We start from the raw sequence: 55,631 nt of genomic DNA, 5'->3' as shown, positions 1-55,631 counted from the left end.
CGGTGCTGGTCCGCCAGCATGTCGAAACCTTCCGCCGCCGATTCGAGGGCACGGGGATCGAGGTTGCCGGCCTGTCGCGTCTGTCCGATGCGGCGGAAAAGAAACGGGTGAAGGCCGGCCTGGCCGACGGATCGATCGGTGTGGTCGTCGGTACGCAGGCGGTGGCCGGCAAGGGTGTCACCTATCACGACCTCGCCCTCACCGTCATCGACGAGGAACAGCGATTCGGTGCGAAGGACAAGGCGCGCCTACGCGAGATGGCCGACCATGTGATGACATTGTCGGCGACGCCGATCCCCCGCACGCTGCAAAGCGCGTTGATCGGCCTGCAGCAATTGTCGGTCCTCGCGACCCCGCCGGCCCGCCGCCAGCCGATTCGTACCGCCGTCGCCGCGTTCGACGAGGTGACGGTGCGCACCGCGCTGCTGCGCGAACGCTCGCGTGGCGGGCAGAGCTTCGTCGTGGTGCCCCGGATCGAGGATATTGCCCCGCTGGAGGAACGGCTGCGCAAGCTGGTCCCCGACCTCGACCTGATCGTCGCCCATGGCAAGATGCCGGCGGCGGAGATCGACGCGGCGATGGTCGGCTTTGCCGAGGGCGAGGGCGACGTGCTGCTGGCGACCAACATTATCGAGGCGGGGCTGGACGTGCCGCGCGCCAACACGATGATCGTCCACCATGCCGACCGCTTCGGCCTGTCGCAGCTCCACCAGCTGCGCGGGCGGGTCGGGCGCGGCGGGCGGCGCGGGCAGATATTGCTGCTGACCGATCCGGACCAGTCGATCGCGGACGCCACCCTGAAACGACTCCGCACCTTGCAGGCGTTCGACCGGCTGGGCGCGGGCTTTGCCATCAGCGCGCGCGACCTCGACCTGCGCGGCGCGGGCGACCTGGTGGGTGAGGCGCAGGCCGGGCACATGAAGCTGATCGGCATCGACCTGTACCAATATCTGCTCGGCCGCGCGCTCCGGGCCGAACGCGGCGAGAATGTCGACCGGGTCGTGCCTGAACTCCATGTCGGGATCGCCGGTCGCCTGCCGGAGCATTGGATACCCGAGGCCGAAGTGCGGCTGATGCTCTATGGCCGGCTGGCGCGGATCGAGGAGGAAGGTGCGCTCGATGCGTTCGAAGAAGAGTTGGAGGACCGGTTCGGTGCGCTGCCCGACGAGGCGCGGCTGCTGATCGAACTGGCCCGCGTCCGCCTGCTGGCGCGAGGGGCGGGCGTGGCGAAGGTCGATGCCGGCCCCGCGGCGATCGCACTGACCCCGCAGCATCGCGGGGACGCGCCCGAGGGGCTGACCGAGAAGAACGGTCGCTGGATCATGGCCGCGCGGATCGACGATGCGGAGGAACGGCTGACCAAGGTCGGTGAGGTATTGGAGGCGGTGGCGGCATAACTTCGCTGGCGTTGGCGGCGATCCTGTCCGATGCTGTCCGCATGACGAAAGCGATCTTCATCACCGGCGGCGGATCGGGCATCGGGCGGGCCGTCGCGCAGTTGTTTGCCAGCAGGGGCTGGCGCATCGGCCTTGCGGATGTGAACGCCGCCGGCCTGGCGGAAACGGCGGCGCTGTTGCCGAACGGTGCCGCGACGTTCGTGTTCGACGTGACCGATCGCGCGGCATGGGACGCGCCGCTCGCGGCATTTGCCGATGGCGGCGGGATCGACGTGCTCTTCAACAACGCCGGCATCGCCTCGGGCGGTGTCTTTGCCGAGATGACGCCGGACGCGGTCGAGCGGACCATCGCCGTCAACCTGACCGGTGTGGTGCACGGCGCCCATGCAGCCCATCGCTACCTGAAAGCCAGTGGCGGGTGCCTGCTCAACACCGCGTCGGCCGCCGGCATCTATGGCACCGCCGGTGCGGCCGTCTATTCGGCAACCAAGTTTGGGGTGCGGGGGTTGAGCGAGGCGCTGGATGGCGAATGGTCGGCGGATGGTATCCGCGTGCGGTCGCTGATGCCGGGGTTCATCGACACGCCGCTGCTCGACGCGTCGCTGGCCGGGACCAATTACAATGTCCGGCAGCAGGTCCGCGCCGCCGGACTGGAGTTCACGCCCGTCGAAATCGTCGCGCAGGCGGCATGGGACGCGGTGCACGGCGACGCCGTCCACACGCCCGTCGGGCCGACCGCGAAGCGGATGCGCTTCGCCGCGCGGTGGCTGCCGGGAAAATTGCGGCAGCAGATGCGGCGGCGATAGGCTCCGCACAATCGTCATCCCTGCGAAGGCGGGGATCCATAGCCGCTGACCTTTGCGCCTTTATCGCGACGCTGGCGTGTATGGATTCCCGCCTGCGCGGGAATGACGAATTTTGGCTATTCCACCAGCGCGTCGATCGCCTGCGCCATGTCGATGTCGCGGTCCGACAGCCCGCCCGCGTCGTGCGTCGTGAGCAAAATGTCGACGCGGTTGTAGACGTTCGACCATTCGGGATGATGGTCCGCCTTTTCGGCGAGCAACGCGACCTGCGTCATGAATGCGAACGCCTGGCTGAAATTGTCGAAGGTGAAGCTGCGGACGATCGCGTCGCGCCCGGCGTCATGGTCCCAGTCGGGCAGGCCGTCCAGCGCATCGGCGCGCTCTGCCTGGCTCAGCGGTTCCATCGTCCCTCCCTTGTATCTGCCTCGGCGCAATGCCTATGGTTTGCGCCATGTCCGATCAAGCGCGAACCGCCCCGAGTGCCGAAGCAATGGAAGCGCTCGCCCGTGCCGCGCTGGCGCGCATTCCCGAACCCTTTGCCGGCCACCTGTCCGACATCGTGCTGCTGGTCGAGGAATTCGCCGACGACGATACGCTGGCGGCGATGGAAATGGAGCCGTACGAGCTGACCGGCCTGTACCATGGCAGCCCGGTCGGCGAGAAGTCGGCGTTCGACGGCATGCGCCTGCCCGACCGCATCCATTTGTATCGCCAGCCGCTGCTGGCCGAATGGTGCGAGACCGGGGTCGATCTGGGCGATCTGATCCGGCATGTCGTGGTGCACGAGGTCGGCCATCATTTCGGCCTGTCCGACGACGACATGCACGCGCTGGAAGACTCTGTTTGATCCTGTCCCTTGCGCACGTGACGGGCCGGCGCGGCGGGCGGGCGCTGTTCCGCGACCTGTCGTTCGACCTTTGCGCGGGCGAGGCGGTATTGGTGCAGGGGCCGAACGGCGTCGGCAAATCGACGCTCGTACGGATCGCCGCCGGACTGTTGCCGCCGGCGGAGGGCAGGGTTGCGCGCGACGGTGCGGTCGCGTTGCTGGCCGAGGCCGCGGCGCTGGACGCTTCGGTGTCGCTGGGGACGGCACTGGACTTCTGGGCGGGACTGGACGGCGCGCGGGACCGGCTGCCCGCCGCGCTGTCGGCGATGGACATCGCTTCGCTGGCGGACGTGCCGGTGCGGATGCTGTCGACCGGGCAGAAGCGCCGCGCCGCCATCGCCCGCGTCATCGCCAGCGGCGCGCCGCTGTGGCTGCTCGACGAACCGGCCAACGGGCTGGACGCGGCGTCGCTCGACCGGCTGGAGACGGCGATCGCGCGCCATCGCGACGGCGGCGGGGCGGTGCTGGTCGCCAGCCATGTCGCCGTGGCGCTCCCGCACGCGAAGGTCGTGACGCTGTGATCGCGCTGATCCTGCGCGAACTGCGTATCGCGTGGAGCGGCGGCGGGCTGTTGCTGCCGGTCGCCTTCTTCCTGCTGGTCGCGACGCTGTTCCCCTTCGCGATCGGTCCCGATGCGGCATTGCTGGCACGGATCGGCGGCGGGGTGGCGTGGGCGGCAGCGCTGCTGGCCGCGTTGCTGCCGCTCGACCGGCTGGTCGCGCCCGATATGGAAGCCGGGGTGGTCGATCAGCTGGTCTTACGCGGATGGAGCGAAACGAGCGTCGCCGCCGCCAAGACGATCGGTCACTGGCTGGGCTTTGCGCCGGCGGTGATGCTGGCGGCGGCGCTGTCGGCGGCATTGCTGGGGATGGACGGGCCGACCTTGGTCGCGCTGGAGATCGGGTTGCTGCTCGGCACGCCGGGGCTGGCGGCGCTGGGCGTGGCGACGGCGGCACTGACCGCCGGCCTGCGTGGCGGGGGCGCGGTGGCGGGCCTCGTGATGCTGCCGCTGGCGCTGCCGCTGGTGATCTTCGGGGCGGGCGGGCTGGAGGGTGGTGCCGGCGCGATCAAGCTGCTGGCGGCGACCAGCCTGTTGCTGTGCGTCGGCGCCCCGGTGGTGGCGGGCGCGGCGATGCGGATCGGGCGGACCTGAGGTCCTCCCCGCTATGCGGGGAGGGGGACCAGCCGCAGGCTGGTGGAGGGGCATTGCCCCCTGCGCTGCGTTCGCGGTGACGCCCCTCCACCCCTCGCTACGCGAGCGGTCCCCCTCCCCATCGAAGATGGGGAGGATCTTAGCGGGACCACCGCGCGAAAATCGCTGTCGGCAGGACCAGCCCGCGCGTCTCCTCGCGCACGCCCAGTTCGCCGCATTCGACCGTGCCGCCCAGATCGCCGAGCGACTGGCGCAGCAATTCGCCGATCGCCAGCGCCGACATCCGCACCGCGTACACCGTCAGGAACAGGAACCGCGACTTGCCATCGAGCAACTGGCGGCAATCGGCGATCAGGCCAGGGAGGTGCTCCTCCAGCTTCCACACTTCGCCATTCGGCCCACGGCCCCATTTGGGCGGGTCGAGAATGATGCCGTCATAACGCCGTCCCCGCCGCACCTCGCGGCCCACGAACTTGGCGGCGTCCTCGACCAGCCAGCGGACCGGCTTGTCGGTCATCTCCGACAGCGCCGCATTCGCGCGCGCCTGCTCGACCGACTTCTTCGACGCATCGACATGGACGACGCGCGCGCCCGCGTTGGCAAGCGCGAGGCTGCCGACCCCGGTATAGCCAAACAGGTTCAGGCATTCCGGATCACTCGCCCCGTCCAGCCGCCCGCGCATCCAGTCCCACACCGGCGCCATGTCGGGAAAGAAGCCGAGATGGCGGAACGGCGTGTTGCTGGCCGAAAAGCGCACCTCGCGCCACGTCAGCGGCCAGTCGCGCGGAGGCTGCTTGAAGAATTGCCAGCGCCCGCCGCCATCCTCGTCCGATCCGGGCACGAACTCGCCATGCGCGTCCCACCGGTCGAGTGCCGGCGCCCACATCGCCTGCGGCTCCGGCCGGATGAAGCGGAACGGGCCATAGCGTTCCAGCTTGCGACCATGGCCGCAATCGATCAGCCCGTAATCGCCCCATGGCTCGCCGATAAGTGCGATCGGGTCCATTACGCGCGGGGCGTCGCCCGTTCGGCGATCCAGGCAGTTACCGCTTCGAAGGTAGCGGGCAGGGTGACATAGCGTTCCTCGCGCTCGAACAGGTCGCCGACGCGCGGGGGCAGCGGGGCGCGGGTGCCGATGGCACGTTCGACCGCGTCGGGGAACTTGGCCGGGTGCGCGGTCGCCAGCGTGACCATCGGCGCGTCGATGCCGCTGTCGAGCGCGGCGGCAAGCGCGATGGCGGTGTGCGGGTCGATCGTCTGCGCGGCGTTGTCGCATGCCCAGCGCATCGCCTGCGCCATGCGGTCGGCATCGACGCGCGCGCTCTGGAACAGCGAGGCCGCGCCCTGTTGCTGCGCATTGGTCAGCCGCATCGCCCGGCTCGATTCGAACCCGCGCATCTGGTCGCCCAGCGCCAGCCCGTCGCGCCCGCCCAGATCGTGCAGCAGTCGTTCGAAGTTCGAGCTGACCTGGATATCCATCGACGGGGTGGCGGTCGGCGTTACCGTCGCGCTCGAATAATCGCCGGTCGACAGCGCGCGGTGCAGGATGTCGTTGACGTTGGTCGCGACGATCAGCCTGGCGATCGGCAGCCCCATCTGCGCCGCGACATAGCCTGCGAACACGTCGCCGAAATTGCCGGTCGGGACCGAGAAGGCGATCGCCTTGTCCGGTCCGCCCAGCCGTACGGCGGCGTAGAAATAATAGACCACCTGCGCCATCAACCGCGCCCAGTTGATCGAATTGACGGCGGACAGGCGGAAGCGCCCCGAGAAGCCGGGATCGTTGAACATCGCCTTGACCAGCGCCTGCGCCGTGTCGAAGTCGCCTTCGATCGCGATATTGTGGACGTTGGGCGACAGCACGGTCGTCATCTGCCGCCGCTGCACGTCGGACACGCGGCCCGCCGGGTGCAGCATGAAGATGTCGATATTCTCGCGACCCGCCACCGCGTCGATCGCGGCCGATCCGGTGTCCCCGCTGGTCGCGCCGACGATCGTCAGGCGTTCGCTGGTGCCGGTGAGGAAACGTTCGAACAACAGCCCCAGAAGCTGCAATGCAACGTCCTTGAACGCCAGCGTCGGGCCGTGGAACAGCTCCAGCAGCCACTGGTCATGGTCGAGCTGTACCAGCGGGGTGACGCCCTTGTGGCTGAAGCGGCCATAGGCGGTTTCGCATAGCGCGCGCAGTTCGTCTTCCGACAGCGAGTCGCCGACGAACGGCAGCATCACCCGCACCGCCGTTTCGGCATAGCTGAGGCCCGCCAGCGCCGCGATATCGTCACGGGTCAGCGTCGGCCACTCGGTCGGGACATACAGCCCGCCATCGCGTGCCAATCCGGCCAGCGTCGCGCCGGCGAAGTCGAGTTCGGGCGCATCGCCCCTGGTGCTGACATACCGCATGGGGGTGCGGTTAGCGGCTACGACGACGAAGTGCCAGCAAGTATATGATGACCGCGGCCAAGGCGAAGCCGAACCATTGCAGCGCATAGCCCAGATGATTGTCGGGCAGGCTGGCCGGATCGGGGCGCTGGCTGGGCGACAGGCCCGGTGCGGCGACGTCCGACACGATCATCGGCGCGGGTGGCGCGGCATGGCCGGTCATCCGGTCGAGCAGGGTCGGCCCGCCCGGCGCGTGGCTCAAGGTGCCGGCGACCGCGCCGCCGGCCCAGACCGGGCGCAGCTTCGGGTCGGTCGCGACACCCATGTCGACGCGGAAGCGCTGGCCGGTCGGTGACTGGCAGGCGGCGATATGGCGATAGCCCGAGGTGCCGTTTGCCGTGCGGCCGGCGCCCATCGTCCACCCCTCGACCCGGGCACAAGTGGCGGTAACGCGCGCGAACAGCAGCTCGTCGGCGATCCGCGGCGGCAAGGGCTGGGCCGGGCGGTCGAGATTGGCGGTGGCGCGCGCGATCAGCGCGGCCTTTTCGGTACGGCGCTGCAACTGCCAGACGCCGAGCGCGATCATGGCGGCGACCGCGAGCAGGACGATAAGGGTCGGCAGGACGGGCAGGCGCTTCATGGGCGGGGGGCGATTTTGCCTTCGCGCGCGGCGTTGCGATATTCGAGCGCCAGCAGCATGCCCTTGGCGATCCGGAGCGACCCGACCACGCCGCCGATGGTCAGCGGTATCCACAGCAGGGCATGGACCCACCACGGTGGCCCCACCTTCAGGTCGAGCCAGATGGCGAGGATGGTGACGATGCCGCCCAGGATCAGCGTCAGGAACGCCGCCGGTCCGTCGCCGACATTGAACGCCGAGAAATCAAGGGCACAGGCGCCGCACCGGTCGGCAAAGGCGACGGGGCCACGGAACAAGGTCGTGGCCCCGCAGCGCGGACACAGGCCGCGCATGCCGCAATCGAAGGGCGCGGGACCGCCCGCGCCCACCGGATCAGGCATCAGCCACCATGGATCGGCGCGCCCCAGCCGCCCCAGACATAGATGACGACGAACAGGAACAGCCACACCACGTCGACGAAATGCCAGTACCAGGCGGCCGCTTCGAAGCCGAAATGCTGCTTGGGCGTAAAGTCGCCCTTGTAGGCGCGGATCAGGTTGACGGCGAGGAAGATGGTGCCGACGAGCACGTGGAAGCCGTGGAACCCGGTCGCCATGTAGAAGGCGGCGCCATAGTTCAGCCCCGCGAACGGCATCGGCGCATGGATATACTCATAGGCCTGGATGCACGAGAACAGCGCGCCCAGAAGGACGGTCAGCCACAGCCCCTTCTTGACGCCGTCATTCTCGCCCACGCCGATCGCGCCCCACAGCCCCTTGAGCTTGCCGCCGCGCTGGTTGTGGATCAGCGCATGGTGTGCCCAGGTGACGGTCGTGCCCGACAGCAGCAGGATGAAGGTGTTGAGCAGCGGCAGCTCGAACGCGTTAAGCACTTCGAGGCCCGCCGGCGGCCATTGCGCGGTGACCGCGGTGTTGCCTGCCTCGATCAGCGAGACGCCGTCCTCATGGCTGTACTGGATCGCGGCGGGGAACAGCGAAAAGTCGAACCACGACCAGAACCAGCCGACGAAGAACATCACTTCGGACGCGATGAACAGGATCATGCCGTAGCGCAGGTGCAGCTGCACGACCGGGGTATGGTCGCCGGCCTTCGCCTCGCGGATGACGTCCGCCCACCAGAAGCCCATGCACGACAGCGTGGCGATCAGCCCCGCGCCGAACACCAGCCCGCCCAGCGCCGCCTCGTTCATCCACATGACCCCACCCGCTGCCAGCGCGAACGCGGCCAGCGAACTCGCCAGCGGCCAGATGCTGGGGGGAAGGATGTGAAAATCGTGGTTCTTCGCGCCTGCCATCATCCATCCCTATATGCGTCGCGCCTGTGCCGGTGCGTAATTCTGCGCGATCCTAGCTGGTCGTCGCGGCCGAATCCACCGGGTAAAATGTGTAGGACAGCGTGATCGCGCGAATGTCCTTCGCATCCGGGTCGTCATGGATCTTCGGATCGACGAAGAAGATGACCGGCATCCGCACCTTCTCACCCGGCTGCAGCGTCTGTTCGGTGAAGCAGAAGCACTGGATCTTCGTGAAATATTTTCCCGCCTGACTGGGCGTCACGTTGAAGGTCGCGGTGCCGGTGACCGGGCGGCCCGACACGTTCTTGGCGGTGAAGAACGCCATGTCGCGCGCGCCGATATCGACGGTTTCCGATGCGCGTTCGGGCTTGAACTCCCAGCCAAGTGCGGGGTTCGAGTTGGCGTCGAAGCGCACCACGACCTTGTCGCCGATGCCGCCGGGCGCTGCCTGCCCGCGCTGCGTCGTGCCGTTGAACCCGGTCACCTGACAGAACATGCGGTAGAGCGGCACGCTGGCGAAGCCGACCCCGGTCATGCCGACCACGGCCGCGGCGGCGAACAGGGCGGTGCGCAGGTTGCGGGTCACGCGCCCATCCCGGCGCGAATCTTGACGATGGTGATCGCGAACATCAGCAGCACGAACGCGCCGAGCAGCCACGCCATCACCTTCGCCCGTTCGCGCTGGCGCGCGCGGATGCGGTCGTCGTGCTCGCTCATGCCGCCACCCACCGGTCGGCGACCAGCGCGCCGAACATCGCAAAGAGATACAGGATCGAGAAAGCGAACAGCCGCTTTTCGGGCTTCATCTTGTCTTCGGGGCCGGTCCTGCGCGTCGCGACCTGCACCGCCAGCACGCCGAAGGTCGCGGTCAGCAGGCACGCGGCGATGCCGTAGATCGGACCGGTGAGGCCCAGCGGCCATGGCGCCACCGCGACGGCGGCCATCGGGATGGTGTACAGCCCGATCTGCGTCCGCGTCACCCGCTCGCCCGCCACCACCGGCAGCATCGGCACACCGGCATTGGCGTAATCGGTCTTCACGAACAGCGCCAAGGCCCAGAAATGCGGCGGCGTCCACAGGAAGACGAGGCTGAACAGCAGGAACGGCAGCAGCGCGACATCGCCGGTCGCCGCCGCCCAGCCGATCAGCGGCGGAAACGCCCCCGCCGCGCCGCCGATGACGATGTTCTGCGGCGTGCGGCGCTTGAGCCACACGGTATAGACCAGCACGTAGAACAGGATCGAGACGGTCAGGATGATCGCGGCGGGGACATTCACGGCCAGCCCCATCAGCACGACCGAGAAGATCGCGAGGCCGACACCGAAATGCAGCGCCGATTCGCGCTCCATCCGCCCGGCGGGCAGCGGGCGGCCCTGCGTCCGCTTCATCTTCGCGTCGAGATCGGCCTCATACCATTGGTTCAGCGCACCGGCGGCACCTGCACCGAGCGCGATGCACAGCACGGCGGTGAAGCCCAGCACCGGATGGATCGGCACGGGGGCTGCCAGCATCCCGCACAGGCCGGTGAAGACGACCAGCGTCATCACGCGGGGCTTGGTCAGGGCCAGGAAGTCGCGCCAGTCGGCGGGCAGGGTGATCGTCTGCGCGGTCATCGCCGCTGTATAGAGAGTTGTGCGGGCGGGGGAAAGCGGGTGTGAGGTTCGCGGTGCCCACCCCCGTCGTCATTCCCGCGAAGGCGGGAATCCATAGACGCAACGTCCATGATTCCCAACCAGCGCCAGCGGTTATGGACCCCCGCCTGCGCGGGGGTGACGATGGGGGTAGGGCGAGACCTTACCATCCCACCCCGTCATCCCGGCGAAGGCCGGGATCCATTGTGTCGGAAGCTGTCGAAAGAACCGCGACCGTCCCCCCATCCATGGATTCCGGCCTCCGCCGGAATGACGAACGGGGGGAAGCGCTCAGCCCCTTACCGGAACCTGCCCGACAGCGAGACACCGATGATCCGCGGATCGTTGAACACCGCGGCCATGTAATTCTCGATCACGCCCTTCAGGTTCTTTTCGTTGGTGATGTTGCGCGTGAACACCGACAGTTCCCACGCGTCGGACGGCGGAGCGTAACCGATCTTCAGCCCGCCTTCGAAATTGCCGTTCGCGGTGAATTCGGGCGCCCGGTACAGGGTGAACTGGGTATAGCCCTGCAGATTCCAGTCGGTGGCGATGAACACCCGCGACCCGTCGTTGAGCGGCTGATCCCAGCGCGCGGTCAGGTCGAGCGTATATTCGGGCGCATTGGGCAGCGGTTCGCCGTCGATCTGGGCAAAGGTGTTGGCGCCGACGCGGATCGTCGGGTTGTATACGGTGCAGACCACCTGTCCGTTCAGCGCACAGACCTGCGCGAACACGCGCTTGTCGCGGATCGCCGAATGCAGCCAGCTGCCGCCCAGGCCCAGCGTCAGCTGCGGCACCGGCTTCCAGTCCAGCTCGGCTTCGACGCCGTATGCCTGCGCCTTGTCGGCGTTGAACAGCACGCCGTTGCCGTTCGAATCATTGCCGTTCAGCTGGATGTCCTTGACCCGATAGCCGAAGACGGTGGCGTTCAGTCGCAGCGTGTTGTCGAGCAGGTTGCTCTTGAACCCGGTTTCAAACGACAGGATCGTTTCGGAATCCGCCGTGGTGAAATCGGCGTTGAACACCGCCGAGCGCCCCTGGATCGTCGGCCCGCGGAAGCCGCGCGCGACGCGCGAATACAGGCTCAATTCGTCGCTCGCCTTGTACAGCAGGCTGACGTCCCAGCTGGGTTCGGTCGACGACAGCTTGACGTCGGTGCGACCGCGATAGGTGACGACGTTCGCCGCGGTGTTGGCCGTCTTCACCAGCCGGGTGCGCTTCGTATCTTCGGTGATGCGCGCACCGGCGGTCAGCGTCAGCCGGTCGGTGAAGTCGTAATGCGCCTGTCCGAACGCCGCCCACGACGTGTTGGTATCCCGCAGCCGGACCCAGTTGTTGGGATTGCGCGCTGCCGTCGTCAGGAAGAATCCGCGCTGGTAGAATTCGGTGACGTCGCGATTGTCGAAATAGAAACCGCCGAGCTGGAAGCCGAACGGGCCGCTGCCGGTCGAGGCAAGGCGCAGTTCCTGCGACCATTGGTCGAGGTCGCGGATGTTGCCGCGGCTCTGACCGAAGCCGTTGGGCACGCCGTTCACCGGGAACAGCGCCGCCGCGCCGCCATCGGTATCGCCCCGGCTATAGCCGCTGGTCGTTTCGTACGCGGTGATCGAGGTCAGCTCGACCGGACCGAAATCGAACGCGGCGCGAGCCGATGCGCCATAGGTGTTGTACGCCTGCGGATTGTTGCCGCCTTCGTCCAGCGCCACGCGGTCGCGGGGTTCCGCCGACACGTCGTTCGACCCGCGCTTCAATGCCGCGCGGTGGAAGATGGTCGAGGTGCCCTCATACCAGCGGGCATGGCCCGACAGGTCGAGGGTGATCGCATCTGTCGGCTGCGCGCGCAGCTGCAGGCGCAGGTTGCGGTCGTCGAAGCCGCCCATCGCGTTCTTCTTGGGCGTCTGCGTATTGTCGGCGCTGAAGCCGGTATAGCTGTTGTCGACCCAGTCGTCGCGGTGCTGGACCAGCGCCGACACGCGCACCATCAGCCCGTCGGCGATCGGCCCGCCGACCCCGGCGTCGAAGCTGGCGCTGTTATAGGTGCCGTACGACGCCTGTGCGCGGCTCTGGAAGGTGGCCGTCGGGCGGATCGTATCGAACTTGATGATGCCGGCGGTGGTGTTGCGGCCGAACAGCGACCCCTGCGGCCCGCGCAACACTTCGACCTGCGCCACATCATAGACCGGGTTCGACTTCAGCACGACATGTTCGAGGATCACGTCGTCCTGGATGACGGTGACCGGCTGCGACGCGCCGAGATAGAAGTCGATATTGCCCAGACCCCGGATGTAGAAGCGCGGGAAGATGCGGCCGGTGGTCGTCTCCGCATAGAGGCCGGGGATGCGACCCGACAGCGACAGCAGCGTGTCTTCGCCGCCCGACTGGAACTGGCGCAGGTCGTCGCCGCTCGCGACACCGACCGACAGCGGCGTGTTCTGCAACCGCTCTTCGCGGCGTTCGGCGGTGACGACGATGTCGCCGAGACCGGCATCCTCGCCCGGCGTGGCGGAGGTCGCGTCGGTCGGCGCATCGGCGGTCTGGGCGAATGCCGGCGTCGCGAGCGCGACGAACGCGGCGCTGACGAGCAGCGGCAGGCGGGTCTTCATTGGGTTTTCCTTCCCTGTGGTCGACCGCCCGAACGCCAACGCAAAGCCGCCCGGCGGTTCCCCCGAACCACCGGGCGGTAATCTGCTCGCATCGCGCCGCGGGCCGTCCCTGCCGCGCGCGCTAGGCGTATTTTATTTCGTTTCGATGACAGCCATCGGTCCGCTGCGCTCAGACGAAACCCTGCGACCAGCTCGACCGGTCGTAATTGCCGATATTGGGCAGTACGGTCGACAGGTCGCCGTCCGACACGCCGAACCACCGCGCCAGCGTCGAGGCATATTGATCGACCGCCATCGTCGGGATCAGCCGCCCCTGGCCGACATCGTCGCTGGTATTGTGGCCGATCGCCGGCGGCGCGCCATAGAGCCGCTTGCCCTTCACCGCGCCGCCCATGACGAAGTGCATCGACCCCCAGCCATGGTCGACGCCATTGCCGTTCGACGTCAGCGTCCGGCCGAAATCGGACCCGGTGAAGGTCGTCACCTTGTCCGCGACGCCCAGCGCGGCGGTGGTGTCGTGGAACGCGCGCATCGCATCGGCCAGCCGCCCGAGCAGCACCGGCTGCGACGTCGCCAGATTGTCGTGCAGGTCGAACCCGCCCATCGCGACGAAGAAGATCTGCCGCTTCGCACCGATCTGGCCCGAAATGGCGATCATCCGCGCGACCATCCGCAGCTGGTCGGCCAGCGAATTGCCGGTCGGGAACAGGTTGAGTGTCGATTCGGGCACGCCGGCCAGCGCATTGGCCAGTTGCGCCTGGGTATCCATCGCCCGCTTGTTCACCCGCGCATATTCGCTAGCGAACATGTGCGGATTAGTTTCGGACATCAGCCGCGCCAGCGTCTGCGCCGCGGTCGCCGATCCGTAGAGCGACGTCGCCCCGCGCAGCAGCGATACCGGGCCGCCGGTGCCGACATTATACTGGATCGCCTGCCGCCCGGTCAGGAAGACCGCATTGCCCGACGCGTTGATGCAGGTCAGCGTCGCCGACCCGTTGCCCGACTGGTACAGGTCGCCGATCCGCCCGCCCCAGCCCGATGCCGCGCCTTCCGGGCTGGAGGCCTGGAAAAAGCTCTGCTGGTCGTTGTGCGAAAACAGCTTGGGCGGCACGCGCACCGACTTGTTCAGATATTGCGCGCGCGTCGTCGGCTGGATCAGCGTCCCGACGTTCAGCGCGACCGCCAGCCGCCCCGCATCGAACAGCGGGTTGAGCTTCGCCATGGTCGGCGCCAGCGCATAGGCCCGCCCGCCCAGGTCGTTGTCGGGCAGCAGCGCCGTCGCCTGCAACGCATCGCGCGCCAGCGCGACGGTGCTGCGCGCGGTGCGATATTGCCCGTGCGACGTCGGGTCATAGGGGACCAGCGTGTTGTAATGGTCGTTGCCGCCCTGCAGGAAGATGCAGACCAGCGCCTTGTAATCGGTGGCGGTCGCCGCCGCCGCCTCGCCGATCGCGCCCAGGCTGGTGACGAACGGTGCGGCGACCCCCGCCATGCCGAGCGCGGCGGTGCGTTGCAGAAAGGCGCGGCGCGAGACGTCGTGCAGCATCGTCGGAGCGTTCATTTCAGCACCAGATAATCGGGCGAGGCGAGGGTCAGCAGGATCGCGGCCCCCGTGCGGTTGAGCGTCGCGTTGTTTGCGGTCAGCGGGATACTGTCGACCGCGGTGCGGATCGCGGTGACGGTCGCGCCGCGCAGCTGTCCGGCGGCAAGGATCAGGTTGACCTCGTCGACCAGCTTCTGGCTGTCCGACGCCAGCGCCATCATCGGCGCATAATCGGCCTTCACATCGCCGGTGCCGCCGCCGACCAGCGACTGCATATAGTTGATATAGGCGATGTTGGTCTGTTCGGTCGCGATCTGGAACTCGGGCGCGGTCATCCCGGCCTGCGCCATCGCGGTGCCGGGCGGGGAATAGCCCGGCCGCATGAAGCCGAATACGCTGGACGCGCGGCCGATCGACTGGCCCAGCCGCAGCGTCGTGTTGCTGGTATCGCCGATCGCCCAGGCGTCGCTCGGCGACGTGACGCCGAACGCGCGCGCCCAGTTGGTCAGGCGCTGGACGGGATCGCGCAGCCGCCCGGCGGTCGTGCTGGCCAAGGCTGCGGCATCGTCGCGGGCTTCGGGGTCGAGCAGGATCGCGCGGATCACCGCCTTCATGTCGCCGCGCACGCCGCTGCCGTTATTGGCGAAGGCGGCGGCGACCCGTCCGACATAGCCGCGGCTGGGGTTCGACGTCACCAGCCGCTGGATCAGCTGCTTCGATACGAACGGCGCGATGTTGGGATGGCGGAACAGGATGTCGAGCGCGGCATTGACCGCCGCCATCCCGCCGCCCGACACCGTCGCGCCCAGAAAGGTCGCCGATCCGGTTTCGTTGGCGGTGACCCAGATCCGCATCGGCGTGCGCATCCGTGCCGGGGTGCTGTTGTCGAAATCGACCGTGTTCAGCCCGGTGAACACCCGCGCGAGCTGCGACACATCGTCCAGCGTATAGGTTTCGAGCGGCACGCCGTTCGAGGTGCGGACGCTGCCATCCTGTTCGAGCTGATAGACGCCGAGCGTGAAGAGCTGCATCAGCTCGCGCGCGAAATTCTCGTCGGGCATCGACCCGTTCGACGCATCGGCCTTGCGGCTGCCCGCCGAACTCAGGAACGATCCCATCGCCGGGCTGAGCGCGACCGCACCCAGCAGGTCGCGATAATTGCCGAACGCATGCTCCAGCAGCACGTCATGATACGCCCCCATCGAAAAGGCGCGCCACGGCATGTTCAGCCCGCCGATCCCGACGACGAGGAAATCGAGCAGCGCCAGCGACACACGCTGCCGCAACGGATCGTTGCCGGCGATCGCCTGGCGCCAGACGCTGGCGTCATAGCCGTTCTGGCCGTTGAGGTTGGCGTTGACCGCGGCGTCGTTGAACCCCTTGGCCATCAGCCAGTCCCAATGGCTGGTATCGCGCGGCAGGGCGAACTGCGCGTCGATCCAGCCGGCGATGCCGCTGTTCAGCACCGCATCGATCGAGGCGCGGGTCGCACCCATCGTCGCCTGCGCCAGAAAGCGGCTGGCGCCCTGTGCGGTCAGCGCAGCGACGGTCGGGGTGGGGCTGGGCGTGGGGGTTGGGGCAGGCGTCGGGTTCGTTACCGTCACCAGTCCGCTGCCGCTGCCGCTCGACCCGTCGGACCCGCATGCCGCCAGCAGGGCCGACGCACTTACTATTCCGTGGGTTTCGAGCCGCGTTCGGGGCTTTGGCGCGGGATGGCCCTCGCCGTCCGACCCTGAAAGCGTCTCTCCTTCCAAATCGTCAAAACTCGACGGATCGCCCAACATCGGCATTCCCCTACGCACCCTGCCCGCGGTGGTAGCGCCGTTATGGTTGGGAAATGCTTAATGGAATGATTCGTCTGAAAAAAATGCGCAACAACGCGCGTCAGGTGCGAATTGTTCCAAGGCCTGGCAAATAATCATTACGATATCGTACTGAGCTTGCAGCGGCAGAAAGGCGCTGAACACCATTACCGTCTTTGCCGTTACCAAAAGAAAAACGCCCCGGATTGCTCCGGGGCGTCCTTTCGTTTCGATGCTGCAATGAAGATCAGTCGATCTTGGGCAGGGTTTCGAACTGGTGGAAGGGCGGGGGCGAGCTGAGCGTCCATTCCAGCGTCGTGGCACCTTCGCCCCACGGATTGTCCGCCGCCTTGCGTCCGGCCATCAGCGAGATGACGATGTTGACGAAGAAGAACACCATCCCCAGCGCCATGATGCCGTATCCGGCCGAGGCGATATGGTTGAAGAAGGCATAGGCGTCCGGATAGTCCGGGTAACGCCGCGGCATACCCTGCGTGCCGAGGAAGTGCATCGGGAAGAACATGACGTTCACGCCGATGAAGAACACCCAGAAGTGCAGCTTGCCGAGCAGTTCGTTGTACATCCGGCCCGACATCTTCGGGAACCAGTAGTAGAAGCCGGCGAATAGCGCGAACACCGCACCCAGCGACAGCACGTAGTGGAAGTGCGCGACGACATAATAGGTGTCGTGCAGCACGTCGTCGACGCCGCCATTGGCCAGCACCACGCCGGTCACGCCGCCGACGGTGAACATGAAGATGAACCCGATCGCCCACAGCATCGGCGTGGGGAAACGGAGCGACCCGCCCCACATCGTCGCGATCCACGAGAAGATCTTGATGCCGGTCGGCACCGCGATCAGCATCGTGGCGGCGGTGAAGTACATCTTGGTATTCACGCTGAGGCCGGTGGTGAACATGTGGTGCGCCCACACGACGAAGCCGACCGCGCCGATTGCGACCATGGCATAGGCCATGCCGAGATAGCCGAACACCGGCTTCTTGCTGAACGTCGCGACGATGTGGCTGATGATGCCGAAGCCCGGCAGGATCATGATGTAGACTTCGGGGTGACCGAAGAACCAGAAGAGGTGCTGGTACAGGATCGGGTCGCCACCGCCGGCGGGATCGAAGAAGGTCGTGCCGAACTTGCGATCGGTCAGCAGCATCGTGATCGCGGCGGCCAGCACGGGGAGCGCCAGCAGCAGCAGGAAGGCGGTGACCAGCACCGACCATACGAACAGCGGCATCTTGTGCAGGGTCATGCCCGGCGCGCGCATGTTGAAGATGGTAGTGATGAAGTTGATCGCGCCCAGGATCGACGACGCACCGGCCAGGTGCAGCGACAGGATCGCCATGTCGACGCTCGGCCCCGGTTCGCCATAGGTCGACAGCGGGGCATAGACCGTCCAGCCGGTGCCGGCGCCGCCGCCGAACATCGTGCTGCCCAGCAGCAGGAGGAAGGCGGGAATCAGCAGCCAGAACGAGATGTTGTTCATGCGCGGGAACGCCATGTCCGGCGCACCGATCATGATCGGCACGAACCAGTTGCCGAACCCGCCGATCATCGCCGGCATCACCATGAAGAACACCATGATGAGGCCGTGGGCGGTGATGAGCACGTTCCAGAAATGGAGCGCCTGATCGCCTTCATGGCCCGACAGCCAGGGCAGCCACTGAATGCCCGGTTCGGCCAGCTCGAGGCGCATGATGCCCGAAATCGCACCGCCGATGATCCCCGCGACGATCGCGAAGATCAGGTACAGCGTGCCGATGTCCTTGTGGTTGGTCGACATGAACCAGCGGGCGAAGAAGCCCGGCTTGTGGTCCGCGTCATGATGATGCGCATGATCGTCGTGCGCGAACGCGTTATGGCCGGGAAGGGCGGTATCGGTCATCTTACTGGTCCACATTGCCGACGCCGCCGCCGTTGCCGGTGGCGCGCTGGGTGGAGGGAGAGGCGGCTTCGGTCGCGTTGACCACCGGGGTGCCCGCGTCGCTGGCGGTGTTGCCCGCCGCCGACGTGGCGTCGGCGGTATCGGCGCCCGGCTGCGGGATCACGGCGTTGCTGGGCGCGGCGGCTTCGGCGGCGCCGGGCAGCGTGCCGCCCTTGGCCTGGATCCACTGGTTGAACTGCGCCACCGGCACGGCTTCGACCGCGATCGGCATGTACGCATGGCGCGCGCCGCACAGTTCGCTGCATTGGCCAAAATACAGGCCGGGCTTGTCGATGGTGAAGCTGGTCTCGTTCAGCCGTCCCGGCACTGCGTCGAGCTTTACCCAGAAAGCGGGGATCGCCCAGCTGTGGATCACGTCGGTCGCGGTGGTGATCAGGCGGATCGGCACGCCGACCGGCAGCACGATCCGGTTGTCGACCGCCAGCAGGCGGGGGCCATCGGCATCGGTGCGATACCGCTGTCCGGCGGCGACCTCGTTGCGTTCCTTCAGCATGTTGGCGGTCACCGACACGCCGCCATAATCGGGATATTCGTACGACCAGAACCACTGGTTGCCGATCGCCTTGATCGTCACCGCATTGTCGGGCGCCGGCTTGAACTGGCGCGCGAGCAGACCGATCGACGGCACCGCGATCGCGGCGAGGATCAGCACCGGCGCGGCGGTCCAGATGATTTCGATGGCGGTGTTGTGCGACGTCTTGGACGGAACCGGGTTCGCCTTTTCACGGAACCGGATCACGACATAGGCGAGCAGGAACAGCACCAGCAGCGAGATGGCGACGATCACCGGCATCAGGATGTGGTTGTGAAAGGCTTTCGCCTCCTGCCCGTTCGGCGTGAACTGCGCCTGCAGGTCGACGGCGCGGTCGGACGGCTGACCGACATGCGGCACGGCGATCATGCGTGGCGAACCATCGCTGTTGAGCGTCGGGTCCTGCACCGCGGCCGGCGCGGGCGCATCGGCGGTCGCGGCGGGCGCCGCCTGTCCGGTCGGGTTGGCGGCGGCCGATCCGGGGGGCGGTGCGCCCGCCTGCGGCGCGGTCGCGACCTCGCCGGACCCCGGCGTCACCGCTTTCGGCGCGGCGGCGTGGGCGCCCCCGGCCAGCGCGGCGGCGGCCGCAAGTACCAACATCCTCATCCCAATGCTTCGCATCGTGTCGTGTCACCCCGTTAGTGGGCACGCGGCACGCTTCTTGTTCGGCGTGGTCGCGTGCGGCGGGCGTTTGGAAACCCTAACCCACCGGGCTATACGCGGCATGTCGCCTGGCCTCAAGCGATGGTTGCGAACGGGCGCTACGCGGGTTTAGAGCGGCGCGCGCAATCAACCGGTGGACGACAGCCCATGAACGACGACGCGATCCTCGACGAATTCCGTGCTGCGGAGGCGCTGCTGGAGGGGCATTTCATCCTGTCGTCGGGCCTCAGGTCGTCACGCTACCTGCAATGCGCCCGTGTGCTGATGGACCCGCGCCGCGCCGCGCGGCTGTGCGACGAACTCGCCAGCCGCTTTCCCGCCGGGTTGCGCGAACGAATCGACGTGGTGATCTCGCCGGCGATGGGCGGGGTGATCGTCGGCCATGAAATGGGTCGGTCGCTGGGCGTGCCCGCGATGTTCCTCGAACGGCCGACCGGCACCTTCGAATTGCGTCGTGGCTTCCGCATCGATCCGGGCACTCGCGTGCTGATGATGGAGGATGTGGTAACCACCGGCCTGTCCTCGCGCGAAGCCATCGCCGCGATCCGGGCGGCGGGCGGCGACGTGGTCGCTGCCGCGTCGCTGGTCGACCGGTCGAACGGCACCGCCGATCTGGGCGTGCCGTTCCACCCGCTGATCCGGCTCGACGTGCCGAGCTATCACCCCGACGCACTGCCCGCCGACCTCGCCGCGATCCCGGCGATCAAGCCGGGGAGCCGGGCGGCATGACCGCGCCCCTGCGGCTGGGCGTCAACATCGATCACGTCGCGACGGTGCGCAATGCGCGTGGGTCGGGCTATCCCGATCCGGTGCGCGCGGCGCTGCTGGCGGCGGAATTTGGCGCGGACGGGATCACCGCCCATCTGCGCGAGGATCGCCGCCACATCACCGATGGCGACATCGCCCGGCTGTCGAGCGAACTGACGCTTCCGCTGAACCTCGAAATGGCGGCGACCGAGGAGATGCTGGGCATCGCGCTCAAGCACCGCCCGCACGCCGCCTGCATCGTCCCTGAGAAGCGCGAGGAGCGCACGACCGAAGGCGGGCTGGACGTCGCCGGGCAGCAGGACAAGCTCGCGCCGATGGTCCGCGCGCTGGCCGATGCCGGGGTGCGGGTGTCGCTGTTCATCGAACCCGACGCCGCGCAGATTTCCGCAGCCGTGGCGCTCCGCGTGCCGGTGGTCGAACTGCACACCGGGCGGTACGCGGAACTGTCGGGCGAGGAACAGGTCGTCGAACTGCGTCGCATCGCCGATGCCGCCGCGCTCGCCGCCAAGAACGGGATCGAGGTCCATGCCGGCCATGGCCTGACCTTCGACAATGTAATGCCGGTCGCCGCGATCCCGCAGGTGCGCGAGCTGAACATCGGTCATTTCCTGATCGGCGAGGCGATCTTCGGCGGGCTTGGCCCGGTCGTGCGGCGGATGAAGGAATTGATGGAGACCGCGCGGTGACGCTCGCATGATCCTCGGCCTCGGCTCCGACCTCTGCAACATCGAGCGGATCCAGAATTCGCTCGACCGGTTCGGCGACCGCTTCGTCCAGCGGGTGTTCACAGCCGTGGAACAGGCCAAGGCCGACAAACGCCCCTTCACCCGCGCCGGTACGCTGGCCAAGCGCTTCGCCGCCAAGGAAGCCTTTTCCAAGGCGGTCGGCACCGGATTTTCGCGCGGCGTGTTCATGCGCGACATCGGCGTGGTCAACGCCCCCTCCGGCGCACCGACGCTGCACCTGACCGGGGGTGCGAAAGCACGGCTTGACGCGATGACGCCCGAGGGCCACGTCGCGACAGTGCATCTGACGATGACCGACGACCATCCCTGGGCCCAGGCGTTCGTCATCATCGAGGCGCTGCCCGAGACAGAGTAGGACGTTTGATGGCCGATCATCTGGCGCTGGAGGACAACATACCCGCGCCGTCGCAGCCGACCCCCGCCGCCAACACGTCCGCGCCTGCCCGCAGGCGGCTCGACTGGAAGGGTGAATTGCGCGGGCTGTTCTGGCTGTTGCTGGTGGTGCTGGGCTTCCACAGCTTTATCGCCAAGCCATTCTACATCCCGTCCGAATCGATGCTGCCGGGCCTGCGCGTCGGCGACCGGCTGGTGGTCAGCAAATATGCCTATGGCTGGTCGTTCGTGTCGCCGACCATTCCCAATCCGGTCGCGATGTTCCGCGACATCGTGCTGCGCCAGCCGCAGGAGACGTGGAGCGTCCAGCTGCCGGCATGGCATGGCCGCATCTGGGGTTCGATGCCCGAGCGCGGCGACGTGGTGATCGTGAAGCCGCCGGGCAGCAATACGGACCTGATCAAGCGCGTCATCGGCCTGCCGGGCGACCGGTTGGAGGTGGCGGGCGGTGTCGTCTACATCAACGACGTCGCCATCCCGCGCAAGGCGATGGGCGACGCGATGATCCCGGTCGACGCCAACACCAAATGCGATCCCGACCAATATCCGGGTGCGCTCGTCCGCACCGACAAGGGCGCCTTCTGCCGCCTGCCGGTCTATCGCGAGACGCTGCCGAGCGGCCGGCAATATGACACGATCGATTTCCGCTATTCTCAGGGCGACAATTTCCCGGCGATCGTGATCCCGGCCAACCACCTGTTCCTGATGGGCGACAATCGCGACAACAGCGCCGACAGCCGTTTTTCGGAGGCCGAGCGTGGGCTGGGTGGCCCGGTGCCGTGGGAGAATATCGGCGGCCGGGCGGAGTTCATCACCTTCTCGCTCGACGGCACGACCAGCCTGAACCCGGCGACGTGGTTCAGCTCGTTCCGCAGCGGCCGGGCCGGCACCTCGCTGGTCCCGGCCCGGGGCGACGGGCAGTGAGCGGCTACACGCTCTACGACTATCACCGATCCTCGGCGGCGTACCGCGTCCGCATCGCGCTGAACCTGAAAGCGGTCGAGTGGCAGGGGGTGCCGGTGTCGCTGCTCAAGGGTGAGCAGCGCTCGCCCGAGCATCTGGCGCGCAGCCGCCAAGGACTGATCCCCGCGCTCGACATCGGCGGCGGCACGATGCTGACCCAGTCGCTGGCGATTCTCGACTGGCTGGACGCGACGCATCCGGAGCCGCGGCTATTCCCCGCCGACCCGCTGGAGCGCGCCCGCGCGATGGCGCTGGCGCTGGTGATCGTCGCCGACATTCATCCGATCGACAATCTGCGCGTGTTGCAGCGGCTGGAGGCACAGTTCGGCGCCGATGTTGCCGCCAAAGCCGACTGGTATCGCCACTGGATTGCAGAAGGGCTGGGGGCGCTGGAGGTGGCGGCGCCCGAGCGCGGCTTTTTCGGTGGTGAGACGCCGGGCGTCGTCGACTGCTGCCTCGTGCCGCAACTCTACAATGCGCGGCGGTTCGAGCTCGACCTGTCGCCCTGGCCGAAGCTGGTCGCGATCGATGCGCGGGCGGCTGGGCTGCCCGCGGTGGCGGCGGCGCGCCCCGATGCGGTGGCGCCGGTCGCATGACGCTGGCGACTACGGGCGCGAACGGGTAGGACGTCGCGCGACATGGTAAGTGATGCCGAAGCTGCGGACGCGCGTCCCGACCTTGCCGGGCTGGAGCCGCTCGACCGGTCGCGCCCGCGCTGGCCGCGCATTCTCGGGGCGATCCTTTCCGGATTGATGATCCTCGGGCTGTCATGGGAGCTGTTCGACCATGGCTGGGCCGGGGTCGAACTGGCCGCGCCGGATTCGCCGTGGTTCTATCTGTTCTTCGCGCTCGCCTATTTTGCGCCGCCGCTGTTCGACTTCATCATCTTCCGGCGCCTGTGGCGGCTGCCGTTCGACGGGTTCGGGGCACTGGTGCGCAAGCGGATCGCGAACGACGTGGTCATCGGCTATTCGGGCGACGTGTTCTTCTATGCCTGGGCCCGCGCCCGGTTGAAGATGGTGACGGCGCCGTTCGGCGCGGTGAAGGACGTGACGATCCTGTCGGGTATTGCCGGCAATATCGTGACGGTCGGCATGCTGGGCGTAGCGCTGCCCTTCGCGTTCGAACTGTTTCCGCCGGCGCAACTCCGGATGCTGGCATGGTCGTCGGCGGTGGCGGTCGGGATTTCGGGCGTGCTGCTGCTGTTCTCGCGCCGGGTCTTTTCGCTGCCGGGCGCCATGCTGCGCTGGATCTTCGGCGTGCATTGCGCGCGGCTGGTGCTCGGATCGCTGGCGTTCGGCATTGCCAGCTATTTCGCGATGCCCAATGTCTCGATCACCTGGTGGCTGTTCCTTGCTGCGGGTCGACTGGTCGTGGCGCGCCTGCCGCTGTTGCCGAACAAAGACCTTCTTTTCGCCAACTTCGCGATTATGTTTATCGGGCATGGCGAAGCCCTGTCCGACCTGGTCGCATTCATCGCGACCCTCACCCTGTTCACGCACGTGGTGCTGATGGCGGCATTCGGGCTTCCTGCGCTCGCAAGGAAAGAATGATGAAATTGCCCCTGACGCTGCTCGGTGCGGCGTTGCTCGCGGCCAGTCCCGCCGCCGCCCAGTCGATCGGCAGCGATGCCGCCGCATGCAATGCGAACCAGGGGCCGGCGATCCGCGTCAACGTGGTAGGGCTGAAGGACCGCACCGGCCGGCTGAAGCTGGAACTCTATCCGGCGAACGACGACGATTTCCTGAAGGACGACCGCGACCTGCGCAAGGAGGGCAAGTTCTTTCGCCGGGTCTGGGCCACCATGCCCCAATCCGGCGCGGTGCAGTTGTGCATCCGCGCGCCGTCGCCCGGCCGCTATGCGCTGTTGTTCACCCATGACCGCGACGGGCGCAACAAGTTCAATTTCATGCGCGACGGGGCGGGCTTTCCGGGGCCGGCAAAGCTCGGCCGTGCCCGCCCGAAGCTGGCGCAGGCGATCGTCACCGTGCCCGCCGGCGTCACGACCACGACGGTGCGCGCCCAGTATCTGCGCGGGCTGGGCGGTTTCGCCCCGCTCGACTGAGCCGAACCCCCGATGCGCGTCGTCGACGTCAACGAATTCTACTCGCCGACCGGCGGGGGGGTCCGCACCTATATCGACCACAAGATGACGATCATGGCCGAGCTGGGCCATGAACTGATCGTCATCGCCCCGGCCAAGGAGAATGCGGTCGAGGAGCGGCCCGGCGGCGGGCGCATCCATTGGGTCAAGGCGCCGACGCTGATCCTCGACCCCAATTACGGCATCTTCGTGCGCGGCGGGGCGATCCATGCCCTGCTCGACGAACTGCATCCCGATGTGGTCGAGGCGTCGAGTCCGTGGCGCCCCGCGACCATCGTCGCCGACTGGCCCGGCCATGCGGTGAAGGTGTACTTCGCGCATAACGACAATGTCGGCGCCTATCCGCTGCGCTGGTTCGAACGGATGGCGAGCCGCGAACGGATCGAGGAGGCGTTCATGTGGTGGACGCGCTACATGGCGCGCTACCTCGACAAGATGGACGCGTTCGTCACCAACGGCCCGGCGCTGGAAAAGCGCCACGCCGCGCGTGGGCTGACCGTCCATGCGTCGATGCCGCTCGGCATCCAGCGCGGGTTCTTTTCACCCGAGCATCGCGACGAGCAGTTGCGGGCATCGCTGCTCGACCAGCTCGGCCTGCCGCCCGAAGGGCATCTGCTGCTGGGGCTGGGGCGACACCATGCCGAGAAACGCTGGCCGATGATCTTCGACGCGGTCGAGATGGCGGGCGAGCATCTGCCCGTCGGGATGATCCAGATCGGCAGCGGGGTGCATACCCGGCGCCTGGAACACCGGTTGAAGAACAGCCCGCATATCAAGCTGTTCCGCCCGGTCTATGACCGCGTCCGCCTCGCGCGGATCATGGCCAGCTGCGACGCGCTGATCCACGGATCGGATGCCGAGCCGTTCGGGCTGGTCGGGCTGGAGGGGCTGGCATCGGGCCTGCCGTTGATCGTGCCGGACGAGGGTGGCTGTGCCGAGATCGCCGAGCCGGCATTCGCCGAAACCTATGCCGCGCGCGATCCGCGCTCGGCGGCGGATGCGATCGAGCGGATGTTCGCGCGGGACTATGACGTGGTCAAGGCGGCGGCGAATGAAGCGGCGGCGCGGGTCCGGACCGACCGCGACCATGCGGTCGACCTGATGCGCTATTATGAGGGGTTGGTGGCGGAGAAGGCGCAGCGGTTCCCGGAGTGGTTCGCGAAGTAATCGATACTCGGTTCTGGACGTCACCCCAGCGAAGGCTGGGGTCTTTTGCGGCTCCTGCTGCGCGCCGTCACCAAGAGATCCCAGCCTTCGCTGGGATGACGCCCGTTGCTCGGAATCAGCTGAGCGACTTCCCCACCTGTTCCAGCATATCCTTCGACAGCCCCGGCACCGACAGGATCCGGTCGAGCTGCGCCCGCATCAATTCCCCGCGCGTGCGGTCGAACCGGCGCCAGCGGCCGAGCGGTGGCAGCATCTTGGCGGCGGTCTGCGGATTGATCCGGTCGAGTGCGATCAGCTGGTCGGCGAGGAACCGGTATCCGGCACCGTCGGCGCGGTGGAACGCCTTCTGGTTCATGCTGAACGCGCCGATCAGCGCGCGGGCACGGTTGGGGTTGGTGAGCGTAAAGTCGCGATGCCCGGCCAGCTCCTCGACCTGCTCGAACGTATCGGCACGGGTCGACAGCGCCTGGGTGGTGAACCATTTGTCCAGCACCAGCGGATTGTCGCGGTAGCGGTTGTAGAAGATGTCGAGCGCGGCGATCCGGTCGTCGGAGTCCGAATTGACCAGCGTCATCAACGCGCCCTGACGGTCGGTCATGTTGTCAGCCTGCTCGAACTGGGCAAAGGCGATCGCGTCGGCGTCGCTCGCCCCCGATGCGGCGATATAGCCGAGCGCCACGGTGCGCAGCCGCCGCTTGCCCTTGGCATCGGGAGTATATTCGAACGCATCCGCCTCCGTCGCGGCATAGGCGGCGCGCCATTCGGGCAGCAGCGCCCGGCCGATATCGCTGCGCAGCGCCTCACGCGCGGCAAAGATCGCGTCGGGATCGACCACGCCCATCTGGTCGCCGATGAAGCTGTCCGAGGGTAGCAGGACCGCTTCCGCGACGAACGCCCGGTCGAGGCGGTCGTCGGCCAAGGTGTTGGCGATGGCGTCGATCACCGCCGCGTGATCGCCATGGCCGCTGGCGACCGAGGCGACCAGCGTGTCGAGCATCAGCTGCTGCATCGCTTCGTAGCGGGCGAAGGGATCGTCGTCGTGCGCGCTGAGGAACGCAAGGTCGGCCGACGTCCGATCGGTCTCCACGATCACCGGCGCCGAGAAACCGCGATTGATCGACAGCACCGGGCGTTCGGTGACCGTTTCGAAAGTGATCGTCGCCGCGTCCTGATCGAACAGGAACAGCCGTTCGTCGCTCAAGGGACGGCCGGTTTCCGCACCGAACAGGCGGAGTTTGAGCGGCAGCACCATCGGTTGCTTGGTCTGCTGGCCCGGCGTCGGCGGCACCGCCTGGCGTAGCGACAGCGTGGCGCGACCGCCGCCGGGGAAATGTTCGAGCGTCGCGGACACGCGCGGCGTACCCGCCTGTTCGTACCAGCGGCGGAAGGCGGACAGGTCGACGCCCGAAGCATCCTCCATCGCCACCACGAAATCCTCGCAGGTCGCCGCCGTCCCGTCATGGCGGCTGAAATACAGGTCGGTGCCGGCACGGAATGCCGTCGGCCCCAGGATCGTGGCGATCATCCGCACGACTTCCGCGCCCTTGTTATAGATGGTCGCGGTGTAGAAGTTGCTGATCTCCTGATAGGCGTCGGGCCGGATCGGATGGGCGAGCGGCCCGGCATCTTCGGGGAACTGCGAGGCGCGCAACGACCGCACATCCTCGATCCGCTTGACCGCGGCCGACCCCTGATCGCCTGAGAATTGCTGGTCGCGCAGGACGGTGAAGCCTTCCTTCAACGACAGCTGGAACCAGTCCCGGCAGGTGACGCGGTTGCCCGACCAGTTGTGGAAATATTCGTGGGCGACGACGGCGGCGATCCCATCATAGTCGTAATCGGTCGCTGTATCGGGGTCGGCGAGGATGTAGCGGCTGTTGAAGATGTTCAGCCCCTTATTTTCCATCGCCCCGAAATTGAAATCGTCGACCGCGACGATGTTGAACACGTCGAGGTCATATTCGCGACCATAGACCCGCTCGTCCCACGCCATCGAGGTCTTGAGCGCGCGCATCGCATGGTCGGTCTTCGCCAGATCGGGCGCGCGGACCCAGATGCCGAGCTGCACCTCGCGGCCCGAAGCGGTGACGAACTGCGCGCGATTGGCGACGAGGTCGCCGGCGACCAGCGCGAAGAGATAGCAGGGCTTGGGGAAGGGGTCCGACCATTCCGCCCAGTGGCGGCCGTCGCCCAGATCGCCGGACGCGACCGGATCGCCATTGGCGAGCAGTACCGGGAAGCGCGCCTTGTCCGCGACCATCCGTACCCGGTAGCGGCTGAGGATATCGGGGCGGTCGGGGAAGAAGGTGATGCGGCGGAAGCCCTCCGCCTCGCACTGGGTGCACAGGTTTCCGCCCGAGGCGTAGAGGCCCATCAGCTGGGTATTCGCCTGCGGTTCGATGACGACTTCGGTGGTGATTTCATGGGCGTCGCCGGGCAGGTCGAGCACCAGCGCGCCATCCTCCAGCCGCCAATCATTGTGCGGCGTGCCGTCGACCAACACCGATCGCGGCGTCAATCCGTCGCCGTCGAGTCGCAACGGACCTTCGCCGTTCCGGGTCACCGACAGCGTGGCGGTCACGCGGGTCGCCTGCGGATCGAGATCGAAATCCAGCGCGATTTCCGGCACATGCCATGCCGGCGGGCGATAATCGCTGCGGCGGATGACGGGCGGGGTCATCGGGGTACGCGTCGCATCGACCATCATTATCCTCGACTCTCAATCCATGTCGGCGCCCGCGTTGCGCGGGGCCACGGCACAAGCTACGCCTGTATCTATGGTCGCTTGTCGAAGGATTCCAATGTTCCGTCCAGCCTTGTTGCTCGGTCTTCTCATCAGCACCGCCGCTATCGCGCAGGATGCGCCGCCGGCTCCCGCTCCCGCCGCCCCCACCGCCGCGGAAAGCCAAGCGCGCAATGCCGAGCTGAACGCCGTCCTGCCGCCCGCGCAGGCGGCGATGAAGGCGCATGTCATGTTCCTGGCGAGTGATGCGATGCGCGGTCGCGACGCCGGCTCGCCCGAATATGATATCGCCGCCAATTACGTCGCGTCGCAATTCTATGCGGCGGGGCTGCGCCCGGCGGGCGACGATGGCAGCTATCTGCAGAAGGTGCCGCTGATCAAGGTCGGCCCGGCGGACATGGGCAAGCTGAGCCTGAACGGGCAGGCGCTGACCTTCGGCCAGGATTATCTGCCGGGGGTCAATCCGGCGTCGGCGGAGACGACGCTGGCGGCGCCGGTGGTCTATGTCGGTTACGGCGTGTCGTCGCCGACCCGCGACGACTATGCGGGCCTCGACGTGCGCGGCAAGATCGTGGCGGTGGTGCGCGGTGCGCCCAGCGGCCTCGACAGCGAGGAAGCGGCGCATTTCGGCGGCCTGCCGACCAAGGCGGGGATCGCCAGGGCAAAGGGCGCGGTCGGCATCATCGCGCTCCAGACCCCGGAGGTTTCCGCGCGGATGCCGATGGCCAAGACCGTCGCCACCGCCCAGCCGACCAGCGTCACCTGGGCCGAGGCCGACGGCAAGGGGCACATCATCGGCGGCGGCGTGCCGACTCTGGCGACGCTGAGCGCGGCCGGTGCCGAAAAGCTGTTCGCCGGTTCGGGCACCAGCTGGGCCAAGGCGGCGAGCGCGCTGTCGGGCAAGGGCAAGTTCCGCGGGCTGACGCTGAAGCCGCGTCTCGACGTGGCGATCAAGACGGTCACCACCCCGCTGCCGAGCTACAACGTCGCCGGCATCCTGCCGGGCAGCGATCCGGCCGTCGCGCCGGAAACGGTCATCCTGTCGGCCCATCTCGACCATGTCGGGGTCGGCACGCCGAACAAGAAGGGCGACACGATCTATAACGGGGCGATGGACAATGCGGTCGGCATCGCCTCGCTGATCGAGGAGGCCAAGCGGTTCAAGGCGGCGGGCAAGGCGCCGCGCCGCTCGATCCTGTTCCTGGCGGTCACGGCGGAGGAGAAGGGGCTGGTCGGTTCCGATTACTTCGCCAACAATCCGACGATCGGAAAGGCGCGGATGGTCGCCAACGTCAATCTGGACATGCCGATCATCACCTACAAGTTCAGCGACGTCATCGCGTTCGGCGCGGTGCGATCGAGCCTGGGCGACATCGTGAAGCGTGCGGCGACGACGGCGGGCGCGGCCTTCTCCCCCGATCCGATGCCCGACATGGCGCTGTTCGTGCGGTCGGACCATTATCGGTTCGTGCAGCAGGGCGTGCCGTCGGTGTTCCTGTGGCCGGGCACGTCGGGGCCGGGCAAGGCGGCGGTCGATGCGTTCTTCGCCAATAATTACCACCAGCCATCGGACGAGGTGGTGCAGAGCCCGCCGATCGATTGGGAATCGGGCGAACGCTTCATCAACGTCAATTACCAGATCGCCCGCGACATCGCCGACGCAGCCCAGCGGCCGGCGTGGAACAAGGGCGATTTCTTCGGCACGCTGTATAACGGGTACGGCGCGAAGTAACCCCGGCTAGCCACGTCATCCCGGCGAAGGCCGGGATCCAAGGTTCCGCAAGCGCCGAAGCGTTCGGTTATGCGGCACGGTGGATCCCGGCCTTCGCCGGGATGACGAATTTGGATGACGTGATTGAGGATTTTCATGCGCCTTCTTCCGCTTGCACTGTTGCTGGCATCTACGGGCGCCCTTGCCCAGACCGCGCCCCTGACCCCGGAAGAGGCGGCGATGCGGGCGCATGTCGCGTTCCTCGCGTCGGACGACATGAAGGGCCGCGCGCCCGGTACGCCCGAATATGATCGTGCCGCCGCCTATGTCGCCGAGCAGATGCGCGCCGCCGGCCTGCAACCGGCGGGCGACAACGGCACCTATCTGCAGAGCGTGCCGCTCGCCTCGGCCGTGCCGGCGGGGAAGGGGAGCCTGACCGCCGCCGGGCGGCCGGCACTGACCTTCGGCAGCGATTATCTGACCTCGACCAGCTTCCTCGAACCCGATTTCCGCCGGTCGGGCGAGGTGGTGTTCGTCGGGCGCGGCGTGGTCGATGCGGCGAACGGCATCGACGATTATGCCGGGCTGGACGTGCGCGGCAAGATCGTCGCCTATCTCTATGGCGCGCCGGCCAGCCTGCCGAGCGAGATCCGCGCGCATCTGGCGAGCGGCGATACCAAACGGGCGACGGCGGCGGCCAAGGGCGCGATCGGCGTGATCCAGATCGAGAATACCGAACAGACGCATCGCTATCCCTTCAGCTATCTGATGTCGGTCTATCGCAGCCCACGCATGACGTGGGTCGGCAAGGACGGGCGTCCGCATGTCGCGGGCAGCGGCGCGCCGTCGATCGCGTCGCTCAGCGCGACAGGGGCCGCCAAGCTGTTCACCGGATCGGCGCTCGACTGGGCCGCGGTGGTGAAGGCGGATGCCGCCGGACAGGCGATGCCGCGCGGCGCCACCGGCGTGCGGGTGTCGACGAAGCAGCGCTCCAGGGTGACGCGCTTCACCAGCAGCAACGTCGTCGGCGTGTTGCCGGGCAGCGATCCGGCGCTGAAGGGCGAATATGTCGCGCTGTCGGCGCATCTCGACCATATCGGCATCTCGACCGATCCGACGCTGCCCAAGGGCGCGGACCGGATCAACAACGGGGCGATGGACAATGGCGTCGGCACGGCGGCGATGATCGAAGTGGCGAAGCAATTCGCCGCCGATCCGCGCAAGCCCCGCCGCAGCCTGATCTTCGTCAGCGTGACGGCCGAGGAGAAGGGGCTGATCGGCAGCGAATATTTCGCGCTGCACCCGACCGTGCCCCAGGGGTCGATCGTCGCCGACGTCAATCTCGACATGCCGATCCTGTCCTATCGCTTCGAAGACATGGTCGCGATCGGTGCCGACCATTCGACCGTGGCGCAGGCGGTGGCGCGGGCGGCGGGCAAGCGCGGGATTGCGCTCAGCCCCGATCCCGAGCCGGAAGAGGCGATCTTCGTGCGGTCCGACCATTACAGCTTCGTCAAGGCGGGGATTCCGGCGGTGTCGCTCGACACCGGATGGAAGGGGCCGGGCAAGGCGGCGGTCGCCGATTTTCTGGAGCATCGCTATCACCAGCCGGGCGACGACATGAACCAGACGTTCGACTGGACGGCAGGGCGGATGTTCGTTGCGATCAACCACGACATCGCGCTCGACCTGGCCGATGCGGATGCGCGGCCACGGTGGAACAAGGGCGATTATTTCGGGGTGTTGTATAACGGTTATGGGGCGAAGTGAGCCTGAGCGGCCCGCTGCCGTACCCCCGCGCAGGCGGGGGTCCAGAGCCAGGCAGGACGCCGTTTCGATCGTAATCCTGGACCCCCGCCTGCGGGGGTACGGCGTAGCTGGAGTATCGCTGTGCGCCTGCTGATCTTCGGGTTGGGATATACGTCGCGGGCGATTGCGGCGCGGCTGGAGCCTAGGGGCTGGCGGGTCGTGGGCACGACGCGGGACGGGCGCGACGGCAGCATCGCCTTTGCCGACCGCGACCGGGTGCGGTTCGAGGCGGAACAGGCGACCGCGATCCTGTCCAGCGTGCCGCCGGACAAGGACGGCGATCCGGTGCTGGAACGGTATCGCGACGTGCTGGGCGGGCGGACGCTCGCCTATCTGTCGTCGACCGGGGTGTATGGCGATGCCGGCGGCGGCTGGGTCGATGAGAGTGCGCCGATCGCCGGGCGGCGGGCGAACCGCAATGCGGCGGATGCGGCATGGCTGGCGCTGGGGGCGCGGGTGTTCCGGCTCCCGGGCATCTATGGGCCGGGACGATCGCCCTTGGAGCGGGTGGCGGCGGGGGAGGCGCACCGGGTCGATTGTCCGGGACAGGTGTTCAGCCGGGTGCACGTGGCGGATGTTGCCAAAGGTGTGGCGTATGGCCTCACAAAACCGGCAGGATCGTATAACGTATCCGATAATCTGCCGGCGTCGCAGAACGAAGTGGTGGAATATGCCGCGCGGCTGCTGGGCGTGGCGCCGCCGCCGTTCGTGCCCCTGGAGACGCTGAGTCCGATGGCGCGGGCCTTTTATGGCGAGAACCGGCGGGTGGCGAACGGCAAGGCGAAGCGGCTGCTGGGCTGGGCGCCCGACTATCCCGATTACCGGTTCGGTCTGCGCGCCTTGAGCGCCACCACCAGCCCGGCCAAGGCCAGCGCCGCACCCGCCCCGGCGAGTGGCGACCAGCGATAATCTTCGAACAAAGTTGACAGCAGCATCGCGATGACCGGCACGACGACGCCGTTATAGGCCGCCTTGGCCGGGCCGATCGTGCGAATAAGCCCGTAATACAAGGTGAAGGCGACCGCCGAGGCGATGATGCCGAGGTAGAGCAGCCCGCCAACATAGGACCAGCGCCAGTCGAACACCGGCGGCCCGACGGTCAGGCTGGCATAGGCGGCGTCGATGGCGGCCCCGATCAGCATCGCGACGCCGAGCAGCGGCACCATCGGATAGGCCCGCGCGGTCGGTGTCGCCTGCATGACGTTGGCGACCGATGCCGCGAACACGCCGGCGAGCGCAATGCCCAGCCCCAGCACGACCGCCGGGCCGTTTTCGGGATGCTCGCGCGCTTCGTGGAGGAACAGCAGGGCGACGCCGGCCAGCGCGATCGCCGATCCGACCAGCAGCTGCCGCCCCATGCGCTGCCCGAGGAAAATGCGCGCGAGGATCGAATTGGGCACGACCAGCAGCGCATACATCAGCGCGACCAGCCCCGAGGTGACATATTGTTCGGAGCGGTAGACGAAATTGAAGTTGAGGCAGAATTGCGCAAGGCCAAGGCCGGCGGCGAACAGCCAGCCGCGCCGGTCGAGCCGCACCCGGTCGCCGCGCCACCAGCCCCAGGCGAGCATCGTCACGCCCGCGATGACGAAGCGATAGGTGACCGACCACGACGCCGGCACCACGCCCAATTGGTCGCGGATCACGATCCAGGTCGATCCCCAGATCAGCGTGACGATGGCGAAGGGGATCAGGACCGCCGGGGTCGCCGAACGCGGGGTGTCGCTCATAGCGCGGCGATCGCTTGTGCCAGCGGGGCGACGGTCGCCGCGTCCTGATCCCATGCCACCACCAGTCGCGCTTGTCCCACGCCCCAGTCGTAGAAATCGAACCCCTGCGCGCGCAGGGCGGCGGCTTCGTCGGCGGTAAGGCGCAGGAACACCTCGTTCGCCTCGACCGCATGGACCAGCCGGTCGCCCGCTGCCTGCGCCAGCATCGCCGCCCCGGCATTGGCGACGCGGGCATTGGCGAGCCAGACATCGCCGTCGAGCATCGCCAGCAGCTGCGCGGCGAGGAAGCGGCCCTTCGACGCGAGCAGCCCGGCACGCTTGCGGCGATAGCGGGCGACCTTGGCGAGTTCGGGGCGGAAGAAGACCAGCGCCTCGGCTGACATGCCGCCATTCTTGATGAAGCCGAACGACAGCGCGTCGACGCCCGCCTGCCACGTCACGTCGGCGGGGGTGCAGCCGAGATGGGCGATAGCGTTGGCGAAGCGGGCGCCGTCCATGTGCAGGCCGAGGTTGCGGGCCTTGGCGAGCGCGCCGATCGCGGCGACCTCGTCCGGGGTATAGACCCGGCCGGCCTCGGTCGCCTGGGTGATCGAGACGGCGTGCGGCTGCACCTGATGTACGTCGTCGCGGATGGTCGACAGGAAGGCGTCGATGGTCGGCGCGTCGAGCTTCGCGCCGTCGCCGTCCAGCAGCATCAGCTTGGCGCCATGGGTGTAGAATTCGGGGGCGCCGCCCTCGTCATTCTGGATGTGCGCTTCGGCGTGGCAGACGATGCCGCCATGCGGCGGGCACATCGCGGTCAGCGCGAGGCAGTTGGCCGCCGTGCCGCTCGGCACCCACAGCACCGCCACCTCGCAGCCGAACAGGTCGGCGAAGCGCGCGTCGAGGCGGCGGCTCAGCGCGTCGCCGTCATAGGCGGTGTCCTGTCCGTTCGCGGCGACGATCGCGTCGAGGACGGCGGGACAGGCGGGGGCGGCGTTGTCGGAAAAAAAGCGCATGCCAATGCCTTGGGCGGATCGGGGTTGGGGGTCAACCGGGGGTGCGGAGTCGTTCGCTATCCCGGCGCAGGGCGTGGCTCCGGCGCGCTGCCACATCCCCGCGCAGGCGGGGATCCAGGGTGACATGCGCAACGCTTCGGTCTGGCTGGCGCTGGCCCCCCGCCTGCGCGGGGGTGCGGTCGGTGAGACGTCGAGCTTCCGGTTCGACGGTCGCGGAAGAAGCGGGACCCCGGGTCGAGCCCGGGGTGGCGGGGGGGGGGGTGCTTTCCCGCCATCGTCACTCCCGCGGAGGCGGGAGGCTATTGGCGCTGGCGTTCGGGATGGACGCGCCGGCGTTGCGTCTATGGATTCCCGCCTGCGCGGGAATGACGATAGGGACGCTATGAAGCGCCACATCCCCGCGCAGGCGGGGATCCAGGGTGACATGCGCATCGCTTCGGTCTGGCTGGCTCTGGACCCCCGCCTGCGCGGGGGTACGGTCGGTGGGAACGTCGAGCTTCAGGTTCGGCGGTCGCGGAAGAAGCGGGACCCCGGGTCGAGCCCGGGGTGACGGGGAGGGGGGCGGTGCTTCCCGCCATCGTCACTCCCGCGGAGGCGGGAGGCTATTGGCGCTGGCGTTCGGGATGGACGCGCCGACGTTGCGTCTCTGGATTCCCGCCTTCGCGGGAATGACGAGGGTGCGTTCGCCCTATTGCTCGTCCTCTTCCGGCGGGCGGCGGTCTTCGGGCGGGGGCGGTTCTTCCTCGCGGCGGCGGCGGTCGTTGGGGCCGATGCGGACCTGGCCGTCGCGGTCGAGCGAGACGTCGAAGCCCGGCCCCTCGATCGTCGGCGGCGCGTCGAACGGGTTGCCGAGCATGTCCTGTACCGCGTCGATCGCATTGTCGATCGGTTCGGGTTCGGGCGCCGCGACCGGCACCGGATCGCGCAGGTTCAGCGCCTGTCGCATGAAGTCGCGCCAGATGCGCGCGGGCAGGCCGCCGCCGGCCAGCCCCGGATTAGTGCTGTTGTCGTCATTGCCGAGCCACACCCCGGCGACGATCCCGCCGGCATAGCCGATGAACAGCGCGTCGCGATTGTCCTGCGTCGTGCCGGTCTTGCCGAACGCATCGACCGGCAGGTTGGCGGCGATGCCGGTTCCCTGTCGGATCGAGGCGGCGAGCAGGGTGCGCATCCCCTCCAGCTCGTCACGCGACAGCGTGCGCCGGGTCGAACGCAGCCGGTCGAGCCAGGTCGGTTCGTCCTGTTGCGCCAGGCCGCGCGGGATCACCGGTGCCTCGCCCGCCGCGATCGCGGCATAGGCGCTGGTCAGTTCGAGCAGCGACGTGGTCGAGGTGCCGAGCGCGATCGACGCTTCGTTGGCGATCGGCGTGGTGATGCCGAGGTCGCGGGCGGCGCGGATGACGTTCTTGACGCCGACTTCCTTGGTCAGGCGGGCGGCGGCGACGTTGCTCGACCGCTGGAACGCGCGTTCCAGCGTGATCGTGCCGAGATAGCGCCCGTCGCTGTTCTTGGGGCTCCATTCGCCGATGGTGACCGGTTCGTCGAGCACCTGGCTCTGCGGATTGAGGCCCGATCGCAGTGCGGCGAGATAGACGAACAGCTTGAAGGTCGATCCGGGTTGGCGCCGCGCCTGTACCGCGCGGTTGAACGGGCTGGCGGCGTAATTCTTGCCGCCGACCATCGCGATCACCCGGCCATCGGGGCGCATCGCGACGATCGCGACCTGGGTCTGGCGAAGGCCGGCGTTGCGCACCGCGCGTTCGGCGGCGCGCTGCATGCGGATTTCCAGCGTCGTCGTCACCTTGCGATCCGCGCCGACGCCGCCTTCGCGGTCGCGCGCCTGCGGCAGCACCCAGTCGGCGAAATAGGTGCCCGAGGGCAGGGTGCTGTTGCCGGTGACGCGCAGCACGGCGGGCTTGACGCGGTTCGCCTCGGCCGGGGTGAGGTAGCCCGCGTCCTCCATCGCGCCGACGACGACCGCCTGCCGCGCACGCGCGCCCTTCAGGTTGCTGGTCGGGGCGAGGCGCGAGGGCGCTTTCACAAGGCCTGCCAGCATCGCCGCCTGTCCGACGGTCAGGTCCTTGGGCGCGCGGCTGAAATAATGGCGCGCGGCGGCGTCGAGGCCGTACGCATTGTCGCCGAAATAGGCGTTCGACAGGTAACGAGACATGATCTCGTCCTTGGTCAGCCACGCCTCCAGCCAGAAGGCGATAAGCACCTCGCGAATCTTGCGCGCGGCGGTGCGGTCCGAATCGAGGAACGCGTTCTTCGCCAGCTGTTGCGTGATCGTGCTGGCGCCCTGCCGCACGCCGCCCGCCGCGGTGTTGGTCCACATCGCCCGCGCGATCCCGCGCGGGTCGATGCCCCAATGGGTGCGGAAGCGGCGGTCCTCGATCGCCATGAACGCTTCGGTGACGTGCGCGGGCAGCCTGGCCGCGTCGACCGGCTTGCCGATGTTCGCACCGCGCTCGGCGATCGGCGTGCCTTCCGCCGACAGCAAGGTGATCGACGGCGGGGCGGGCGGTTCGAGCGATTTGGACATCGGCGCGGTGAACGCGAGCCAGCCGATGGCGAGGATCAGCAGCAGGATGAACACGCCCAGCCCGCGCATGGCCCAGCGCAGCCACCAGCGAAGCGGGCGCCGCTTCCTTGCGGCGGGGGGGGCTTCGGGGGGCGGGGGCGGCGTGCCCGCGCCGGGGAAGCTGCGGTCATAATCCGCCAGCGCGTCGTCGAACGCGGCCAGCCGCCGGCGCCGCTCCAGTGCCTCGCCGGTCAACGGGGTCGACAGGCGGCCGATCCGGCTGGGATCGATCGGGCCGGAGGGCGGGGACGGGGGATCGTAAGCCATGGTACCGGCCGTGTATTACCGGTCTGATACAGCCTCGGCAAGCGGACTTGCGGTGGGGTGAGGGTGATGTTTTCGATCCAGCGTTGCCGGATGAGGGCGGTGCCGGCCCGCTCCCCCACCCGGCCACCCACACGGTATCCTCGATGGGTGGCCGGGTGGGGGAGCGGGCCGGCACCGCATCCGCCGTGAGGCGGACGAACATGCCGCACGGAACCGGCAGATGGCCCAAACGCTAAACGCCGGCAACGACAGGAGAATCGCCGTGGACGACGATCGTATCTGGAATTTCGAGGAAAGCCTGTGGACCGCCGACGCGGCGCATTACGAGGAATCGGTCGACGACGCATGCCTGATGGTGCTGCCGACGCCGCCGTTCGTGTTCACGGGGCAGCAGGCCATCGACGCGGTCAAGGACACGCCGCGCTGGGAACAGGTGTCGCTGACCGAGCGCCAGGTCGCGCGGCCGCAGGAAGGGCTGATCGTCGTCGCGTACAAGGCGGAGGCGCACAAGGGAGGCGAGGCGTACACGGCGTACTGCACCTCGACCTATCGTTGGATCGAACATGGCGTGTGGACGGTGGTGCAGCACCAGCAGACTCCGCCGCTGACGTCGAAGGGCGAATAGACCGCGACGCCAAATCGTCACCCCGGGTCAAGCCCGGGGTGACGTTGAGTTTGGCGGTAGGTCGACGCCGGCTGTGACGCGTGGCGGCGTGAACGTCATCGGATCATGACCGGTCGCCGGACGATGTACCTTCGATACGCGACCTTCCGCCCGCATCCGGCGGTCGGCATCGTTCCAGTCGGGTAGCGTCGCATCGTCCTGTACCCAATGCACGATGCTCGCCTGATCGCACCAGCGCATCAGTTTCGGCATCGCGCGACGGTGCGGCCCGGCGGTCATGTACGCACGCATCGACGCAGCATCGTCCCACGCGGTCATCGTCCAATAGGTCTGGCGACGATCGGCCAGCATCCGCCCGCCGCGATAGCCCTCGGCGCGCCTTACCTGCCGCGCGCTCAACCACGTATCGATCAGGAACGCCGGCAGGAAGCGCGCGGACCGGATGCGCAGCCGGGTGATGCTGACGAAGGTCACGCCTCCAGCTCGACGTCCCAGTAGAGCCAGTCGTGCCAGGTTTCGTGCAGATGGTTGGGCGGGAAGCGGCGGCCCTGTTCCTGCAGCTGCCAGCTGGTCGGGCGGATCGGCTGGACATGGAGCGGCATCGCCGCCTGTTTGGGCGTCCGGCCGCCCTTGCGCAGGTTGCACGGCGCGCAGGCGGTGGCGACATTTTCCCAGGTCGTCCGCCCGCCTTGCGCGCGGGGTACGACGTGATCGAAGGTCAGGTCGTGGGTCGCGCCGCAATATTGGCAGCTGAACCGGTCGCGCAGGAACAGGTTGAAGCGGGTGAAGGCCGGGAATTCCGACGGCCGCACATATTGCTTGAGCGCGATGACCGAGGGCAGCTTGATCCGTGCGGTCGGGCTGCACACTTCGCGGTCATATTCGGCGACGATATCGACCCGGTCGAGGAATACGGCCTTTACCGCCGTCTGCCACGGCCACACGCTGAGCGGATAATAGCTCAACGGCGTATAGTCCGCGTTGAGCACCAGCGCGGGGCAGCCATCGGGATGGCGGAGGCGATCGGGATGGTACATGAAGTCCCCCTCGCGTAAACGTCGGCGCCGATATGATCGGCAACGATGACGCGGACATGACAGCACGGCGCGATACCCAAAGTCAAACCGGCGAGGTCGTCACCCGGTTCGCGCCCAGTCCTACGGGCGCGCTGCACGCGGGCCATGCGGTTGCGGCGATCGCGGCGCATGACCGGGCGCGGACGGCGGGCGGGCGGTTCCTGCTGCGGATCGAGGATATCGATACCGGCCGCAGCCGGCCGGAGCATGTCGCGGGCGTCCTGCGCGATCTGGAATGGCTGGGGCTGGCATGGGACGGGGAGGTCGTGTTCCAGTCGCAGCGGATGGCGCGCTATGCCGATGCGCTCGACCGGTTGCGGGTAGCGGGCCTCGTCTATCCGTGTTTCTGCACCCGCGCCGATATCGCCCGCGAACTGGCGGCGAGCGCGTCGGCGCCGCATGGGGTCGATGGCGCGGTCTATCCGGGGACATGCCGCGCGATCCCGCCGGAGGTCGCCGCCGCGCGGCTGGGCGAGCCGCATGCGTGGCGGATCGATATGGCGCGGGCGGTGGCGCTGGCGGGGCCGCTGACATGGACCGACGAGCTGGCCGGCACGGTCGTGGCCGATCCGCTGGCACAGGGCGACGTGGTGCTGGCGCGCAAGGATGCGGGCACCAGCTATCATCTGGCGGTGACGGTGGACGATGCGGCGCAGGGGGTGACCCATGTCGTGCGTGGGCTGGACCTGTTCGCCGCGACGCATATCCACCGGTTGTTGCAGGCGCTGCTCGACCTGCCGGTGCCGGTGTGGCGGCACCACCCGCTGCTGCTGGGACCGGACGGGCAGCGGCTGGCCAAGCGCAACGGTGCGCCGACGCTGGCGGCGCTCCGGGACGGGGGCGTCGACGGGCGGGCGTTTGCCGATGATCTGCGGGCCGGTCGACTCCCCATTGGCTTTGCGCTGGCAAGTGCTTAGCTTGGCGTCATGAACACCTTCCTGGTCCTGTTGCTGATCGCGGCGATGATCGCGGTCGTCGTCGCGTTGATACGCGGCATCGTGTCGTTCCTGGCGCAGGGCAGCGCCGAGGCGCGGGGCGAGGGGCCGAGCGAACATGCGCTGAAATCGAACAAGATGATGCAGGCGCGCGTGCTGTTTCAGGCGATCGCGATCCTGATCGTCGTCGTGCTGCTGTTCTTCGCCGGACGCACCTGACCACGACGATGGTGAAGCTGACCAAGATCTACACCCGCACCGGCGACGGCGGGACCACCGGGCTGGTCGACGGATCGCGCGTGGCGAAGGACGCCGCGGTGATGCAGGCGATCGGCGATGTGGACGAGGCCAATTCGGCGCTGGGCGTCGCCATCGCCGCGCTGGGCGAGCATCCCGACACGAAGACGCTGCTGACGATCCAGAACGACCTGTTCGATCTGGGCGCCGACCTGGCCACCCCGCCGTCGATCGACGGGGCGCTGCGCATCGTGCCGGAACAGGTGACGGCGCTCGAACAGGCGATCGACCGGGCCAATGCCGGCCTGTCGCCGCTGACCAGCTTCATCCTGCCCGGCGGGTCGGCGGCGGCGGCGGCGCTGCATCTGGCGCGCGCGATCGTGCGCCGGGCGGAGCGATCGGCGGTGGCGGCGTCGCACGATGCGCCGCTTAACCTGCATCTACTGGCCTATCTCAACCGGCTGTCGGATTTTCTCTTCGTTTTCGCGCGGCTTGTGAACCAAAGTGCCGGTGGAGACGTTTTGTGGGTACCGGGCGGGGAGCGTCCGGCACCCTAGGAGACGATCATGCGAGCGACACCGGCCGACCGGTCCGACCATCCGCTCGCACATCGTTACCGCACCGTCCGATCGCTGACCGATTCGCTGGCGGCACCGCTGTCCGATGCCGATGCCACCGTTCAGTCGATGGACGATGCGTCGCCGGCCAAATGGCATCTGGCGCACACCACCTGGTTCTTCGAAACCTTCGTCCTGCGCGACCATGTGCCCGGCTATACGCTGCACGACGACCGTTTCCCGTTCCTGTTCAACAGCTATTACGAGGCGGAAGGCCGGCGCCATGCGCGCAGCCGGCGCGGGATGATTACCCGCCCCAGCCTGGACGAGGTGCGCGGCTATCGCGCGGCGGTCGATGCCGCCCTGCTCGCCGCCTTGCCGACCCTGTCGGAGGCCGCGCAGGAACTGGTGGCGCTCGGCTGCAACCATGAGGAGCAGCATCAGGAATTGCTGCTGACCGACATTCTCCACCATTTCAGCGAGAACCCTCTGGAGCCGGCGATGTTCGCGCCCGAGCCCAAACGCCCGGTGGCGGTGCCGCCGCCGACCGGCTGGATCGAGCATCCAGGCGGGATCGTGCAGGTCGGCCATGGCGGACAGGGCTTCGCGTTCGATTGCGAAGGGCCGCGGCATGACGTGCTGCTCCACGCCCATGCCATCGCCGACCGGACCGTCACCAATGGCGAATGGGCGGCGTTCATCGCGGATGGCGGCTATCGCGACGCGCGGCTGTGGCTGGCCGATGGCTGGGCATGGGTGCAGGCGAACGGGATCGACGCGCCGCTCTATTGGGAGCGGCAGGGCGAGGTCTGGACCCGGTTCGGGCTGGACGGGCGGCGCGCGATCGATCCCGCCGCGCCGGTGACGCATGTCAGCTTCTTCGAGGCGGATGCCTATGCGACCTGGGCCGGTGCCCGCCTGCCGACCGAGTTCGAATGGGAGGCCGCCGCCGCCGCCCATGATCCGGCGGGCGGCAACCAGCTGGACCATGCCCATGCGGTCGAACCGCGCCCGTCGAGCGGCGGGCCGGCGTTCTTCGGCGATGTGTGGCAATGGACCGGCAGCGCCTACCGCCCCTATCCCGGCTTCCGCACCGTGGAGGGCGCGGTCGGCGAATATAACGGCAAGTTCATGAGCGGGCAGTTCGTGCTGCGCGGGAGCTCCTGCGCCACGCCGCGCGGCCATGCGCGCGCCTGCTACCGCAATTTCTTCTACCCCCATCAGCGCTGGCAATTCACCGGCGTCCGCCTTGCAAAGGATCTGTGATGCTGCTCAGCGACGACGTGCCGATGGTGACCCGTGCCGACCCCGCGTTCCGCGCCGATGTGCTGGCCGGGCTGTCGCTGTCGCAAAAGGCGATTCCGGCGCGCTGGTTCTATGACCGCAAGGGGTCGGAGCTGTTCGAGGACATCACCGCGCTGCCCGAATATTATCCGACGCGCGCCGAAACCGCGATCCTGAAGACGATCTGCCCCGAACTGGTCGGCGCGGTCGGCGACGGCGTGGCGGTGGTGGAGTTCGGATCGGGATCGTCGGTCAAGACGCCGATCCTGCTCAACTGCATCGAACCGGCCGCCTATGTCCCGATCGATATTTCGGGCGATTTCCTGCGGTCGTCGGCGGCGACGCTGAGCGGGCAGTTTCCGGGGCTGCCGGTGCTGCCGGTCGAGGCGGACTTCATGCATCCGGTGCCGTTGCCCGATGCGGTGGCGGACATGCCCAAGCTCGGCTTCTTCCCCGGATCGACCATCGGCAATATGGAACCGCTGGCGGCGGGTACGCTGTTGCGCGCAATGCGCGACTGGCTGGGCGAAGGCGCGATGCTGCTGATCGGGATCGACCGCGTGAAGGACGAGGATACGCTGGTCGCCGCCTATGACGATGCGGCAGGCGTGACGGCTGCGTTCAACCTGAACCTGCTCGACCGGATCAACCGCGAGCTGGCCGGCACGGTGCCGGTCGACGCGTTCGCGCACGAAGCGCGCTGGAACGACGATGCCGCGCGGATCGAGATGCATCTGCGCGCGACCCGCGACGTGGGTTTCACGGTCGACGGGCGATCGTTCGCGATGCGCGCCGGAGAGACGATCCATACCGAGAACAGCCATAAATATGGCGACCGCGACGCGCGGCTGTTGCTGCGCAGCGGCGGGTGGACCCCCCAGCAGCAATGGTGCGGCGACGATGGCGCGTTCTGCGTGATCCTGGCCGAAGCGCAGACGGTGCCGATCGCCCCGTGATCCGTCTTGTCCTGACGATGGTGGCGCTGGCGGCGGCGGTGCCGGCAGCGGCGCGCGACCTGACCGTGATGAGCCTCAACATCCGCCTGCCCGCCGAGGGCGACGGGGCAAATCGGTGGGAATTGCGGCGTGACCTGACCGCCGCGACGATCCGCCGGGCCGATCCGGACGTGATCGGCATGCAGGAATTGTTCAAGCTACAGGCCGACGACGTGGTCGCCCGGCTGCCGCGCTATCGGTGGATCGGCGTCGGGCGCAGCGGGACCGGCCGGGCAGAGGACGAGCATATGGGCGTCTTCTACCGCGCCGACCGGCTGCAGGTGGAGCGCTGGGGCAATTTCTGGCTGTCGGACACGCCCGAAGTGCCGGGCAGCATCAGCTGGGGACACCCTTATCCGCGCATGGTGACCTGGGCGATCTTCCGCGAGCGGGACGGCAATCGGTTCGCGATGTTCAACACGCACCTGCCGTACCGCGCCGAGGACGAGGCGGCGCGCGAGAAGGGCGCGGCGCTGCTCGCGGCACGAATCCCGGGGATCGCCGGCGACCTGCCCGTCGTGCTGACCGGCGATTTCAACACCGTGCCCGACAGCCCGACTCATCGCCGGCTGGAACGCGATCTGAGCGATGCATGGGTCGCGACCAGGCGCCGTAGCGGACCGGAGGCGACCTTTCACGGCTTTACCGGCACGCCCGACCGGCGGATCGACTGGATTTTCACGCGCGGCTTTACGCCGGTGTCGGTGACGACGATCGATACGCGCCGGGGCGATGTGTTTCCCTCGGACCATTATCCGGTGGTCGCGGTGCTGCGGCGCGCTCGGCAAGGTTCTGCGTCACCCCGGACGTGATCCTGGGCGAAGCCTAACGGATCACCCGCGCGGTCCACGTCCGGATGAAGTCGGGATTGCCGTGACAGTCGTCCATCTGGCGCTGCTCGATCAGGCGGAAGCGGGTGCCGTCCCATGCATAGCGTTGCGTCATGCCGCAATCTCCCAGCCCCCGCCCCTTGGCGAAGGTGTCGAGGATGCCGTCCTCGAACGTCGCGTTGTACACCAGGTCGCCGTCGGAATCGCCGGCGACCGGCATGTCGAACGAGGCCGGCATCGCCTCGCCCCGTTCGATCACGAACAGCGCGGACAGGATGTTATAGGCCCCGGCGGCGCAGGGCACGATCGCCAGCGTGCGCGGGCCGTCCAGCGTCTTGGTGGTGACGTCGGGCAGGTCGTGGTCGTCGCAATCGGCCTGTTGGCGCATCCGGGTGATGAGCAGCGGGTCGAGCAGCGCGGCCTCCCCCCGGATGGTCGCGGCGCGGACGACCGGCAGCGGCGGGGCGGGGCGGGTATCGGGCTTCGTGCCGCGCGCGACGATCGCGCCGGTGGTGCCGACGCGCCCCTGCCGGTCGTCGATCCAGCGCAAGGCCGCCGACGCGCCGGTCAGCTTCAAGGGCGCGATGCTCTGGCCACCGGCGGCGATGAGGGTCAGCGTCCGGCCAATGGCGAGCTTCGCGGCGAGTGCCATTGCCGGAGCGCCGGTCAGGACGATGGCATCGTCCTGCTGCGTGCCGCCGCGCGCGACCGGTTCGTCATCGACCGTGGCGGTCAGCGGGAGCGCGATGTCGTCCTGGCTGCGCAGGCGGATCGCGACCGGGGCGTCGGCGCCGGGACCGCGTTCGATCGACAGGGTCAGGGCGGGGGCGTCGCCCTCTTCGGGCATCAGCGATCCCGCCTGGCAGGTGCCGCCATTGTCGCAGCCGACCGCCCAGTCGCCGAAGCGCTTGAGGGCCAGGGGGCGGGGCGGGGTGGCGGTGTCGGTGAGCGGCGTGGGCGAAGGCGATGCGCTCGGCGCCGGGGCGGGCGGTGCCGACGCGCCGTTGCAGGCGAACAGCGACAACGGCAGGGCGAAGGGCAGGAAACGGCGCATGGGGGTGCGATACCGGCATGCACCCGTGATCGAAAGCCGCTATTGCCGCGTTCGAGCCGGGAAACGGCATTTATCGAGAGGAAGCAGGATGAAGACGATTGGCGTGATCGGCGCGGGCCAGATGGGGGCCGGCATCGCGCAGGTATCGGCGCAGGCCGGCTATGACGTGCTGCTGTCCGACGTGTCGGTCGAGCGCGCGCAGGGCGGCAAGGACGGTATCGCCAAGCAACTGGCGCGCGCGGTGTCGAAGGAAAAGATCACGCAGGGCGATGCCGATGCGGCACTCGGGCGGATCACGCCGGTCGGCGACCTTGCGGCGATGGCCCCATGCGACCTGGTGATCGAGGCGGCGACCGAGCGGGAAGCGATCAAGCGCCAGATCTTCGAGACCGTGGGCAAGGCGCTGTCCGATACCGCGATCCTCGCCAGCAATACCTCGTCGATCCCGATCACGCGGCTGGCGCAGGCGGCACCCGACCCGGCGCGCTTCATGGGGGTGCATTTCTTCAACCCGGTGCCGGTGATGGGCCTGATCGAACTGATCCGCGGCCTTGCCACCAGCGACGCGACGGTCGCGGCGGTCGAGGCGTTCGGGCAGAGCCTGAACAAGCGGATCGTCCATGCCAATGACGCACCGGGCTTCATCGTCAACCGCGTGCTGATGCCGATGCTGAACGAGGCGTGCTTCGCGCTGGGCGAGGGCGTGGCGACGATCCCCGATATCGACGCGGCGTGCCAGCTGGGGCTCAATCACCCGATGGGGCCGTTCACGCTCGCCGACTTTATCGGGCTGGACACCTGTCTGGAGATTACCCGCGTCCTGTTCGAAGGGACCGGCGACCCTAAGTTCCGCCCCGCGCCGCTGCTGGTCAAATATGTCGAGGCCGGCTGGTACGGGCGCAAGGTCAAGCGCGGCTTTTATGATTATTCGGGCGAGGAGCCGGTGCCGACCCGGTAAAGGACGCTTGACGTAAAGCGAGCTTGTCATGTAAAGCGTCCTTCACAATAGTGGAGGACGCCGTGATGTCGATGCCGCCTGAAATGAAGCGCTATACCGTGCGGCTGATGAGCGTGATGACGCTGTACGGGGTCACGCTGGTCGGGGTGAATCTATGGTTCCGGCACGCGCCGCCGACAGGGGCGCTGGCCTATGTCGCGGCGGTACTGCCGGCGGTACCGATCGCGCTGGTATTCGTGGTGATCGGGCGGCTGCTCGTCGAGATGCGCGACGAGTATCTGCGGGCGCAGATGGTGCGTGATCAGCTGATCGCGACCGGAGTCACGCTGTCGATCACGACCGCCATGGGCTTTCTCGAAGGGTTCGGCATGATCGGCCATGTCGAGGGCTATTATGCGGCGACGATCTGGTTCGGCGCATTGGGGCTTGCCGCCTGCCTGCGCGGCATCGGCCGGTTGCGGGAGCGGGCCGATGGATAATCATCTGCGTACGCTCCGGGCCGAGCGTGGCTGGTCGCAGCAGCATCTGGCCGAACGGCTGGAGGTGTCGCGCCAGAGCGTCAACGCGATCGAAACCGGCCGCTACGACCCGTCGCTGCCGCTCGCCTTTCGGATTGCCGAGCTGTTCGGGCTGACGATCGAGGACGTCTTCGTCAGCTCGACGCGGGGTTAGCGCTCGAGTCATCCATCATGGGAACGTCACCCCAGCGAAAGCTGGGGTCTCAGGCGACTCTTGCTGCGCGCCCTTACCGGGAGATCCCAGCCTTCGCTGGGATGACGTCGGGTCCGAGTGCAAGCGACCGAACCTCAGATAAACGTCGCCACCGTCGCGCGGTAGATGGCCGGCAGGATGATGCCCTGCAGGATGCCGATCAGCACCAGCACCACGAACGGCGCGAAGTCGAGCGCGCCGAAATCGGGCAGGATGCGCCGGATCGGGCGGTAGATCGGCTCCGTCACCACCATCAGCCCGCGATAGAGCGAGCGGATGAAGTCGTTATGCGTGTTGATGACGTTGAACGCGATCAGGATCGACAGGAGCGCCTGTACGATGATGATCCACCACAGGACGTTCAGCAGTACCTGAATGATATCGAGCAGGACGTTCAACGCAGGGGGCCTTTCGCGAATGGCTCTCGACTATAGGGATGCGGACGCCCGGGTCCAAGCCTTGTCAGGTCGGTTCGGGGCCGGCGTGTTGTCGGTGCAACACAGCCGGCTGCCGTTCGTTCCTTGTCAGGCGTGGACCAGCGTGCCGGCGCCCTGTTCGGTGAAGATTTCGAGCAGCATGGCGTGCGGCACGCGGCCGTCGAGGATGACCGCCGCGTCGACGCCCTGCGCCACCGCCGATACGCACGTCTCGACCTTCGGGATCATGCCGCCGCTGATCGTGCCGTCGGCCTTAAGCTCGGCGATGCGCGCCGCGTCGAGGTCGGTCAGCAGCTCGCCGCTCTTGTCGAGCACGCCCGCGACATCGGTCAGCAGGAAGAAGCGCGAGGCGCCCATCGCCCCGGCGATCGACCCGGCCATGGTGTCGGCGTTGATATTGTAGGTGTCGCCATCCGCGCCCAGCGCGACCGGCGCCACGACCGGAATGAAGCCGTCGCGCGCGAGGCTGTGCAGGATCGTCGGATCGACCGCGACCGGCGTACCGACAAAGCCCAGGTCGACATGGCGTTCGATCCCCTGCGCGCGGTCGGGTTCGTTGCGGCCGACCTTTTCGGCGGTGACGAGGCGCGCGTCCTTGCCCGAAATGCCGACCGCCTTGCCGCCCGCCGCCGCGATCCAGGCGACGATTTCCTTGTTGATCTTGCCGGCCAGCACCATTTCCGCGACCTCGGCGGTGGCGGCGTCGGTGACGCGCAGCCCGTCGACGAAGCGCGATTCGACGCCCAGCCGCTTGAGCATCGCCCCGATCTGCGGACCGCCGCCATGGACGACGACCGGATTGATGCCGACCTGCTTCAACAGCACGACATCCTCGGCGAAATCGCGCGCCAGTTCGGGATCGCCCATCGCGTGCCCGCCATATTTCACCACGAAGGTGCGACCGGCATAGCGCTGCAGATAGGGCAGCGCCTCGGTCAGCGTTTCCGCCTTGGCGAGCATCTTCGGATCGGGTGCGTGGGTCATGGATGGGCGCTTTAGCGGGGTCGGGGGGCGGAAGGAAGAAGTTGGTTCACGCGGAGGCGCGGGGCGGCGGGAGAAAGAGATTTATTCGCGCAGAGGCGCAGAGGGCGCAGAGATAGTGCGCTCGCCGCGACAGCGGCTCTCCATCATCGGCTGCCGATAGAGAAGAGGCTGCGCCAGACCGGCCGCCATCGCCGGCACCACAACCTCTCAGCGCCCTCTGCGCCTCTGCGCGACAAAACCCCTTCTTCTTCTCCGCGCCTCCGCGCCTTCGCGTGAACCCGAATCCTTCTTACCGCGCCCGGTCCAGCCAGCGCCCCAGCCCGACAAAGGCATAGATCAGCGGCGGGACCAGCACGATCGACAGCACGACCTTGGCCAGCATCTGTCCGACCACCAGCTGCCCGATCGGGAACACGCCATAGAAGGCGACCGTCACGAAGATCAGCGTATCGACGATCTGCGACAGCACGCTGGCGATCGCCGCGCGCAGCCAGAGCAATTTGCCTTCGCCGCGCTTCAGCCAGCCGAAGATCGTGACGTTGAGCGTCTGCGATACGCCATAGGCGATGATCCCCGCGCCCCAGATGCGCCACGTCGCGCCGAGGATGATCTGGATCGCATCGCGATTGACCGGCAGCATGTCCGCCGATGCGGGCAGCGCCCACACGATCCATGACAGGATCATCGAGGTGATGAGCGGCACGAAGCCGAACCACACCAGATGCTTCGCGCGCCCCGGGCCATAGAGTTCGGCGATCGCGCTCGACACCACGACCAGCAGCAGGAAGGCGAAGATGCCCGCCTCCACCGCCAGCGGGCCGATCGCGACCTGCTTGTTGCCCAGCACGCCTGCGACGCAGACCATGCCGCCATAGAAGATCGAGAGGATGAACAGCGCGCGGGGCAGGGTGATCGTCGCGGACGCAGGTGCGGTCGCGGGCGGGGCGGGTGTCGTCATGACCCTTGCTAGTCCCGAAATCGGCCGATGGCAAAAGCGTTTGTCGCCGCTGGCGTCGCTGGCCGTGGCATGGCATGTCACGACGGTTTGGGCCGTCCGGGGCGGGCGGCGGGGCAGGGTAAGCGTTCAACATGACTCGTTTTCTGATCGGCATCGCCGGCATCGTCGTGATTCTGGGGATTGCCGTCGCATTGTCGACCAACCGCCGGGCGATCCGGCTGCGCGTGGTGGGGGCCGCGTTCGCGTTGCAGGTCGGGATCGCGGTGCTGGTGCTCTATACGCCATGGGGCAAGGGCGTGCTGGGCTTCCTGTCGGGCGGGGTCGCCAACCTGCTGGCCTATGCCAATGCCGGCACCTCGTTCCTGTTCGGGCCGCTCGCCCGGCCGGAAATCGGCGGGCAGAGCTTCGCCATCGCCGCGCTGCCGGTCATCATCTTCTTCGCGTCGCTGGTGTCGATCCTCTATTATCTGGGGATCATGCAGCTGGTCGTGCGCTGGATCGGCGGCGGCATCGAAAAGGTGATCGGCGTCAGCAAGGTTGAATCACTGTGCGCCGCCGCGAACATCTTCGTCGGCCAAAGCGAATCGCCGCTGGTGATCCGCCCCTATCTGGCAGGCCTGACCCCGGCACAGCTGTTCACGGTGATGACCAGCGGCATGGCGGGCGTCGCCGGCACGATCCTCGCGGCCTATGCGTCGATGGGCATCCGCATCGATTTCCTGCTGGCGGCCAGCTTCATGGCGGCGCCGGGCGGCATATTGATGGCCAAGATCATCATGCCCGACACGCCCGAACCTCCCGCCGGCGAACTGCCGCTGGGTGACGACCGCGAGGCGGAGGCGATCGCGCTGGCCGAGGCGACGCATGACGAGGAACGCCCGGCCAACATCATCATGGCGGCGGCCCAGGGCGCGCAGACCGGCGTGAAGCTGGCGGTGGCAGTCGGCGCGATGGTGCTGGCGTTCGTCGCGCTGGTGGCGCTGGCCAACGGGCTGCTCGGTGGCATCGGCAACTGGTTCGGCGTGGCGGACCTGAGCTTCCAGCGGCTGCTCGGCTATGTCTTCGCACCGGTCATGTATCTGCTGAACGTGCCGTGGAACGAGGCGGGGATCGCCGGCGGGCTGTTCGGGCAGAAGGTCGTGCTGAACGAGTTCGTCGCCTATATCTCGCTGGGCGAGGCCGGCGCGCAGCTGTCGACGCGGACGATCGCGATCATCACCTTCGCGCTGTGCGGCTTCGCCAATTTCTCGTCGATCGCGATCCAGATGGCGGTGACCGGCAGCCTGGCGCCGAACCAGCGGCCGATGATCGCCAAGCTCGGCATCCGCGCGCTCGTCGCCGGCAGCCTCGCCAACCTGATGTCAGCGGCGCTGGCCGGGCTGCTGCTCGCCTGAAATCCGGTCGGACGCGCCGGGTATCAACGCTCTGTTTACGATGGGTCGGCTAGATTCGACCCATCGTGCCGGACGCGGCGCGTTGAGTGACAGGACGGACAAAGATGCACCAGGGACTGATCGACGAGCGGACGCTGGCCAACGCGCGCGCGGAACTGGGCGCGAATTTCGTCCGCATTCTCGGCTATTTCAAGGAAGACGGCGTCAAGTCGCTGATCGCGATCGAACAGGCGATGCGGCAGCAGAATGCGGCGGCGATGGTGCTGCCGGCGCATACGCTGAAAGGGGAGTCGCGCCAGTTCGGTGCCGACACGCTGGCCGACCTGGCCGAGGTGATCGAGACGATCGCGCGCAACTGCGTCGAGACGCGCGACGTGCCGACCGAAGCACTGGAACATGTCGCGCAGCTGCGCCCGACGTTCGAGGCGACGCTGGGCGTGCTGGATCGCGACAGCAATCCGCTGGCGCAGCGGCGCAACGGGTTCGGAAAGCGGCCGGTCGCGCTGTAGGGCGATACGCTTAAGGACCACCCAAGGCCGAGTCCCGCCGGCGGTGAATCCGGCTGCGCTTTGACGTCACCCCAGCGAAGGCTGGGGTCTCAAGCGGCTCCTGCCATGTGATCCTACCGGGATATCCCAGCCTTCGCCGGGATGACGTCTGGTTCAGGCAGGGGGGGGGGCAGGCCCTAATGCACCGGTCCCGGGCCAACCGGCCGCGCGTCCACGCGGCCGGTCGCGTCGGGTCAGCCGCCGTGCTTGTCCAGTTCGGCGACCGAGTTGAGCTGCACGTAATTCTGGATGCCCATCCGCTCGATCATCTCGAACTGGGTTTCGAGCGTGTCGACATGCTCTTCCTCGTTCATCAGGATCTCGGCGAACAGGTCGCGGCTGACGAAATCACGGATGCTTTCGCAATAGGCGACGGCTTCGCGCAGCTGGGCGACGGCCTCGACCTCGATCGCCAGATCGGCTTTCAGCACCTCTTCGACGGTCTCACCGACGCGCAGGCGGCCGAGCAGCTGGAAATTGGGCAGGCCGTCGAGGAACAGGATGCGCTCCGCCAGTCGGTCGGCGTGCTTCATCTCGTCGATCGATTCGTGACGTTCGAACTGGGCCAGCTTGTAGACGCCCCAATGGTCGAGCAGGCGATAGTGCAACCAGTACTGGTTCACCGCCGTCAGCTCGTTCTTGAGCGCTTCGTTCAGAAATTCGATGACCTTGGCGTCGCCCTTCACGTCGTTCGTCCTTATATGATGACGAACCGCCCATACGCGTTTCGGGGCTTTGGCGACAGGGTAAAAATGGCGGATTTCCGCCGTTTTCGGCAGCTGCGAACGTTACGCAGCCGCGCGTTCCGCATCGATAATGGCTCGCGCGAACGGCACGCATTGCCCGCATTTCGCCTGGCATCCCAAGGCCCGGTACGCCTGGCAGGCGCTGCTGGCACCGCCCCGTGCGGCCGCGCGGACATCGCGTTCTTTGATGGCATTACAGACGCATACGACCATGTTCGACCCTCGCTCTGACGAGTCGATCAATAGTAGTAATGAAACTCGTTCGCAAGAGTTATTGCGGATGACTCGCACGAACGGCGGCGATCAGCGGATGCGGATCGGTTGCAGCTGCCACCGGGCGAGCGACCGCCACAGCCATTCGAACGGGCCGAAGGGGAACCGGGCGAGCCACCAGGGCGACCACAGCAGCATCAGTCCGCACATCGCCAGCACGGGCAGGTACAGCGTGGCGCGCGACCAGAAGCCGAACTGGCCGAGGCCCCAGCCATGAAAGACGAAGCACATGACGATGGTGGTCGCCAGATAGTTGCTGAGCGCCATGCGCCCGACCGCTGCGCACCGGGCAACGATGGCGCCGCCGCGCTGCGCGAGCAGCAGGATCGCGGCGGCATAGCCCGCGATCATCACGCCCCGGAGCGGCGGGGGAAGGGCGAAGGCGCCGATGATGACCGAGCGGGCATCGATGCCGTGCGAGAACATCCATGCGGCGATCATGGCATAGCCCGCCACGCCGATGCCGATCCCGACGCCTGCCCAGCGCCACAGCCGGGCGCGGGACCATGTGCCCGTCAGCATCCCGCTGCGCAGCGCCGCCATGCCGAACAGCATATAGGCGAGCGTCTCGATGCCGATGAAGATGGTGTTGTAGAGCGTCGTCGCCAGCTCGACCAGATTATGGTGCACGATGCCGGCATAGCTGCCGCGAAACAGCGCGATCTCCTGCGCCAGCACGGCGGGCGTCGGGATGCCGAAGCCGTTTTCGAAGTCGCGCAACCCTTGTGCGGCGGCAGGCGTGTCCGCACCCTTCATCGCGACGAACGACAGCGCGATCGCGCCCAGCAACAGCCATTCGAGCGCCGCCAGCGCGATGCCGCATGCGACCATCCGCCGTACCGAGCTGGCGCGAAAGCCATAGGCGACGCTGCCGACCAGCGCATAATGCATCAATATGTCGCCCGGCCACAGCAGCACGGCATGGGCGAGCCCCAGGACGAACAGCCAGGCCATCCGCCGGTAATGCACCGCCGCCGGGTCCGCGCCGCCGGCTTCCGCCCGGTCGACGACCAGCAGCAGCGAGGCCCCGAACAGGAAGGAGAACAGCCCGCGCATCTTGCCGTCGAACGCGATCATCGTCGCGAAATAGGCCCATAGGTCGGCGGGACCGGTCATGCCCCACGCATGGGGGCTGAGCCGCGCGGTGTCGGGCAGCGCGAAGCTCAGGATGTTGACGAACAGGATGCCCATCACCGCAACCCCGCGCACCACGTCGAGGGTGACGATGCGGTCGGCGGCAGGGCGGGGGTCGGTCATGGGAAATTCTCCTGCCCGATCGCGCGGGCAGGGGGAAGGTGGTTAGGCGAGCGCCGCGTCGGCACCCATCAACGCGGGGAAGAAGCCTTCATGTGCCTTGCGCAGGTCGTCCAGGGACACGGCGAAGTCGCCATCGGTCAGTTCGAAGATGATCCGGCTGCCGATGGTGCGGCCGATCGGTTCGGCATCGACCCCGGCCTTTTCGGCGCCCTGCAGGAATTCGAGCAGCGCGTGGTCGTGCACCGTGACGATGTAATTGCCCTGATCCTCACCGAACAGCGAGCGGGCGATGTCGTCGAACGGCAGCTTGCGGTCGAGGATCGCGCCGACATTGCCGGCGAGCGCCATCTCCGCCACCGTCACCGCGACGCCGCCATCCGACACATCGTGGCAGGCGGTGATCTTGCCCGACAGGATCGCCTGGCGGATATAGCCGCCGGTACGACGCTCGCCGTCGAGATCGACCGGCGGCGGCGGGCCTTCCTCGCGGCCATGGACTTCGCGCAGCCATAGCGACTGGCCGAGCGAGCCGGTGCGGTCGCCGACGCGCAGGATGATGTCGCCGGTCTGCTTGAAGGCGATGGTCGCCGACTTCTCCCAGTCGGCCAGCAGCCCGACACCGCCGATCGCCGGGGTCGGCAGGATCGCCGAGCCGCCGCCGGTCGCCTTCGATTCATTGTAGAGCGAGACGTTGCCCGACACGATCGGGAAGTCGAGGGCGCGGCAGGCCTCGCTCATCCCGTCGAGGCAGCCGACGATCTGGCCCATGATCTCGGGGCGCTGCGGGTTGGCGAAGTTCAGACAGTTGGTGACAGCGAGCGGCGTCGCGCCGACCGCGGTCAGGTTGCGATAGGCCTCGGCAATCGCCTGGCGACCGCCCTCGACCGGATCGGCGAAGCAATAGCGCGGGGTGCAGTCGGTGGTCATTGCCAGCGCCTTCTGCGTCCCGTGCACGCGCACCACCGCCGCGTCGCCGCCCGGGCGCTGCACGGTGTCGGCGCCGACCATGTGGTCATACTGTTCCCAGATCCAGCGACGCGACGCGATGTCAGGCGATCCCATCAGCTTGAGCAGGTCGGCGGCCGGATCGGTGCTTTCGGGCACGTTTGCCAGTTCGGCGGATTTCGGCGTCGGGACATGCGGCCGGTCGTAGAGCGGGGCTTCGTCCGCCAGCGGGGCGAGCGGGATGTCGGCGACGACGTCGCCCTGCCACTTCAGCACCATGCGGCCGGTGTCGGTGACATGGCCGATGACCGCGAAGTCGAGTTCCCATTTGTCGAAGATCGCCCGCGCGAAGTCCTCGCGGCCGGGCTTCAGCACCATGAGCATCCGCTCCTGGCTTTCCGACAGCATCATCTCGTACGGGGTCATGCCGCGTTCGCGCTGCGGCACGTCGTCCATGACCAGTTCGATGCCGACGCCGCCCTTCGACGCCATTTCGACCGAAGAGGAGGTGAGGCCGGCGGCGCCCATGTCCTGAATCGCGACGATCGCGTCGGATGCCATGAGTTCGAGGCACGCCTCGATCAGCAGCTTTTCGGTGAAGGGGTCGCCGACCTGCACGGTCGGACGCTTTTCCTCGGCATCCTCGCCGAAATCGGCCGAGGCCATGGTCGCGCCGTGAATGCCGTCGCGGCCGGTCTTCGACCCGACATAGACGATCGGATTGCCGACGCCGGAGGCGGCCGAATAGAAGATCTTGTCGGTATCGGCGATGCCGACGGTCATGGCGTTGACGAGGATGTTGCCGTCATAGGCCGGGTGGAAATTCACCTCGCCGCCCACGGTCGGCACGCCGACGCAATTGCCATAGCCGCCGATGCCATGGACCACCCCCGCGATCAGGTGGCGCATCTTCGGGTGATCGGGCCGGCCGAAGCGCAGCGCGTTGAGGTTCGCGATCGGCCGCGCGCCCATGGTGAACACGTCGCGCAGGATGCCGCCGACGCCCGTCGCCGCACCCTGATAGGGTTCGATGTAGGACGGGTGGTTGTGGCTCTCCATCTTGAAGATCGCCGCCTGCCCGTCACCGATGTCGATGACGCCGGCATTCTCACCCGGCCCGCAAATGACCTGACGTCCGGTGGTCGGCAGCTTCTTCAGGTGGATGCGGCTGGACTTGTAGCTGCAATGTTCCGACCACATGACCGAGAAGATGCCCAGTTCGGTCAGGTTCGGTTCGCGCCCCATCGCGTGCAGGACGCGCTCATATTCTTCGGGGCTCAGGCCGTGTTCGGCGACGATCTCGGGCGTGATCTGGGTCATGGGCGAGCCTCTAGCGCGCACGCGCCTGTGGTGCCAGCCGGTTTGTTGGCCGCGGCGACGTAACAGAAGGGCAATGTTGCGTTGCCGAATAGATACAGTGGTGGAACAAATTTCGTTCGAAAGGATTAAAGCGCTTCGGAATCATGCCGGTGCGTGGGAACCGTTCGCCACGCTGGGAGTCGGTGCGGTGCATCGTCGGACTCGGCGTAGCATGGCATGATGCCGAGCAAGGGAGAAT

At 67.5% G+C, this 55,631-nt stretch carries 56 protein-coding genes (1 of these 56 only partly in view); 28 read left to right on the top strand and 28 right to left on the bottom strand.

Annotation, left to right across the window (positions count from 1 at the left end; translation table 11 throughout):
* Positions 1-1,397: the 3' end of a helicase-related protein gene (locus AVT10_RS04970; RefSeq protein WP_066688943.1), read on the top strand. 1,750 nt of this gene lie to the left of the window's left edge; the window shows 1,397 of its 3,147 coding nt (coding positions 1,751-3,147); its start codon lies beyond the left edge, outside the window; the stop codon is at positions 1,395-1,397.
* Between the two features lie 41 nt (positions 1,398-1,438).
* A complete protein-coding gene (locus AVT10_RS04965; RefSeq protein ID WP_066689037.1) occupies positions 1,439-2,203 on the top strand; it encodes an SDR family oxidoreductase in 765 nt (254 codons plus the stop codon).
* Between the two features lie 116 nt (positions 2,204-2,319).
* Here the strand turns inward: AVT10_RS04965 and AVT10_RS04960 are convergent, their stop codons facing one another.
* Positions 2,320-2,607, bottom strand: coding sequence for a 4a-hydroxytetrahydrobiopterin dehydratase (locus AVT10_RS04960; RefSeq protein ID WP_056456550.1), 288 nt, complete (start codon positions 2,605-2,607; stop codon positions 2,320-2,322).
* Positions 2,608-2,654: 47 nt separating this feature from the next.
* On the opposite strand from AVT10_RS04960, the gene AVT10_RS04955 reads away from it, so the two are divergent.
* The 3 genes from AVT10_RS04955 to AVT10_RS04945 are packed head-to-tail and all read left to right on the top strand — an operon-like array spanning position 2,655 to position 4,242.
* Positions 2,655-3,050 (top strand): metallopeptidase family protein, encoded by a 396-nt coding sequence (locus AVT10_RS04955; protein WP_126014401.1) that lies wholly within the window; start codon positions 2,655-2,657, stop codon positions 3,048-3,050.
* The gene (ccmA, locus tag AVT10_RS04950) at positions 3,047-3,610 is read left to right on the top strand and encodes a heme ABC exporter ATP-binding protein CcmA (protein WP_066688939.1); all 564 of its coding nucleotides are present in this window, start codon (positions 3,047-3,049) and stop codon (positions 3,608-3,610) included. Before AVT10_RS04955 ends, ccmA begins: the two co-directional genes overlap by 4 nt.
* Positions 3,607-4,242: a heme exporter protein CcmB gene (locus AVT10_RS04945; protein WP_066688937.1), complete on the top strand. Its 636-nt coding sequence runs from the start codon at positions 3,607-3,609 to the stop codon at positions 4,240-4,242. Before ccmA ends, AVT10_RS04945 begins: the two co-directional genes overlap by 4 nt.
* Positions 4,243-4,381: 139 nt before the next feature.
* Here the strand turns inward: AVT10_RS04945 and AVT10_RS04940 are convergent, their stop codons facing one another.
* The 13 genes from AVT10_RS04940 to coxB all read right to left on the bottom strand — a co-directional run bounded on the left by AVT10_RS04940 (position 4,382) and on the right by coxB (position 19,232).
* The gene (locus tag AVT10_RS04940; protein WP_066688936.1) at positions 4,382-5,248 is read right to left on the bottom strand and encodes a class I SAM-dependent methyltransferase; all 867 of its coding nucleotides are present in this window, start codon (positions 5,246-5,248) and stop codon (positions 4,382-4,384) included.
* Positions 5,248-6,642 (bottom strand): threonine synthase, encoded by a 1,395-nt coding sequence (gene thrC, locus AVT10_RS04935; RefSeq protein ID WP_066688934.1) that lies wholly within the window; start codon positions 6,640-6,642, stop codon positions 5,248-5,250. The genes AVT10_RS04940 and thrC overlap by 1 nt, the downstream gene beginning before the upstream one ends.
* A 10-nt stretch (positions 6,643-6,652) precedes the next feature.
* Complete coding sequence (locus AVT10_RS04930) at positions 6,653-7,261, bottom strand: SURF1 family protein (RefSeq protein ID WP_066688932.1); 609 nt, start codon at positions 7,259-7,261, stop codon at positions 6,653-6,655.
* The gene (locus AVT10_RS04925) at positions 7,258-7,641 is read right to left on the bottom strand and encodes a DUF983 domain-containing protein (RefSeq protein ID WP_066688931.1); all 384 of its coding nucleotides are present in this window, start codon (positions 7,639-7,641) and stop codon (positions 7,258-7,260) included. Before AVT10_RS04925 ends, AVT10_RS04930 begins: the two co-directional genes overlap by 4 nt.
* Positions 7,641-8,555 carry a cytochrome c oxidase subunit 3 gene (locus tag AVT10_RS04920; RefSeq protein ID WP_066689035.1) on the bottom strand — a complete coding sequence of 305 codons (915 nt, stop codon included), beginning with the start codon at positions 8,553-8,555 and terminating at the stop codon, positions 7,641-7,643. The genes AVT10_RS04925 and AVT10_RS04920 overlap by 1 nt, the downstream gene beginning before the upstream one ends.
* 52 nt (positions 8,556-8,607) lie before the next feature.
* Positions 8,608-9,141, bottom strand: coding sequence for a cytochrome c oxidase assembly protein (locus AVT10_RS04915; protein ID WP_066688927.1), 534 nt, complete (start codon positions 9,139-9,141; stop codon positions 8,608-8,610).
* On the bottom strand, positions 9,138-9,272 hold the full coding sequence (locus AVT10_RS18845) for a hypothetical protein (RefSeq protein WP_268794971.1): 135 nt from the start codon (positions 9,270-9,272) through the stop codon (positions 9,138-9,140). Before AVT10_RS18845 ends, AVT10_RS04915 begins: the two co-directional genes overlap by 4 nt.
* Complete coding sequence (locus AVT10_RS04910; protein WP_066688925.1) at positions 9,269-10,168, bottom strand: heme o synthase; 900 nt, start codon at positions 10,166-10,168, stop codon at positions 9,269-9,271. Before AVT10_RS04910 ends, AVT10_RS18845 begins: the two co-directional genes overlap by 4 nt.
* Before the next feature lie 317 nt (positions 10,169-10,485).
* Positions 10,486-12,792 (bottom strand): TonB-dependent receptor, encoded by a 2,307-nt coding sequence (locus AVT10_RS04905; RefSeq protein ID WP_066688923.1) that lies wholly within the window; start codon positions 12,790-12,792, stop codon positions 10,486-10,488.
* Positions 12,793-12,961: 169 nt separating this feature from the next.
* The gene (locus AVT10_RS04900) at positions 12,962-14,353 is read right to left on the bottom strand and encodes a DUF1501 domain-containing protein (RefSeq protein ID WP_232307875.1); all 1,392 of its coding nucleotides are present in this window, start codon (positions 14,351-14,353) and stop codon (positions 12,962-12,964) included.
* Positions 14,350-16,125 carry a DUF1800 domain-containing protein gene (locus AVT10_RS04895; RefSeq protein ID WP_084401363.1) on the bottom strand — a complete coding sequence of 592 codons (1,776 nt, stop codon included), beginning with the start codon at positions 16,123-16,125 and terminating at the stop codon, positions 14,350-14,352. Before AVT10_RS04895 ends, AVT10_RS04900 begins: the two co-directional genes overlap by 4 nt.
* 259 nt (positions 16,126-16,384) lie before the next feature.
* Entirely contained in the window at positions 16,385-18,034 is a 1,650-nt protein-coding gene (gene ctaD / locus AVT10_RS04890; RefSeq protein ID WP_066688922.1) for a cytochrome c oxidase subunit I, read from the bottom strand.
* A 1-nt stretch (position 18,035) separates the two neighbouring features.
* Positions 18,036-19,232: a cytochrome c oxidase subunit II gene (gene coxB, locus AVT10_RS04885; RefSeq protein ID WP_066688921.1), complete on the bottom strand. Its 1,197-nt coding sequence runs from the start codon at positions 19,230-19,232 to the stop codon at positions 18,036-18,038.
* Between the two features lie 204 nt (positions 19,233-19,436).
* On the opposite strand from coxB, the gene pyrE reads away from it, so the two are divergent.
* The 8 genes from pyrE to AVT10_RS04845 are packed head-to-tail and all read left to right on the top strand — an operon-like array spanning position 19,437 to position 25,430.
* Positions 19,437-20,018, top strand: coding sequence for an orotate phosphoribosyltransferase (pyrE, locus tag AVT10_RS04880; protein ID WP_066688920.1), 582 nt, complete (start codon positions 19,437-19,439; stop codon positions 20,016-20,018).
* Entirely contained in the window at positions 20,015-20,743 is a 729-nt protein-coding gene (locus AVT10_RS04875; RefSeq protein WP_066688919.1) for a pyridoxine 5'-phosphate synthase, read from the top strand. Before pyrE ends, AVT10_RS04875 begins: the two co-directional genes overlap by 4 nt.
* Before the next feature lie 7 nt (positions 20,744-20,750).
* Positions 20,751-21,158, top strand: coding sequence for a holo-ACP synthase (gene acpS, locus AVT10_RS04870; protein WP_066688917.1), 408 nt, complete (start codon positions 20,751-20,753; stop codon positions 21,156-21,158).
* Between the two features lie 8 nt (positions 21,159-21,166).
* Positions 21,167-22,120 (top strand): signal peptidase I, encoded by a 954-nt coding sequence (gene lepB, locus AVT10_RS04865; RefSeq protein ID WP_084401361.1) that lies wholly within the window; start codon positions 21,167-21,169, stop codon positions 22,118-22,120.
* The gene (gene maiA / locus AVT10_RS04860) at positions 22,117-22,755 is read left to right on the top strand and encodes a maleylacetoacetate isomerase (protein WP_066688915.1); all 639 of its coding nucleotides are present in this window, start codon (positions 22,117-22,119) and stop codon (positions 22,753-22,755) included. The genes lepB and maiA overlap by 4 nt, the downstream gene beginning before the upstream one ends.
* Before the next feature lie 42 nt (positions 22,756-22,797).
* A complete protein-coding gene (locus AVT10_RS04855; protein WP_066688909.1) occupies positions 22,798-23,712 on the top strand; it encodes a hypothetical protein in 915 nt (304 codons plus the stop codon).
* Complete coding sequence (locus AVT10_RS04850; RefSeq protein WP_066689027.1) at positions 23,712-24,224, top strand: DUF2141 domain-containing protein; 513 nt, start codon at positions 23,712-23,714, stop codon at positions 24,222-24,224. Before AVT10_RS04855 ends, AVT10_RS04850 begins: the two co-directional genes overlap by 1 nt.
* A 12-nt stretch (positions 24,225-24,236) precedes the next feature.
* Positions 24,237-25,430 (top strand): glycosyltransferase, encoded by a 1,194-nt coding sequence (locus tag AVT10_RS04845; protein WP_066688907.1) that lies wholly within the window; start codon positions 24,237-24,239, stop codon positions 25,428-25,430.
* A 115-nt stretch (positions 25,431-25,545) separates the two neighbouring features.
* On the opposite strand, the gene pepN is transcribed toward AVT10_RS04845, so the two are convergent.
* Positions 25,546-28,134, bottom strand: coding sequence for an aminopeptidase N (gene pepN / locus AVT10_RS04840; protein ID WP_066689025.1), 2,589 nt, complete (start codon positions 28,132-28,134; stop codon positions 25,546-25,548).
* 97 nt (positions 28,135-28,231) lie between these two features.
* On the opposite strand from pepN, the gene AVT10_RS04835 reads away from it, so the two are divergent.
* From AVT10_RS04835 to AVT10_RS04825, 3 genes are all read left to right on the top strand, one after another.
* Positions 28,232-29,905 (top strand): M28 family metallopeptidase, encoded by a 1,674-nt coding sequence (locus tag AVT10_RS04835; protein WP_066688906.1) that lies wholly within the window; start codon positions 28,232-28,234, stop codon positions 29,903-29,905.
* A 135-nt stretch (positions 29,906-30,040) separates the two neighbouring features.
* Positions 30,041-31,654, top strand: coding sequence for a M28 family metallopeptidase (locus AVT10_RS04830; RefSeq protein ID WP_066688904.1), 1,614 nt, complete (start codon positions 30,041-30,043; stop codon positions 31,652-31,654).
* Positions 31,655-31,774: 120 nt separating this feature from the next.
* The gene (locus AVT10_RS04825; RefSeq protein ID WP_066688902.1) at positions 31,775-32,602 is read left to right on the top strand and encodes an NAD(P)-dependent oxidoreductase; all 828 of its coding nucleotides are present in this window, start codon (positions 31,775-31,777) and stop codon (positions 32,600-32,602) included.
* On the opposite strand, the gene AVT10_RS04820 is transcribed toward AVT10_RS04825, so the two are convergent.
* From AVT10_RS04820 to AVT10_RS04805, 3 genes are all read right to left on the bottom strand, one after another.
* Positions 32,512-33,423, bottom strand: a complete 912-nt coding sequence (locus tag AVT10_RS04820; protein ID WP_066688898.1) for a DMT family transporter — start codon at positions 33,421-33,423, stop codon at positions 32,512-32,514. The two genes, AVT10_RS04825 and AVT10_RS04820, sit on opposite strands and share 91 nt — an antisense overlap.
* Positions 33,420-34,421 carry a threonine aldolase family protein gene (locus tag AVT10_RS04815; protein ID WP_066688896.1) on the bottom strand — a complete coding sequence of 334 codons (1,002 nt, stop codon included), beginning with the start codon at positions 34,419-34,421 and terminating at the stop codon, positions 33,420-33,422. The genes AVT10_RS04820 and AVT10_RS04815 overlap by 4 nt, the downstream gene beginning before the upstream one ends.
* 688 nt (positions 34,422-35,109) lie before the next feature.
* Entirely contained in the window at positions 35,110-37,269 is a 2,160-nt protein-coding gene (locus AVT10_RS04805; protein ID WP_066688892.1) for a transglycosylase domain-containing protein, read from the bottom strand.
* 262 nt (positions 37,270-37,531) lie between these two features.
* Between AVT10_RS04805 and AVT10_RS04800 the strand changes: the two genes are divergently transcribed.
* Positions 37,532-37,894 (top strand): DUF4440 domain-containing protein, encoded by a 363-nt coding sequence (locus AVT10_RS04800; RefSeq protein ID WP_066688891.1) that lies wholly within the window; start codon positions 37,532-37,534, stop codon positions 37,892-37,894.
* Between the two features lie 27 nt (positions 37,895-37,921).
* Here AVT10_RS04800 and AVT10_RS04795 read toward each other — a convergent pair whose 3' ends face one another.
* Positions 37,922-38,368, bottom strand: a complete 447-nt coding sequence (locus AVT10_RS04795; protein WP_066688884.1) for a DUF3291 domain-containing protein — start codon at positions 38,366-38,368, stop codon at positions 37,922-37,924.
* The gene (locus tag AVT10_RS04790) at positions 38,365-38,931 is read right to left on the bottom strand and encodes an HNH endonuclease (RefSeq protein WP_066688883.1); all 567 of its coding nucleotides are present in this window, start codon (positions 38,929-38,931) and stop codon (positions 38,365-38,367) included. Before AVT10_RS04790 ends, AVT10_RS04795 begins: the two co-directional genes overlap by 4 nt.
* A 56-nt stretch (positions 38,932-38,987) precedes the next feature.
* Here AVT10_RS04790 and gluQRS point away from each other — a divergent pair, with 56 nt between their 5' ends.
* The 6 genes from gluQRS to AVT10_RS04760 are packed head-to-tail and all read left to right on the top strand — an operon-like array spanning position 38,988 to position 43,790.
* On the top strand, positions 38,988-39,887 hold the full coding sequence (gluQRS, locus tag AVT10_RS04785) for a tRNA glutamyl-Q(34) synthetase GluQRS (RefSeq protein WP_066689020.1): 900 nt from the start codon (positions 38,988-38,990) through the stop codon (positions 39,885-39,887).
* Positions 39,888-39,896: 9 nt separating this feature from the next.
* Entirely contained in the window at positions 39,897-40,124 is a 228-nt protein-coding gene (locus AVT10_RS04780; RefSeq protein ID WP_066688881.1) for a twin transmembrane helix small protein, read from the top strand.
* An 8-nt stretch (positions 40,125-40,132) separates the two neighbouring features.
* Complete coding sequence (locus tag AVT10_RS04775; RefSeq protein WP_066688879.1) at positions 40,133-40,699, top strand: cob(I)yrinic acid a,c-diamide adenosyltransferase; 567 nt, start codon at positions 40,133-40,135, stop codon at positions 40,697-40,699.
* A gap of 9 nt (positions 40,700-40,708) precedes the next feature.
* Positions 40,709-41,965 carry an ergothioneine biosynthesis protein EgtB gene (egtB, locus tag AVT10_RS04770; protein WP_066688877.1) on the top strand — a complete coding sequence of 419 codons (1,257 nt, stop codon included), beginning with the start codon at positions 40,709-40,711 and terminating at the stop codon, positions 41,963-41,965.
* Entirely contained in the window at positions 41,965-42,939 is a 975-nt protein-coding gene (egtD, locus tag AVT10_RS04765) for an L-histidine N(alpha)-methyltransferase (RefSeq protein ID WP_066688875.1), read from the top strand. Before egtB ends, egtD begins: the two co-directional genes overlap by 1 nt.
* Positions 42,936-43,790, top strand: coding sequence for an endonuclease/exonuclease/phosphatase family protein (locus AVT10_RS04760; protein ID WP_232307874.1), 855 nt, complete (start codon positions 42,936-42,938; stop codon positions 43,788-43,790). The genes egtD and AVT10_RS04760 overlap by 4 nt, the downstream gene beginning before the upstream one ends.
* Before the next feature lie 13 nt (positions 43,791-43,803).
* On the opposite strand, the gene AVT10_RS04755 is transcribed toward AVT10_RS04760, so the two are convergent.
* Positions 43,804-44,862 (bottom strand): DUF1176 domain-containing protein, encoded by a 1,059-nt coding sequence (locus tag AVT10_RS04755; RefSeq protein ID WP_066688873.1) that lies wholly within the window; start codon positions 44,860-44,862, stop codon positions 43,804-43,806.
* Positions 44,863-44,950: 88 nt separating this feature from the next.
* Between AVT10_RS04755 and AVT10_RS04750 the strand changes: the two genes are divergently transcribed.
* From AVT10_RS04750 to AVT10_RS04740, 3 genes are all read left to right on the top strand, one after another.
* Entirely contained in the window at positions 44,951-45,820 is an 870-nt protein-coding gene (locus AVT10_RS04750; protein WP_066688872.1) for a 3-hydroxyacyl-CoA dehydrogenase NAD-binding domain-containing protein, read from the top strand.
* A gap of 83 nt (positions 45,821-45,903) precedes the next feature.
* A complete protein-coding gene (locus AVT10_RS04745) occupies positions 45,904-46,299 on the top strand; it encodes a hypothetical protein (protein ID WP_232307873.1) in 396 nt (131 codons plus the stop codon).
* Positions 46,292-46,492, top strand: a complete 201-nt coding sequence (locus AVT10_RS04740) for a helix-turn-helix transcriptional regulator (RefSeq protein WP_066688870.1) — start codon at positions 46,292-46,294, stop codon at positions 46,490-46,492. Before AVT10_RS04745 ends, AVT10_RS04740 begins: the two co-directional genes overlap by 8 nt.
* 134 nt (positions 46,493-46,626) lie before the next feature.
* Here the strand turns inward: AVT10_RS04740 and AVT10_RS04735 are convergent, their stop codons facing one another.
* The 3 genes from AVT10_RS04735 to AVT10_RS04725 all read right to left on the bottom strand — a co-directional run bounded on the left by AVT10_RS04735 (position 46,627) and on the right by AVT10_RS04725 (position 48,910).
* Positions 46,627-46,929 (bottom strand): YggT family protein, encoded by a 303-nt coding sequence (locus AVT10_RS04735; RefSeq protein ID WP_084401359.1) that lies wholly within the window; start codon positions 46,927-46,929, stop codon positions 46,627-46,629.
* A 126-nt stretch (positions 46,930-47,055) separates the two neighbouring features.
* Positions 47,056-47,952 (bottom strand): acetylglutamate kinase, encoded by an 897-nt coding sequence (gene argB, locus AVT10_RS04730; RefSeq protein ID WP_066688868.1) that lies wholly within the window; start codon positions 47,950-47,952, stop codon positions 47,056-47,058.
* Between the two features lie 289 nt (positions 47,953-48,241).
* The gene (locus AVT10_RS04725) at positions 48,242-48,910 is read right to left on the bottom strand and encodes a queuosine precursor transporter (RefSeq protein WP_066688867.1); all 669 of its coding nucleotides are present in this window, start codon (positions 48,908-48,910) and stop codon (positions 48,242-48,244) included.
* A 131-nt stretch (positions 48,911-49,041) separates the two neighbouring features.
* On the opposite strand from AVT10_RS04725, the gene AVT10_RS04720 reads away from it, so the two are divergent.
* Together AVT10_RS04720 and AVT10_RS04715 are read left to right on the top strand one after the other, a co-directional pair.
* Positions 49,042-50,304, top strand: coding sequence for a NupC/NupG family nucleoside CNT transporter (locus tag AVT10_RS04720; protein ID WP_066688866.1), 1,263 nt, complete (start codon positions 49,042-49,044; stop codon positions 50,302-50,304).
* A gap of 104 nt (positions 50,305-50,408) precedes the next feature.
* Positions 50,409-50,813 (top strand): Hpt domain-containing protein, encoded by a 405-nt coding sequence (locus tag AVT10_RS04715; protein WP_084401357.1) that lies wholly within the window; start codon positions 50,409-50,411, stop codon positions 50,811-50,813.
* Between the two features lie 233 nt (positions 50,814-51,046).
* On the opposite strand, the gene bfr is transcribed toward AVT10_RS04715, so the two are convergent.
* The 4 genes from bfr to purL form a co-directional block, all read right to left on the bottom strand.
* On the bottom strand, positions 51,047-51,538 hold the full coding sequence (gene bfr, locus AVT10_RS04710) for a bacterioferritin (RefSeq protein WP_066688864.1): 492 nt from the start codon (positions 51,536-51,538) through the stop codon (positions 51,047-51,049).
* Between the two features lie 102 nt (positions 51,539-51,640).
* Complete coding sequence (locus AVT10_RS17685) at positions 51,641-51,811, bottom strand: (2Fe-2S)-binding protein (RefSeq protein WP_084401356.1); 171 nt, start codon at positions 51,809-51,811, stop codon at positions 51,641-51,643.
* A gap of 90 nt (positions 51,812-51,901) precedes the next feature.
* The gene (locus AVT10_RS04705) at positions 51,902-53,128 is read right to left on the bottom strand and encodes a DUF418 domain-containing protein (RefSeq protein WP_066688862.1); all 1,227 of its coding nucleotides are present in this window, start codon (positions 53,126-53,128) and stop codon (positions 51,902-51,904) included.
* A 42-nt stretch (positions 53,129-53,170) separates the two neighbouring features.
* Positions 53,171-55,393 (bottom strand): phosphoribosylformylglycinamidine synthase subunit PurL, encoded by a 2,223-nt coding sequence (gene purL / locus AVT10_RS04700; protein WP_066688859.1) that lies wholly within the window; start codon positions 55,391-55,393, stop codon positions 53,171-53,173.
* Positions 55,394-55,631: the final 238 nt, after the last annotated feature.

Origin of the sequence: Sphingomonas hankookensis (genome assembly GCF_001619955.1) — a bacterium.
GTDB classification, from domain to species: domain Bacteria; phylum Pseudomonadota; class Alphaproteobacteria; order Sphingomonadales; family Sphingomonadaceae; genus Sphingomonas; species Sphingomonas hankookensis_A.
Note: the sequence above shows the minus strand (reverse complement) of the source record. Positions and strands in the feature narration are given on the sequence as shown.

Excerpts from the sequence above, each read along its gene's own strand:
- AVT10_RS04960 (WP_056456550.1), bottom strand. The coding sequence starts at position 2,607 with ATGGAACCGCTGAGCCAGGCAGAGCGCGCCGATGCGCTGGACGGCCTG.
- AVT10_RS04905 (WP_066688923.1), bottom strand. The coding sequence starts at position 12,792 with ATGAAGACCCGCCTGCCGCTGCTCGTCAGCGCCGCGTTCGTCGCGCTC.
- pyrE (WP_066688920.1), top strand. The coding sequence starts at position 19,437 with ATGAACGACGACGCGATCCTCGACGAATTCCGTGCTGCGGAGGCGCTG.
- AVT10_RS04895 (WP_084401363.1), bottom strand. The coding sequence starts at position 16,125 with ATGCCGATGTTGGGCGATCCGTCGAGTTTTGACGATTTGGAAGGAGAG.
- AVT10_RS04930 (WP_066688932.1), bottom strand. The coding sequence starts at position 7,261 with ATGAAGCGCCTGCCCGTCCTGCCGACCCTTATCGTCCTGCTCGCGGTC.
- AVT10_RS04805 (WP_066688892.1), bottom strand. The coding sequence starts at position 37,269 with ATGGCTTACGATCCCCCGTCCCCGCCCTCCGGCCCGATCGATCCCAGC.
- lepB (WP_084401361.1), top strand. The coding sequence starts at position 21,167 with ATGGCCGATCATCTGGCGCTGGAGGACAACATACCCGCGCCGTCGCAG.
- gluQRS (WP_066689020.1), top strand. The coding sequence starts at position 38,988 with ATGACAGCACGGCGCGATACCCAAAGTCAAACCGGCGAGGTCGTCACC.
- AVT10_RS04955 (WP_126014401.1), top strand. The coding sequence starts at position 2,655 with ATGTCCGATCAAGCGCGAACCGCCCCGAGTGCCGAAGCAATGGAAGCG.
- AVT10_RS04830 (WP_066688904.1), top strand. The coding sequence starts at position 30,041 with ATGCGCCTTCTTCCGCTTGCACTGTTGCTGGCATCTACGGGCGCCCTT.
- AVT10_RS04725 (WP_066688867.1), bottom strand. The coding sequence starts at position 48,910 with ATGACGACACCCGCCCCGCCCGCGACCGCACCTGCGTCCGCGACGATC.
- AVT10_RS04740 (WP_066688870.1), top strand. The coding sequence starts at position 46,292 with ATGGATAATCATCTGCGTACGCTCCGGGCCGAGCGTGGCTGGTCGCAG.
- pepN (WP_066689025.1), bottom strand. The coding sequence starts at position 28,134 with ATGGTCGATGCGACGCGTACCCCGATGACCCCGCCCGTCATCCGCCGC.
- AVT10_RS18845 (WP_268794971.1), bottom strand. The coding sequence starts at position 9,272 with ATGAGCGAGCACGACGACCGCATCCGCGCGCGCCAGCGCGAACGGGCG.
- AVT10_RS04845 (WP_066688907.1), top strand. The coding sequence starts at position 24,237 with ATGCGCGTCGTCGACGTCAACGAATTCTACTCGCCGACCGGCGGGGGG.
- egtD (WP_066688875.1), top strand. The coding sequence starts at position 41,965 with ATGCTGCTCAGCGACGACGTGCCGATGGTGACCCGTGCCGACCCCGCG.
- AVT10_RS04910 (WP_066688925.1), bottom strand. The coding sequence starts at position 10,168 with ATGACCGCGCAGACGATCACCCTGCCCGCCGACTGGCGCGACTTCCTG.
- AVT10_RS04965 (WP_066689037.1), top strand. The coding sequence starts at position 1,439 with ATGACGAAAGCGATCTTCATCACCGGCGGCGGATCGGGCATCGGGCGG.
- AVT10_RS17685 (WP_084401356.1), bottom strand. The coding sequence starts at position 51,811 with ATGGTCGTATGCGTCTGTAATGCCATCAAAGAACGCGATGTCCGCGCG.
- AVT10_RS04745 (WP_232307873.1), top strand. The coding sequence starts at position 45,904 with ATGAAGCGCTATACCGTGCGGCTGATGAGCGTGATGACGCTGTACGGG.
- AVT10_RS04780 (WP_066688881.1), top strand. The coding sequence starts at position 39,897 with ATGAACACCTTCCTGGTCCTGTTGCTGATCGCGGCGATGATCGCGGTC.
- AVT10_RS04855 (WP_066688909.1), top strand. The coding sequence starts at position 22,798 with ATGGTAAGTGATGCCGAAGCTGCGGACGCGCGTCCCGACCTTGCCGGG.
- AVT10_RS04775 (WP_066688879.1), top strand. The coding sequence starts at position 40,133 with ATGGTGAAGCTGACCAAGATCTACACCCGCACCGGCGACGGCGGGACC.
- AVT10_RS04720 (WP_066688866.1), top strand. The coding sequence starts at position 49,042 with ATGACTCGTTTTCTGATCGGCATCGCCGGCATCGTCGTGATTCTGGGG.
- egtB (WP_066688877.1), top strand. The coding sequence starts at position 40,709 with ATGCGAGCGACACCGGCCGACCGGTCCGACCATCCGCTCGCACATCGT.
- AVT10_RS04925 (WP_066688931.1), bottom strand. The coding sequence starts at position 7,641 with ATGCCTGATCCGGTGGGCGCGGGCGGTCCCGCGCCCTTCGATTGCGGC.
- AVT10_RS04940 (WP_066688936.1), bottom strand. The coding sequence starts at position 5,248 with ATGGACCCGATCGCACTTATCGGCGAGCCATGGGGCGATTACGGGCTG.
- thrC (WP_066688934.1), bottom strand. The coding sequence starts at position 6,642 with ATGCGGTATGTCAGCACCAGGGGCGATGCGCCCGAACTCGACTTCGCC.
- AVT10_RS04820 (WP_066688898.1), bottom strand. The coding sequence starts at position 33,423 with ATGAGCGACACCCCGCGTTCGGCGACCCCGGCGGTCCTGATCCCCTTC.
- AVT10_RS04875 (WP_066688919.1), top strand. The coding sequence starts at position 20,015 with ATGACCGCGCCCCTGCGGCTGGGCGTCAACATCGATCACGTCGCGACG.
- AVT10_RS04715 (WP_084401357.1), top strand. The coding sequence starts at position 50,409 with ATGCACCAGGGACTGATCGACGAGCGGACGCTGGCCAACGCGCGCGCG.
- AVT10_RS04790 (WP_066688883.1), bottom strand. The coding sequence starts at position 38,931 with ATGTACCATCCCGATCGCCTCCGCCATCCCGATGGCTGCCCCGCGCTG.
- purL (WP_066688859.1), bottom strand. The coding sequence starts at position 55,393 with ATGACCCAGATCACGCCCGAGATCGTCGCCGAACACGGCCTGAGCCCC.
- acpS (WP_066688917.1), top strand. The coding sequence starts at position 20,751 with ATGATCCTCGGCCTCGGCTCCGACCTCTGCAACATCGAGCGGATCCAG.
- AVT10_RS04900 (WP_232307875.1), bottom strand. The coding sequence starts at position 14,353 with ATGAACGCTCCGACGATGCTGCACGACGTCTCGCGCCGCGCCTTTCTG.
- AVT10_RS04750 (WP_066688872.1), top strand. The coding sequence starts at position 44,951 with ATGAAGACGATTGGCGTGATCGGCGCGGGCCAGATGGGGGCCGGCATC.
- AVT10_RS04835 (WP_066688906.1), top strand. The coding sequence starts at position 28,232 with ATGTTCCGTCCAGCCTTGTTGCTCGGTCTTCTCATCAGCACCGCCGCT.
- AVT10_RS04755 (WP_066688873.1), bottom strand. The coding sequence starts at position 44,862 with ATGCGCCGTTTCCTGCCCTTCGCCCTGCCGTTGTCGCTGTTCGCCTGC.
- AVT10_RS04920 (WP_066689035.1), bottom strand. The coding sequence starts at position 8,555 with ATGGCAGGCGCGAAGAACCACGATTTTCACATCCTTCCCCCCAGCATC.
- AVT10_RS04850 (WP_066689027.1), top strand. The coding sequence starts at position 23,712 with ATGAAATTGCCCCTGACGCTGCTCGGTGCGGCGTTGCTCGCGGCCAGT.
- ctaD (WP_066688922.1), bottom strand. The coding sequence starts at position 18,034 with ATGACCGATACCGCCCTTCCCGGCCATAACGCGTTCGCGCACGACGAT.
- AVT10_RS04815 (WP_066688896.1), bottom strand. The coding sequence starts at position 34,421 with ATGCGCTTTTTTTCCGACAACGCCGCCCCCGCCTGTCCCGCCGTCCTC.
- coxB (WP_066688921.1), bottom strand. The coding sequence starts at position 19,232 with ATGAGGATGTTGGTACTTGCGGCCGCCGCCGCGCTGGCCGGGGGCGCC.
- argB (WP_066688868.1), bottom strand. The coding sequence starts at position 47,952 with ATGACCCACGCACCCGATCCGAAGATGCTCGCCAAGGCGGAAACGCTG.
- AVT10_RS04705 (WP_066688862.1), bottom strand. The coding sequence starts at position 53,128 with ATGACCGACCCCCGCCCTGCCGCCGACCGCATCGTCACCCTCGACGTG.